This is a genomic window from Peteryoungia ipomoeae (assembly GCF_004912165.1).
GTDB classification, from domain to species: Bacteria; Pseudomonadota; Alphaproteobacteria; order Rhizobiales; family Rhizobiaceae; genus Allorhizobium; species Allorhizobium ipomoeae.
The window spans coordinates 1-56,764 of the sequence record NZ_STGV01000006.1 but is presented as its reverse complement, the minus strand read 5'-3'; the positions used below and the strand labels follow the sequence as shown (position 1 = coordinate 56,764).

The window sequence follows — 56,764 nt, the reverse complement described above, 5'->3', positions numbered from 1 at the left end:
CGATATGGACGCGCTTACCACCGGCAAGCCGATCGAAACGTTTGACGAGGAGGACTTTGCCGTCCGACAGCGTCTCAAACTCTGCCGGGATACCCTCAAACTGCGATTGTTCCACGAGCTCGCGTTCCGGCACGTCCATGCCGATCGCCTCGGCCAGTGCAAGATTTGCAAATTCGTTTTCCGAGACACCAGGAAATGATGTCGAAGGAAACTTGGCGATATATGAACCCTGCTCGTCGCCTAAGGGGATCGTCAGCCCGCCGCCCTTGCCTGTGTTTTTGATGACGGAAAGTTTCATCTGCACGCCGGCGAGCGAAAACCGGGCCTTCGGTATGGGGGGTGTCAACCCCTCACTACGGACAACGCTGCCTTCGCTCGGAACAATTCGGACAGCCCCCGGCAGATCCGATCCGAGTGCGGCAAGCAAATCGAAATCATTTCCTGCCCGCACGGTACCTGAATGGTGCTTCTCCATCGCCTCGCGCAGTTTATCCTCTGGAAGAAGGTTCGCAAAGAACGGTGGCAAAGCCTTAGCGATAGGCTTCGGGTCCCGCAACCCCCCATGTGCGGCGCGAAATGAGAGACTGAGCACTGGGAAACCGCCCGTCTGTCGATAGCTCTCCTCAAAGCTGAACGCATTGAAGTCTCCCGGCGTTCTCACGATCATGCCGACCTTCAGGTCATTCAGCAGCACGTCCAGTGAGGTTATAGATCTTGGATCAAGACGCGCATCAGACATTGCCATCACCATCGGGGCTTGCGACGAAAGCAGGAAGATCATCTTCGGCGCCACCTGGCTGCAATAAAGCTTGAACCGCCGGGACCATGGCCTGCGGGATGAGCATCAGTTCCAGACCAAGCGCACGACCAATGTTGATCAGTGTGGTCGTACGGGCAGCACTGGCTCCAGCCTCGATCTCGCGGTATCGCGGACGCGATATACCTGCCATACCTGCAACCTGCTCTTGGGTGAGGCCCAAAGTCTTGCGTGACGTCTTGAGCAGCCGACCTATCTCCTGAAGAACTTCCGAATCCGACCTCATTTGACACCTTAGCGTTCCATCTACTTCAATATGAAGTGTTTACGTATCTCACGGCATGCGCGCATGTCAAAAAAAATGACGTCATTAGGGATCATATTATACTAAAAGACCTCTTTTCATATCATTTTTGTCTGCTGATCGGACGTTGCAGTTCAGATGAGCTGTCAGTCGAGACCGTGACGGCGTTCCAGCTTTCGACCTCCTGCTGCAGGCGCTCAATTCTGCCGGAGACGAGGCCGAGCGCGTCGCTGCCAAGCAGGAGTTGTGGCGGCGGATTTCCGGATGCAAAGAGACCGGGGACTGCCTCCGCCAGTTTCGCAGGATCAACTCGTCCAGTATGTGACCTTTCCCGCAGATCACGTAAGGCCAAAGAGCGGCGATAGGTTCACGGAGGCCACACTCACTGAGACGAGGGGTGAGATTGAGCGACTGGATGCCTGCGCCTGACTCGATCGGGTTCACAATCAGCGAAGTGCGCTTCGCGTTTGACCGATTTTGGCAACACGCGAAGCTTATGTTCTGCTCTCGAAGAAATCCGCGTTGGCCGGCCGCTCACCGACGCGCTCTGCCGAAGACCGACCAGTCGGTTTTGGAACTGACCAACTCCAGCCCCAGCGTGCCGAGCCAACTATTGCCCATTGAGTCGAGTGCTGGCGACCAGACGGCGATTGAGGCGCAATGGGGTACAACGGCGAGAATTCCGCCGCCGACGCCTGATTTGGCTGGCAATCCGACCCGATAGGCGAAGTCACCTGAGCCATCATATTGGCCACACAGCATCATCACCGAAAGTATCCGCCGAGCGCGCCGCGCCGCTGCCAGGGTTACATCATTCTCTTTTTCGGGGTCGTCAAGGATGAGAAATCGGCCTGCCTTGGCAAGTCCGCGACAATCCAGCGTGATGGCGCATTGGTGGATATAGGCTTCCATGACCTTATCTACCGGATGGTTCAGATTACCGTGGTGTCTCGCCATGAACATCAGCGATCGATTGAGGTCGCCTCCGGTACGGTCACTGGCCATAACATCCTTGTCGAGCGCCACTGCCTCACCGTCGAGCATTCGTTCAACAAAGCTAATCACATGACGATTTGGACCTGCGCTTCCGCCGAGACCAGCGAGGACATCGCAGACGACCAATGCGCCGGCATTGATGAACGGGTTGCGTGGAATACCCTTGGCGCGTTCAAGATCGATGATGGAATTGAAGGGGTCGCCCGATGGATCACGCCCGACCCGTTTCCACAAAGCCTCGCCGAGCGCTTCAAGCGCAAGCTCAAGGGCGAAGACCTTGGATATGGATTGGATCGGAAAGCCGATGCTGGCATTGCCGGCGAAGGCGAGCTCGCCGGTCCTGGTGAAAACTGCGATGCCGAACTTTTCAAAGTCCGCCTTGCGCGGGGTCGGCTCATCCTTCATCTTAGCTTCCGCAACCGCCTCATCGTAAATCGCAGGCGCACGTGTTCTCACTTGAGCGACAACATCGCTGAGAATTGCCTTCAACTCTGTCGCATCCTCAACAGGATCTACCATGTTGGATGTCCTAATCTGATTGAATGTGTTGCTCGTCGTTCCTGTATTCCCGCTGACATCACAGCGCAATCTCGAAGCCGCCAAGCGGTTTTTCCGCAAAATGCTGAAGGACGATCTATTGCTGGCGCACTCATAGATCGGCACAGATAGCGCCAATACATGCGCAAGGACAGGCAAGGTGCATCGAATACCGCTGTCGGGGAGCGAAACCGGCGACGTCGAGGCCGGCATTTGCCATGCCTGCCTACGATCAGATGAGCGGCTTGAGCGCGCTGATGGCAACGAAACGATAGCCGATACGAGAGAAAAACGCGGCACTGGCTTCGTTTCCGAATTCGATACTAAGCTGGACGCGGTCAAGTCGGGCCTCGACGGCAAGATGCTCGACTTCCGCGATGGCCAGGGTGCCAAACCCCATCCGCCGATGCGGTTCATGGATGAGAATATCCCAAAGAAAAAGGTGTCCTTCGGCCGGATTGAGCGTGAAGGATGCGACGCCGACCGGTTGTGAACCATGTCGGAAGCCGATCGCACGGGTCCTGGCCGGATCGGTCTGAAGCTCGCCGAAAAGCTGAAGGACGCGCCTTTCGGCGGCGATCTGCGCCGCCAAAAGGTCCATGCTCCGATGCACCTCATAGGAATGCGTCAGGCGCGTCAGTAATGCCGCCCGGTATTCGTCGAGCGAAAGGCCGGAAAGAGGTGCGCTGATCAGTCTCTGTTCTGGTTGCATGGGCGATTGCCTTGGCCGGATTTGCTGAAGACCCCCAGATACGCGACCGGCTTGTCGAGGCAATCGGAGAGGCGGCCGGTATAGTGGGTGAACAGATCTGCAAAGGCCTTGAGGTCTTCGCGGCTCTTGCAAGGGTCCAGCACATGCTCGCGGTGAACCACATAATCCCGCAGCACCGTTTGCTCCGACGACGATGCTGCGCCCGTCTCCACGGCATTGAGCTCGACCAGGTCGAAGCCGGCCGTCTCGAACATGTCAAGGCGCCGGGACAGTGGCGCCAGCACCACATCCGGACCGACGGCCGCCTGGATCTTCTCCGCGGTTTCGGGCGCGCGGTCAAAATGGTGATAGACGAATTCGGCGAGCAGGCCATCCGACTTCAGAATACGGCTCGCCTCCGCCAGCAGTGCCTGTGGCCGAGGGGTATAGGCAAGCGTCGCGGTCATCGTGACCGCATCGAACGAGGCTGGGGCATATCCGGTTCTCGATCCGTCGCCCACCAGGAACTGCGCGGGGCTAAGGAGCGCCCTGCCGATGGAACCGGCGATTTCGACGAACTCCGCCTCGATATCCAGGCCGATCACGCCTTCGAAATGGCTTGCCAGCACGATGCTGGAGAGCCCGGTAAAGCAGCCAATGTCAAGGACCCGGCCCTTTTGCCCGATCCCCAAGGTCTCGAGCGTTCGCGCCAGGGTCTCCACGGCACGTCCACCGCCGGGCGCGGCATCCGGATCCCCCACATAGGCGAGAAACCGATAGGGCAAGTAATCCCTGAGCACGCTCATCGGCTGCCGGGCGATCGGCATGCTGAACAGGTCGAGGGTGGCGATGGCCTTGGTGAGATCGCGCTCTCCGGCACCCGGGGCCTGTGCCGCCGGAGTGCCCGAACTCGCCACGAGCAGGTAAGGGTAGCGATACCCGGACAGTGCGTTGATCAGCGCCCGCCGCTTCGTCATGGCCTGAACGAGTTCCTGCATCTCGGGCACACCTTGCAAGATCTCGCGCGCCAGGACGGCTGCGGCACTGTCCTCGAAGGCAAACCGCGGCAGGCGCCGGATCGCCGCCATGGTTAGACCCGCTTCCTCGTAGACGCCGGCTATGGCGGAGAGACCCTTCGGCATCCAGCCCAGTCCAAACATTGCTCGTTCCTCGCGGCGTAAATCAGCCGGTACGTCCGCATCATAGACATAGTGGCAATCGATCAGCAGGCCGCCGGGCTTGAGGCAGCCCGTGACGGCCCGGTAGACTGCGGCCGGATCCTCGAAAAATGCGGCACTGCCGCCGCAAATGATCACATCCGCTCCGGCCGCCAGGGTCTGCATGGCGGCGCCATCGACGCAGGCAAAGACGGCGCTCGACTGCTCCTGCCGTGCCGCCGCCTCGGCCGCATCGATCATCGCCGGGTTTATATCGAGCCCCAGCACCCGGGCGGAGGGAAAGGCCTTGGCGACCTGCCGGGCGACCCAGCCGGTATTGCAGCCGAGATCGATGATCTTGGCCGCCCCGACGGGAACGGCAGCTAGAATGGCCTCGATCATCGCTTCGCCGCCGGGGGGCACGTTCTTCTGCTTCAGCGCAGCGACGATCGAGCAGTAATAGTCTTGGGCAGAGCGCGCGTTCATGGGTGACAGACCTTGCATTGGAGGTGTTTCAACACGGGGCGAAGCCGGGTCCGACCTGTCTCTAGGTCAAGCAACCAGCGGTGGCCGCTCAGCGCCGACTGGCCGGTCAATCGCTCCATGGCGATCTGCGACACGGCAAAACCGGCGATAAGCGCATTATTCGCAAGTGCGGAAGGGGCGACAAAGCCCTCATCTGCAGAGATTTCCGCCGCCGAGCCGCAGAACGGACAGGCGTCCTCCGGCTGAGCCACCAGCGGCCCGGTCATGCAATGCGCGCCGACATAACCGACATGAAGATAGGGCGGCGGCGTGGGGGTGACCCGGTGATAAGCGGCAAGGAAACTGCGGGCGAGACGTGCATCGTCGCCGGCAAGCAGGACGAACGGCAGGCGCGTTCGCTGCAGGATCGACCAGACCGCGTCCGCGCCGAGGGCGAATTCCGGCACGGTCTCCACCGAAGCGGAAAAGCGCGAGACCAGATGACGCGCGAGAACCTCGGTCTTTAGTAGGCCGATGTCTTCAGCCGAAGCGAAAGTCAGCCGGTTGAGGTTGCTCGCCTCGATGCGGTCGCCGTCGATCAGCAGGAAGCGGCGGGCACCGAGTGCTGCAAGCTGGATGGCGATCTGCGATCCCAAACCGCCGCATCCGACCATGACGAAGTCCGTTGCCTGGAACGGCGAGAGATCATCAACCTGCGGACACAGGGCAGCCAGGAACGCGGCGTTGCGGTCGCTGCGGCCGGCAATCTCCTCGCCGGCCGCCAGCATGTCGGCATCATCGAGCAGCATGCGCAGGTCCGGGCCCAGCATGTCGGGGCCTTTGTTCCAGACGAGATCGCCGATTTCGTCTGGGAACCAGATCACACGAACGCCGCGTTGGAGGCCGGAGCGTTTACGGTCGGGCGCACGAACGAGCCGGACATCGGCCCGAAAATGCCGGGAACCGCAAGCTTTCGGCAGAGTTTCAAGACGCTCCGTCACGATACCGGCCTCCCCAGCCGTGCGCCTCAATTGGCGACGAGATCACCGATATCGACGAGGTCCTCTACACCGATCCGCAGCTCGTGCAGCGTCTCGCCGGTCAGTCGCTGCAATTCGCTGCGCTGCTCGCCGGTCAGCTTGATGGTGACCACGTGCAGCTTGGCAGCGGATACCGAAACGTCTTGCGGGGTTGTTCTGTCTTCAGGCATGGGGCTTCTCCTATCTCTGAGGGTTGGATGCTAATTGGCGACGAGATCGCCAATATCGGCCAGGTCCTGGATGCCGATCTTGATCTGGGTGAGATCTCGGCCGGTCAGGCGCGACAATTGCAGCCGCTGCGCTTCATCGAGCGTGACCGTGATCTCGTGCCCGTCCATCTGCTTCTTGTGGGTGACAAGGGTCTTCTTGGTGTCGTCGTTCATTGTCGCTTCTCCTTGGTTCAAACTCGGCGGGCGGTAACCGCGACATCGCGCGTTTCCGGACCCACGGGTTGAGATGTAAAATCGCTATAGAAGGTGATCTCGGCGAAGCCCGCCGCCACCAGCAGCCGCTCGAGATCGTCCGGATAAAGCCAGGCCAGATCCAGGATCTGGTAGAGGCTCTCGGTGATCCGGCCGTTCTCCGCCAGCAGTTCGTATCGATGCACCGCCCGGACGTTCTGTGCCGCGCGGTCATAGGCATTCCATTCGCTCAACAGCAGGAAACCTCCTGTTGGCAGCGGATAGGGGTCGTCCATCCGAAACAGACCCTCATAGTCACCCTCGAAGGCGGCCATGTACTCCTCTGACGGCAGGAAGACATCGAGGGCCAAAAGCCCCCCGGGAGCGAGATGCGCATGGCACCGCTCCAGGCATGCTCGCTGCTGGTCTTGCGTGGTGTTGTGCAAAAAGCTGCGAAACGGAATCTGGATGAGCCCATAGCTATCGGGTAGCGAGAACCGGGTCATGTCTCCGGACAGGACCCGCACTCTGCCCCGGACCTCCTCCGTCTCCCCTTCCAGGGCTTTCCGAAGTTGGGCGCGCATTTCCTCGGCAACGTCGAGCGCATCGATCGCGATTCCGGCCCTTGCGACCGGCAGCGCCGTCCGGCCGGTTCCGGCACCAAGCTCCAGCACCCGCCCGCCGACATGCCGGGCCAGTTCCACGTACCAAGGGATATCGTGCTGCCGCCGGCCGTGGATGACATCGTAGAGGTCGGCTCGATATTCCAGCGCGCTCATCACCGTTCACCCCTGCATGGTCTGGATCGACCAGACCGCACGATTGGAGGGAAACAGATCGGCAAAGCTCAGGGCCTCGGCGACCTGCCGGGCGCGACCGAGATTGTCGCGGTTGAAATCGCAGACGTGGATGTCGATCGTCAGCTTGCCGTGTTCCGGCCACGCATGCAGCGCCACGTGGGATTCTTGCAGCAGCAGGATGATCGAAGCCCCCTGCGGCTCGAAATCCGCCTTGGCGCTGGAGATCATCGTGAGTTCGGCATCGGCGACCGCCTGGCGGGCTATGGCGAGCAAAGCCTCGGCCGAACCGGTCAGCACATCAGCCGGCGCATCCACGATGGCTGACAGTCTATGGGAGCGGAGCTTGCCCATCACGCCACCTCCATGGCCATGGAGGCATTGCTGCCGATCAACTCGACATAGCGGCCATAGTCCTTGCTCGTCGGCCGGTATTCCGCCTTGGCGATGACGTGGCGTGTTCCGTCGTACCACAGAGTGACGCTTTCGCCGGTCTCGTCGATCTCCCGAGACTGCAAGCGCGGATCGATAGGGTCACGGCCCCTTAGCACCATCTGCCCCAGATCCCAGGCCTGGCGCTCGATGACGCGCTGGCGCTCTGCGACATGCGCCGGCCGCCGCTCAGGCGTCTCGCTTTCCAGCAGCCTATCGACGAGTGCCAGAACCCGGGCGTTCCAGGAAGGAATGGCGGCGATGTCCGGGAGGTCAGATAAGACATCGCCGCCGAGACGGTCTAAGCCTGAACGGGCAATATCGATGAGCGGAAGCTGGCGCGAGGCATAGGCGATGACGAAGGCCGCCTCCCGGGCACGCCGCTCAGGATCTTCCCGCAAGGACAGGCATGCCATGCGCACGGCACATTCCCAGGGAATGGTATATGCCATGTGCAGGATGCTTTCGAGCGTCTGCAAGTCATTCTTGTAAGGGGACACATAGGTGAAGTCACACGGCAAGGATGCCGCTGCTGAGGTTGTGTACAACCCCAGCAGGACATGCCCCGCCTCGTGAAGCAGTTGCGCGGCGGTTGCCGCATGATCACCGTCACGCAACCGTTCCTTCGAGAGAATGACGATCGCGCTACCCGGCAGCTCGTTGGAGCTGGAAAAGGAGCAGAGCGGATCGTGGCGCAGGCCGACATGCAGGCTGTGCAGATTGGCGGCCAGCAGCTGCGTTCCTGCGGGATCCACGGCAAATGCCAGGCTGACCGCCGCGTCTAGATGCTCTGCGATGGCGTCGAGATCGCTCTCGCTCACCGTCGGATACTCGGCGCTCGGAAAATCGGGTAGGCATTGCGCCACGCGGGGCTGCATCATCCGGCTTGCGGCAAGCGTCTCGATGCGCAGCAGGCCGATGCCGCAGGCGAGCCCGCGGACAGGTTGACGCTCGGCGATGAAATCGGCGTCCATCAGATCCGGTTGCAGATAGTATTCGAGGATCTCCGCATTGGCACCGCTTTTAACCCAGCCAAGGCCCCGCTCCAGCCCGTCCATCCAGGTGCAGAGCGCCGAGGACCGGTAAGGGTCGAGGCCGACGGGGCCAGCCTTGCCGTCGCCGGGCAGCCGTTCGGCATGACGATAGCCGCCATCGGCCAATTCAGGGAAGTGGCGGGCAAACGCATCGGCCCGCGGAGCGACCGCTTTGATGTCGGCAATCGCCGACAAGGTGCCGGCATAGCGGGCGCGGCGCTTGAGCCGATTGCGTCCGGCGGGAAGCCCTGCGCTGCTCGCAGCCAGAAGGGGATTGCATGCCAGCACGGCACGCGCCTCGTCCGCAAGATGATCGAGATGAGCTGCAAACATCGAAGCCTCCCTTGCCTCGTGGTGAAACCTGTCGCGAGGCGCTGGCCTCGGGCTTGGATGCAACCGCCCGCGAACGGGCGGCCACATGGCGTAGGGTCAGAGGCCGGTGGCGATCTGGCGCGTCAGAACCCCCCCGGGTCCATAAAGCGCACAGCCGCAATTGCCGTCGAAGAACGCGACTTCGCTCAAGACGAGCCGCTCGCGCAGATTGGCGAGGCCGACATTCTTCATCGAGCCGATTGCGAAGGTCTCCTCGTGGGAAAAGGTGACGCCGTGCTTTGCGCCGACGGCCTGGGGATCCTTGAAAAAGGCCTCACGTTGCGCGGAATCGCTTTCGATTTTCTGGAACAGCTTGTCGATCCGTTTGGCGCGGTCGAGCACGAAGTCCTTGTGGGTCGTGCCCTGGATACGGTCAGGCATGGGTGATCCTCCTCTTCTTGGTTCGGGTTGCCGCGCGCTTTGCCACGCAGCGATGGTGTTGGCGACCGGCCTAGAGGCCGGGCTTGATGGCCCGGCTCAGCACGCCGCCGGGGCCGAAAAGGGCACAACCGCAGTTGCCGTCGAAGAATCCGGCTTTGCTGAGCACCAGGCGCTCGCGCAAATCGGAAAGGCCCTGGCCCTTCATGGCGGTAATGCCGAAGGCTTCCTCGTGGGAGAAGGAGACGCCGTATTCGGCTCCCACTTTCTCCGGCGCCTCGAAGAACTTCTCGCGCTTGGAGGCGTCGCCCTCGATCGCCTGGAACAGTCTGTCGATCCGCTTGGCGCGATCGAGTACGAAGTCCTTGTGACTGATTTCGGTAGCAGGCATGTGCTTCATCCTTCTCCTTTGGGGGTCAGTGAATGGCGAGCGGATCTGTTTGTTCCGCCGCCGGTGGGCTGAGCCGTTCGGCCCAGTTCCTGAGATTTCCGGCATCCCGCAGTTCGAGACATCCTTTCGAGCCGGAGGTGAACCTGGTCAGGGGACAGGCCAGACCGCCACAGGGAACCCGCAGGTAACAGGAGCCGCAGCCGCTGTCGGTCTCGGCGTTGGAGCCGGTCCAAAGCCGGTTCAGCCGTTGGTCGATCACCATGTTGCCGGAAAGATCGATATACCCGACGTTGTTCTTGGGATTGTCGAACACGACGGTGCATTTGTAGAGCTTGAGGTCGGCGCCGACGATGAACCAGTTCTTCTTGCCGGCGTAGCAGGCGCTGCCCAGAATGCCCGGCACGTCGTCGTAGCTGCTGGTCGAAAGTCCGCGACGCGACAGTTCGGCATTCAGCGCGTATTTGTCGAGGCCGGCCTGGAGGCCGGACAGGCAGCCCTCTTTCGAGGTCTCCGCCAAGGTCTGGCGGTCCGACGCCCAGATATAATGGATGTCGATCATGAAGCGCGGATCGTTGCGCACGAAGGCGAGTTCTTCGCTGTCGAACAGCGCCAGCACCCGCTCGCTGTCTTCCACATGCACATTGCAGCGCAGAGCAACGGTGAACTCGTGGGACGTCGCAGCCATGGCTCGGAGATGGGCGACGATGCCGTCGAAAGTCCCCTTGCCCTTGACCGTCACCCGCTGGCGGTCATGCAACTCACGGTCCCCGTCGAGCGTCACCTGGAAGAACACGAGGCCGACGCGGATCAGCTGCTCGAACAGGTCAGGCGTCAAAAGGGCCGCATTGGTCGACATGCTCGCGCCGAAGAATATCCCCTTGCGCCCGCACTGTGCCATGGCCTCACCGCAGAGCCGCAGGATGATGTCGCTGCAAAGCAGCGGCTCTCCGCCAAAGAAGCCGAGGGAAAAGCTACGGGCCCGGGCTATGCGGGTTTCGATGACCTTTGCCAGCGCATCGACCCGTTCCGGTCGCATCCGGCCCTTGGCGAAGGATTCATAGCAATAGGTGCAGCGGAAATTGCATTTTTCCGTCGGCATGATGATCAGGCCGGAGCTTTCCTCGGCGATCGTCCGGACGGCATCGCGTATCATCCTGTCGCGCGCGGCGAAATCCTCCTCGGGAACAAGGAACCCGCCATCGATCAGGGCCGCCCGCAAGCTCTCGGACACGCTGTCCTCAAGGACGAACGGGATCGTCAGGCCACTGAAGGCGGAGATGGCGCTGCTTTCGGCCGGCCCGAAGACGCGCTTGGTGCTGTTGGCGAAATTCACCGCCACCGCGTTGCCGTCGCTTCGCTTGATGAACTTGGCGTCCGGCGACCAGCGATATTCCCGCATGTCCATGACAGTCATCATCGTCTCCCATCATCCGCCATTGGTTTGAGCACCGGCATCGGCGACTTCTTGTTTGTCTATGGGAGTACTGTGCCGCCGACCCGTCATCCGCCCGGCAAGCCCGCGTGAAAATTCCGTTAAAAATTCCGTTAAAAGCGTCCTGAAAACAAAAAAGGCCCCCGAAAACTCGGAGGCCGTGGGCAAGAAAAATGCCGGTGCGGATGCGTCAGGGGCCGAGAACGGCGGCCACCGCCAAACGGGCATCCGGCAGTCCGGAGCCGAAGAAATAGCTGATGTCCAGCGAGTCCTCGCCATCGGCGTTCATGCAATCCGGCGTCAGCGGCCGGGTGCCGGGCGCAACCGTGGTGTCGAGCCTGGAAGCCCCCTGTAGGATCTCCTTGACCTGCAAGCCGGTGAGGCTGGCACCCGCTCCGTTCTTGCTCTTGTGCGCCCTTTGGATCAACGCGCAAATCCCGCCGACCTGGGCCGAGGCTCCGGACGTACCCCCGAAGGTCGTGTAAAAACCCCCGCCAACGCCGGGATTGGCCGCGAAGGGAATGATCGACGACCAGGGGCCAGCGCCCTGGTCATAGCCGAATGCACCGGCCAAGTCGGTCGTCAGCAGCGAGAAGTGCGAATAGCGATAGGCGGGCATCCGGATTTCGCTGTTGTCATGCTGGGCGGCAAACGGCGACAGCGTGTCCACCCGCAGTTGATGGCGATTGAAGACCTCGCCGTCGTCGGCGGGCGAGACGACCGTCAGGCCCTCGCCGTAATTGCTGTAGCCGGAGCGAAAGCCCTCGACGGTGACCGCACCCACCGCAATGATGCCATTGTTGTCGGATGCAAGGTTGGCAGGATAGATCAACTGGCTCTCGCCACTGTTGCCGGCCGCGCAGACGATGGGAATGCGCTTGCTCACGCCGACAATGAGCCGTTTCAGGATACGCCATCCGCGGTCGGGATTGGCTCCCTTTTGCGCCTGCTTCGGCTCGAGTTCGGCAGCGCCCTGCTCGGCCGCCGCAAGACGGGCGAAAAGATTGGCGACATCCTGGTTCTTCCAGCTTTCCAGGTCGGCCTTGAGCTCGTTCTTCGGCTCGACCCGGCTGCGTTTGGGATCCGGAAATCCGCGCGGTACGACGATCACGTCGACACCCTGGTGGTACGCATAGAGGAACGCCGCGATGAACTGCCGGACATCGTCCTCGAAAGAGGTCCTGATCGAAATCAGCTTCGAGAAGGGATCGACACCGAAATAGGGCAGCAGGTTGCGGTTGGTGCTTGGCGCCGGCAAACCGTCGTCGCCGAACGCATCCTCGACCGTCAAGGCCGCGCCGTCGCCTTCCGTGACCACGGCCGGTTCTCCGACAATCAGGCCGGCGCAGCAGGTGCCATGAGAGGCGAACAGCGATTCCGGGGCATAGAGCCTGCGCACGACCCCTTCGGAGACCGCATACTCGTCGGCAAGGTCCTTCAAATAGTCATGATCGTCATTGGTGAGGCCGAGGTTTCCCAGCGGCCCGATGTCGAGCCCCGTAAAAAACGCCTGCCGCTCCTCGCGATCGAAGGATGTGGCGGTATCCAAGATCGGTTCGACGCGCGCGCCATAGCGATGGGTGGTGAGATCGATGCATGCGTCGTGCTCGAGCCGGCTGGCCAGATTGGGATGATCGCGCGAGACCCCGACATCGATGAGGGCGACGCGCGCCGGATAAACGGGACCAGCCGCCGCGATCATGTCCCAGACGGTGGCGCCGATGGCCGGATCTGGCACCTCGCGCACTGCGCTCTCACCCGGATCGGGCAGCACCAGGGGGGCGGGTCCGTAGTCGGCGTCGATGACCCCGAGAGCTGTGAGATGCCAGAGATAGTAATAGCTCGCCGGCACGGATTGCGGCACTTGGATGTCACCAGGCATGATAGCCTCCTTGCTCATAAATTGGTGGATGGGGGCTCAAACCCACTCGTCGTGGACGGCTTGGAACAGCGGACCGAACGCGTCGTGCAGATAGGGCGCGAAGCGCCGCGCGAGGTCCCGCCCAGCCGCAGTGTCGCTCGGATAGTGCAAGCCTGCCCATTCGCGGTTTTCAGCGACGTTCTGGGCTATGCGCGCCAGTTCGTCCGTTGCGGGGTGTTCGGGCAGGATGGTTGCAAAGGCAAAGACAATGGAAAAACACTGGAAGGCGTGGTTGCTGGGATAGGACTCATGCGGGGGCACGGCCAGAAGCGGCCGCAACAGAGGCTCGAACTGGTTCGGACGCTGCCTGTTGAACTGGCTCTTGTACAAGAGGCCGACATATTCGCAGGCGGTGAGGATCGCCTGGAACAAGCCTTCGGTCTGCTCGTACCCGCCGAGATCCTCGATATAAAGCGCGCGCGTGAATTCCGACACGGAGATCGTCGCTTCTAACTCGATGTCCGGCAGTCGCCGCGCCCGTTCGCGGTCGCGCCTCTGCATCGAAAGCAGCACCGCGGTCTCCAGCCTTGTGTAGTCAGGACCGGGCGGCGGAAGGATATCCAGCATTTCCCAGGTGAACCGACGTGCGGCAGTAAACGCGTTGCGGGACGGCTGCTGGTGCAGTCGACGCATCTCGAAGACCGGGAAAAGCTGCGAGGCCCCGAGACTTGCCCCGTCCAGGGTCGATTTGTTTTTGTTCTTATTCTTATTCTTGTTTTTATTTTTGTTTTTGTTCTTGTTGAGCACCGCCTTGTTGGCGACGCTCTTGTTCAGAACGGATGTCGCCACAGCCATCACGGCCATGCTCGCCATCATCGGCGCGTCGTCGAGAAGTGGATCGACGTCCGGCACTGGCGGCGGAGCAGGATCGACTGGAGGCTGCGGGAATTCGACCAGGCGCGGCTCGCAGGGCAGCACCGTATCCGGCTCGATCCTAAATTTGTACTGGTTGAGAAATTCGACGATTTTGGAATCTGAACCGATTGCCGTCAGCATGTCCCCGCTCCCCCTGTGAAAGCCGTTGTCAAAGAATTCGGTCATGGATGAAACAGGTCAGCGCAGCTTGACGCCCGCTTTGATCAGCCCGTCGATCAGCAATTGGCCGCCGCCCGTGTCGAGCAGCGGATATCCGCTGCTGCGCAGAGTGTGGATGGTGAAGCCGCCTTCGAGCGCATCAAGCCGCTCCAGATAGCGGCGCGCCGCCTCCAGATTGCCGGTATGGGCATGGCTGGACACCATGTAGCGCAGCAGGCTGTTGAAGTTCGGTCGCGCACGCAGGGCATCCTCGCCCGCCGCGATAGCCGCCTGATGATTGCCGGCAAGCCCGGCACTGATGCATTTGGTCGTATCGAAATAGAAGCGGTGCGGGCTGTATATCCCCAGTTCCTGCACCCAGCGCGCCATGGCTGCCGCCTTGTCCGGCTGGCCCGCGTAGCAATGAAGCATTGCATACAGGTCCCAGCCGAGCGGTTGCGCCGGATTGAGCATTATCGATTTTTCGAAGAGGTTCGCTGCATAGTCATATTCCCGGAACAGGAAGGAATGCACATGGCCTACGAGGGCCAGGGAGACGGAGTTATGCGGATCGATCTCCAGCGCCTTGCGGGCATAGGCCTGGGCTTCATCGATGACATGGGCGTCCATAGCGGTAAACCGCTGGCCCACCTGAAACGTCCGGATGAAAGACAGCCAGGCATAGGCCGATGACCGGGGCTGGTATTCGATCTGCTCCTGCAGTCGCTTTTCCGCCCGGGAGAGATCGTCGCGCGACAGCCGGAAGATCGCATGGACGCCATCCATCAGCAGCCTTTCGCGGAGCATCCGTTCATCGGTGCGGCTGGTCTCCTGAAAACTGGACAGTTGATCGACGGCCTGAGCGATCAGCGACACGGCGATGCCGAATTCGCCCCTTTCCAGCGACGTTCTGCTCAGGGTCTGGCTGCTGAGCCAGATCATGCGGTTGTCGATGAGGTGTTTGATCGACAGCTCGATCAGCACCATGTCGCCCTCGAATGTCAGACGCAGCTGCAGGCACAGCGGCAGGCTGATCTTGTCGTCCTGCGCCTCCCGCGAGGCAAACGAGAGGTCGGTCACTCCGATCCCCAATCCATCGGAAATCGCCTTGATCAGCAGGTTCTGGAAAAGGGTCCCGCCAATGTGACCGCGGTCGGCGGCACCGATCACGATGGGCGGCTGAAGCGCCACCATCCACTGCAGATCGCCGGAAGGCGGCCTCCCGCCGGAAGCGTCACCGGGTGCTTCTGCCTTCGCCCATGGTTTGTCCGGGCCGCGGGTCACGGGCAGCAGGAGGGATTGCTTGCTGATGTCGCGGCTCGGCTGCCGCCTCGGCTCCAGCGTGTCCTGAATTCGGCCTTCATCGATGCGGCGATGCCAGTTCTGGCGCTCCAGAGTCAGCCAGTCCTCGAACTCGGGATCGCGGATATCCATGCCTTCCAACAGTTGGTCGGTGACGCGTTCGGCGGCACACTCTGCGGCCAGCACTTCCTCCGTGTCGAGCCAGATACGCTGCATGTCCAGCCACACGGTATTCTTGTCCGCGACCAGCAGACCGCGGTCGGGGCCGAGCGACCGGTGAATGTCGAGAAGTGCCTGGCGAAGGCTGGCGGCTGCCTGGTCCTCCGATCGGTCGCTCCACAATTTGTCGCGAAGCCAGACGCGCGATCGCATTCCTCGTGCCGACAGTGCCAGCATCGCCAGGATCGCCTGGGCCTTCTGGGAACGAGGGGTCAGCGATTGGCCGCGACCGTCCTTGATCGTGAACGGGCCCAGCAGATAAATGCGGAATGCGGCATGAGTTTCATCCATGCGTTCCATCCGGCTGATCCCTGCGGTACTCGAAACGCTCGTCAAAACGTCCGGAAGCTGGGTGTCCAAACGATACTCTGCCACAATCGACGCCATTGGCAAGGGAGGCACGTGGGCAAGCCCCCAACCGCAGGTGGCGCCTGCTTCGCTTCTGTAGGATAGCTGCATAGGTGACCCCGCCGTCCAGGAGTAATGCCGTGGATCGACTATAGGGGTCGCTGATAAAAGGAGCGTCAAAGCAGCGTCAAAGCCGTGAAGCACCGCGCACGATCGATGCAGGCGCCGACATGCGGCGCCGGCAGCTCATCGCCCGGGGAGTGCCGGGCACACGACATACAGAACCATGTAGAAATAGCGTCACAGTTTGGCTGCCCCTAGCCCACCGCCAGCTAAAGCTGAACGGAGAAGCGCAACCAGAAACCGCGCTCCTTCCTTTCTGCCCGTCCAAATCAATGCAGTCCAAACAGCCCGAGCAGTTGCTCTCGCTGGCGCACGAAACCTGAAGCGCTGCGATCGCGCGGCCGAGGCAAGTCGATGTCGATCAGCCGGGGCTCCCCACCTTTTTCTCGCGGCAGAATAAGGATGCGGTCGGCGAGGAAGATGGCTTCTTCGAGATCGTGGGTGACGAGCACCGTCGTTACGTCCTCCTCCTTCCAAATGCGGGCCAGTTCCTGCTGCATGCCGATTTTGGTCATGGCATCGAGAGCACCAAGCGGTTCGTCTAGCAGCAAGATCTCCGGCTGGACGGCAAGCGCCCGGGCAATCCCCACGCGCTGAGCCATACCGCCCGAAAGCTGACGCGGATAGGCGGTTTCAAATCCCTTCAGCCCAACCAGTTCGACGTACCGCCGCGCGATGAAGCGCGCCTCGTCGCGGGATAGGCCTCTTGTCTCAAGGCCGAAGGCAATGTTGTCGATGACCGTCAACCAGGGCAGAAGGCGCGGTTCCTGGAAGATGACGGCCCGCTCCGTCCCAACGCCGCGGATGCGACGTCCGTCGATCAGAACCTCGCCGCTGTCCGCCGCCTCAAGACCCGCCAGGATGCGTAGAAGTGTCGTCTTGCCCGATCCGCTTGCGCCGACGATCGCCAAGCTTTCGCCAGAGCGGATGGTGAGGTTGAAATCCTTGAGGACCGATAGCGGCTTCCCGTTGAGGGTGTAGGTCTTGGAGAGGTGACGGATCGTCACCTCTCCGCGAATGCTGTTCGAATGAGCGAGCGCCATGGGTCAGTTGCTCGCGGTTTCGGCGGAATAAAGGATCTCGTTGGCCGAGAGCTGGCCTTCCTTCAGCTTGCCTTCCCGGGCGAGCACATCAATCCAGAACTGCAAGTCTCGCTCGACTGCCTTGCCGCCGGCACGGACGCCATAACCGCGGAAGAACTGGGCGATATCGGGGTTCTCGCCCCGTTCGGTCAGTGCCTTGGCAAGGATCGACTTGGCTTCCTCTGGGTTTTCGCGGGCATAGTCCAGGGCGCGCTCGGACTGTTCGACGAAGACCTTGGCAGCTTCCGGGTGCTTTTCGATAAAGTCGCGGCGCAGCACGATGAAGCCGCCGGCGATTTCGCCCAGTACATCAGTGTCGTCGAAGATCGCACGGAGGCCTCCTTTCTGCTTCGCAGCGCCTTCGAAGGTCGTCTGCCAATAGCCGAAGGCCGAAACGTCGACCTGGCCGGAGCGCAGGACCTGCTCGAGCTGCGGGCCAGGGACAACAATCTGATTGGCGGCATCCGACGGCAAACCGACGGAATGCAGTGCTTCCCGGATCGTGTAGTCCAGATGGGCGCCGAGCGTATTCACGGCGATCGTCTTTCCGGCAATGTCCTTGAGGTCGCGGATGGGGCTGTCTTCCAGCACGTAGAAAATGGACTGCACCTCGTCGTTGATGCCGTTCGACGGATAGGCCGCGACAAAGTCGTTGCCGCCGATGATCGAGTTCAGGATTGCAGAGGTGGCAGCACTGCCGATTTCGACATCGCCCGACGCAAGCGCAATGAGCGAGGCCGGACCGCCAGTGGCATAACCGACATTCTCGATGGTGATGCCGGTGCCATCGAAATAGCCAAGTTCGGCGGCGAGCTCATGGGCGGACAATCCGCCCTGGCTGGCGAGATAGCGGAACTTGACCTCTTCGGCGGCGAAGGCCGTGCCTGAGAGGGCTACTGCGAGTGCTGCAGAAAGAGCGAGCTTGCGGGAATAAAACGTCATGGGAGTTTCCTTTGATAACGAGAATGGAGGAATGCGTGCGATTTCTGGTCAGGCCCAGCGGCATAGCCGCCGTTGCAGAAGGACGAGTGCGGCATTGGCGGCGAGGCCGAGCAGTGCGAGAAGCAGGATCGCCGCGAACATCAGCGGGATCTGGAAGTTGTACTGGGCATTCATCACCTGGAAGCCGATGCCCTTGTTGGCACCGATCATCTCGGCCGCGATGAGGAGCAGCAGCGCCGTCGTTGCGGATAGGCGAAGGCCAACGAAGATCGCGGGCACCGAGGCTGGAAGCACGACGCGACGAAAGATCTGCAGAGAGCCAGCGCCATAAGTGCGCGCCATCTCGATAAGCTTCTTGTCGACCTCCTTCACCCCACCGATCGTCGACAGGAGGATCGGAAAGAGCGTCGCCCAGAAGATGACGAAGACCTTGGAGGCTTCGCCCAGACCGAGAAGCAGGATGAAGACCGGATAAAGGGCGAGCGCGGAGGTCTGGCGGAAGAACTGCAAGAGCGGATCGAGTGCTCGCTCGATAGCCCTCACTTGCCCCATGAAGAGGCCGAGCGGAATGCCAAGGCCGACGGCGGCAACAAAGGCTATCCCGGAGCGCTGCAGGCTGATCGCGATGTCATCGATGATGGCGCCAGAGGAGAGCGCCTTCCACAAGGCACCGATGATCTGATCGAGCGGCGGGAAGACGGATGCGTTCACCCATCCGAGTTTCGACGAGGCCTGCCAGAGGATCAAAAATGCGATCACAAGACCATAGCGGCCAAGGAACGGTGCGATGGCTTGGGCCGTGCTGCGAAGCCAGCGTGGTGCCGGATCCAGATCCGGGGCGAGGTTAAGGCCATAAGCCCTTCCATGATGGACGTCTTCGTAGGACACGGGGGACCTCCTCATTCGGCGGCCTGCACGACCTGATGGTCGGCGGCATGGCGGTTGATCGGGAACGGCAGGCCGAGGTTTTCGCGAAGCGTCCGGCCCTCATAGGCGGTGCGGAACAGGCCACGGCGCTGCAGCTCGGGGATGACGAGATCGACAAAATCGTCGAGGCCTGTCGGAAGCCAGGGCGGCAAGATGTTGAAGCCGTCAGCTGCCTCATTCTCAAACCACTCTTGCAGCGTATCGGCAATCTGCGCAGGCGTTCCAACAATGGTGAAGTGGCCCCGCGCCGAAGCGACCCACTGGTAGAGCTGGCGGATCGAAAAACTGTTCTCGTCGGCGATCTGGCGGATCAGCGCCTGGCGGCTCTTCATGCCCTCAGTGGGCGGCGCCGGCGGAAGTGGGCCGTCGAGATCATAGCCCTTGAGGTCGAGCGTGCCGCCGGTCAGGCCGTTCAGCAAACCAATGCCGTCTTCCTCTAAAATCAGCGAGGTCAACCGATCGTATTTTTCGCGCGCCTCCTCTTCCGTGCGGCCCACAAAGGGTGAAACGCCGGGCATGACCAGCACGTGATCGGGATTGCGTCCAAGGCCGCGGGCGCGGCTCTTGATGTCGCGGTAGAATTCCTGCGCGGTCTCGATGTGCTGATGCGCCGTGAAGATCACTTCTGCCGTTGCTGCTGCCAGGCCACGACCGTCAGCGGATTGGCCCGCCTGGACGATAACCGGATGCCCCTGGCGCGAGCGCGACACATTCAGCGGGCCTTTTACCTTGAAGTGCTCGCCCTTGTGGTCGGCGTCATGAAGCTTGGCCGGGTCGAAGAAGACGCCGGTGGCCTTATCGCGGATGAAGGCATTGTCCTCAAAACTGTCCCAGAGCTTCTTGACGACATCGACATGCTCGCTAGCGCGCCTGTAGCGGTCCGCATGTGGGAGTTGCTGATCTCGGTTGAAGTTCTGCGCCGTGGCATCGCCCGTTGTCGTGACGACGTTCCAGCCTGCCCTGCCATCCGAGATCAGGTCGAGCGAGGCGAATTTCCGCGCCGTATTGTAAGGCTCCTCATAGGTCGTCGAAGCCGTCGCAATGAACCCGAGATGAGTGGTGAACGGGGCAAGCGCCGAAAACAACGTGACCGGCTCGAAGCCGGCGACCGTCGCATTCCCGCCTTCCCGCGATCCACCGAATCCGACGGCCAGACCGTCGGCGAGGAAGTAAGCGTCGAACAATCCCCTCTCGGCGGTGAGGGCCAGTTGTTTGTGAAACTCGAAGCTGAGAGCTCCGTCCACCGGCTGATCCGGGTGTCGCCAAGAGGCGATATGCTGTCCACCGCCGGGAAGAAATGCGCCCAATCTGATCTTGCGTGTCATGGCTGGTCCTCTCTCACTCGATTATCGAATGAGGTCAGCTTATATTGTCTATAATTTCTATAGAGAAATGGGATTGCAAAGATTCAGCCCGTCGGCGAATGGATTTTCGAATGTGACGCCGATCTGAGACATCTGCGACGCGGAAGCAAAAAGGCTGACGCACTTGGCTCACTCGATCCGGAATACGGCTTGAACGCTTACTTCATAAAAACTATGTACGATGAGCAAAATCACCCTTGAGGCCTTCGGCCGGATATCTCCGCAATGCTCACCAACAAAGGCAAGTATGGTCTGAAAGCGCTGGTCGACCTCGCAGGTCTTGAGCCAGGGCAGACGGCGTTCGTGACCGACATTGCGACGCGAAACAATATTCCGAAGAAATTCCTCGACACGATCCTTCTGGAGCTGCGCAACAACGGCTTCCTGCGCTCGAAGAAGGGGCCGAATGGCGGCTATGCGCTATCAAAACCGGCAGAAGAGATCATGATCGGCCAGGTCATTCGCGCGCTTGACGGTCCACTTGCGCCGATACGCTGCGCCAGCCGCACGGCATTTGAAGCCTGCGACGATTGTCGGGACCCGGCATCATGCCAGATCCGGATTTCCATGACGCAGGTTCGCGATGCCATGGCCGCTGTTCTCGACACAATGACACTGACGCAATTCGTAGCGTCGGAACAACCCGATCAGGATCTGATCGCCGGCGAGTGATCACCAGCGCAGCGCAAACGCGCCGTATCCAGTGCAAGGCAGAACCGGTCAATCTGCGCAAGATCGATCGGGGGATCATCCACCTGAATGCCATCGATAAGGGAGGCTGCCTTCTGAATCATCGCGTCCAGAAGTTCGAGTTCGATTGCGGCAGAAGGATCTGCCACCGATGTCTGTGCCTTCGCGCCAACTCGTCCGCGCGTTGCGGCAGCCATCAGAAAGGCGGTCATCAGTCGCGCCAGACAGTCCGCATTCTCACCGAGGGAGAGAATGTAATCGGGATGGACCGTCACTTCCGATGGCGAATTTTCTCGGCGGAATGACGTGCGCTTGATGTCCAGAATGGCGGCTACCGGTTCAGAACCTGCGCCAGACGCCCTCAGGATTTGCCAATCTGAAGCACTGATCTCAAAATCCGCCCCACCATTGTCCAAGGCGAAGACCAGACCCGACTGTACCAGCCTTGGTGGCGAAACACCCACCCGACGAGCGCTCAAGTCGAAGACGTCGCCCAGCACAACGCGTCCGTAGATCGCCTTACGTTGTTCTGCCGATCCGCTGGTCCGCACCAGTTCAAGGGCAACAAGGTGCCGAAGCAGTTGCTCTGCCGCTTTCGCGTTCCAGGCAGCCAGTCGGCTGACGGCCTCGGCGACGATAAGGTTCGAGATATCCGCACCCCCAAAGCTCGCGGGAATGGATATGGCGAGAAGCCCACTCATGGGCAGACCGAAGATCTGGTCCTTGTTGTGACCCGTCGCCGAAGGTCCCAAGCAGTCGAGTGCGGCCAAGACATCGGCCTCCCGTGTCAGGGCAACCGGTACCGGTCGCAATCGATCAGCCGTCGCTACCACCATCGAACAGACCCTCCTCTACTCAAGCCAGAGTTACGTGACCGCGTGGTACTTGCCATTCTGATACAGGAGCGAACTCCCACCGCTCAAGCGTATGGAAAGGACGCGACCGATCACGATGACATGGCTGTGTCGCTCAATCGCCTCCTCCACTTCGCAGTCGAGTGATGCAACCGCATCCTCCAGCACTGGCGCTCCGCTGGCAAGCCTTGTCCATTCGGCTCCGACATAGCGCTCGGGTCCCTTCAATCCACCGATGCCCGCAAATCGGTTTGCAATGTCCTGATGGGCGGCACCAATCACATTAACCGCGAAATGGCGGTAACGCTCGACGACGGGCCAGGTGGAGGAGGATCTATTGAGGGATACCAGCATGCGCGGGGGATCGACGGACAAAGCCGTCGCAGAGGTGACCGTGGCGCCTGACCGCTCAGCACCTTCGCCCGCCGTGATCACGCTGACGCCGCCACCCAGCGTTCTCAAGGCCTCCTTCAAGCCGGCCGCATCGGCTGGTCGATCGGACACTGGCTGATCGGGCACTGGGCGAAGGCGCGGCTCGCTGAATTCGCTTGCGATAAAAACGTTCATCTGACCTCTCCTTGAACACTGCATTTGGAGCATGGGTAACAGCCGGGGAACCGAAGCAGTAGACAAGCGTTTTTAATCTCCATATATTTTATAGAAAATATGCCCAGCTCTGCCCCCGCGAACCGGAAGGAAGACTGCCATGTTAAAAATCAGGATGTCGTCTCCGAGACTGCAGGCGCAACCGACGCGCCCCGGCCCCCGTATCGCAATCATCGGCGGCGGATATACTGGCGCAATCATTGCCAAACTTCTGGCCGAGCGCGGGGTTCGGGACATCGAAGAGGTGACCGTCTTCGAGCCCCGTGAGCAGCTCGGCTGCGGCCTTGCCTATGATGGCAAGAACATCGATGTTCGCTTAAATGTCGCAGCACACAGAATGCGCGCCATCCCCGGCTCTCCAACTGCCTTCCTCGACTGGCTGCAGATCAGCGGAACGCTCACAGTCGATCCGGATGCCGTGACCCCCGAGGGTATTTTTGCTCGGCGCCGCGATTTTGGACGGTTCATGCGGGCACAACTGGCACCTCACGTGGAAAGTGGCGCGATCCGACATATCCGCCAAGCCGTTCGGGGGGGTGAACGCCAGAGCGATCAGTGGCGGATCTCCGGGGCTGATGGCACCACCGTCCTGGCCGACATTCTGATCCTTGCGACCGGGCATCCTCCTGCATCCAGACCACCCGTCGTCGACAGGCTGAGCGCTTTGGCAACGAGCCGTGTCAAAGATATCCTTGCCGCTGATGCGTTCAACGAAATCGGCAAGTGCGACCCAGTCCTCATAGTCGGCTCCGGCCTCACCGCCATTGACGCCCTCTGCCGCCTGAAGGCCCTTGGCTACACCGGGACCGTCAACCTTCTCTCCCGCACTGGCCTTATGCCGAGACCGCATGCCGGCGGTGGCTTTTCACCCTTTGGTGACTTCAGCAGCACCGACCTCACATCGGCCAAAAAGCTTCTATCGAAGGTGCGAGCGACGATCAGAGAAGCGCAGGCGCAGGGCATACCCTGGCAGTCCGTGTTCGATGCTCTGCGTCAAGATGCACCGTCGTTGTGGCAAGCGCTGCCGATGCGCGAGCGACAAAAATTCCTCGGGCGTCTCCGCCGCTGGTACGATGTTCATCGGTACCGCATGCCACCCCAAGGGGCCGCCGTCCTTGAGCTGGGCATCGACACTGGCCGGGTCAGACTGGAAACGGGCGATCTCGTCTCCATCACTGAAGATAAGCAAGGCCTCATTGCGGGGTTAAAGTCCCGTGCAGGAAGCACAGAGTTTCGCTGTCGCCACATCCTTCTGGCGACTGGCCCTGATTTCCAGGACTATGCAGCCCATCAGCGGTTTCTGCTCGGCATGCTCCGGGATGGCTTCATCCAATCGGATCCGCTCGGTCTCGGCCTTGCTTGCGACTTTGCTGGCAGAGCCCTCACTGTTGCTGGAACACCGGACTCCACGCTCTTCATCGCCGGACCGCCCGCTCGCCCAGCATTCGGTGAGCTGACAGGCGTCCCGGAAATTGCCGCGCAAGCTGCGAGCTTGGTGGACCGGATCATCGGCTGTTGTGCCCGCGAGACGAGGACCATCGTCATCAGCCCACCAATGTGAATGGCTGGCGTCAGCTCCCTGGTGGATGCTCACGGCAGCATTACATCCGAACCGAAGGCGCAAAGCGGTCACCGCCTCCGCCTTGAGGGCAACCGGACCAGCGTGGCGAAGAACCGCGCCCATCACCACAATTGTAACCAACTTGGGCTTTCAGTTATTGCAGTTAGAGGCCTTCTTCGCTATATTGGCAATCAAGGAGATACAGTAGTGGCCAGCCAGATTGTTCATTTCGCTAGATTGTCGGATCACGACCGAAATACGGCAGTGCCGCTACCAAAGTTTGCTGCCGGCGACATGCTGGAACTCCACGTTCGCGATGCAGATGGCAAGAAGCGGATGTTACCAATCCCGCAATCGGCAGCCTCAGCTGTTGAAGCTCTTCTGGCGCACATGCTGCGCGGGGAGCGCGTTGCAGTGCTGGCCGAGGACCAAGAAGTAAGTCCAAGCGAAGCTTCCGCCATTCTCGGCATCTCTCGTCCGCTCGTCGTCTTGCGAATGGACCGGGGCGATCTGCCGTTTCGCTACGTCGGCAAACACCGCCGTGCCCTGATGAAGGATGTGCTGGCGTTGAAGGCTAAGCTCGACAAACGACAGACGGCGATGGAAGCGCTAGCCGAGGACACAGACGACCTGATCGAGACCTATGGCCTCTAATCCGCCTGTCGCAGTCTACGACGCCTGCGTTCTCTACCCCTTCCATCTGCGAAACATCCTGATCCAGTGCGCCTTCGACGGTCTCGTCGAGGCACGCTGGACCGACGAAATACATGAAGAGTGGATACGCAATCTTGCCGCTAACACACCAGGTTTGTCCATCGACCGCCTGGAAGCCACGCGCGACCGGATGAACGCGGTGCTCCCGGAGGCAGTCGTGGCCGACTATCGCCCGTGGATGCACGAGCTCACCTTACCGGATCCCGACGATCGGCATGTCCTGGCAGCTGCCATTTCAGCGAAGGCCTCCGTGATCGTCACTTGGAACCTGAAGGACGTTCCCGCGAGAAACCTTCTTGCCCATGGTGTGACCAGCAAATCGCCAGACGATTTCCTTACCGATCTCCATGCGGCGTTTCCTGATGCACTGATCTCCAGTGTCAGAAGTGCAAGGCATAATCTGCGCAAGACAATCCCATCGGTTGAGGCGTTCATCGACGCGCTTTGCCAAGGCGGACTGAAGAAGTTTTCAAGGGTGCTTCGCCGGAACATAGCCAGATTGAAATGAGCAGGCGTCGTCATTGAACTGCCGAGAGCGCCCCACGACTTCCTTGGATTACCGCGTCGTCCTCGCCAGCTTTACGGACTTTTAACTCTCTGCCCCTAATTCCGCACGCCCTCGGCCTGAGGCACCGAGAAACTGCGGAATTACACATGCCAAACGAAGATCTTTCCAAGCACCATTTTCAGAAGAAGATTTTGACCTACTGCGATGTCCGTATCGCACCCATGGCGCCGGATTGGGTCGTAGAAAACATAAGGCCGTACCTTATCGGTTTGCTCACTTTTCGAAAGACACCCGCTCTCGCGAACAATCGCTATGACTGGCGGCACATTGCACATGATTGCGGAATCGATGAAGCCCTGACGACAACGCTGAAGAAGCAACTGCGACCAGCGCTGGATGCGATCATGCGTTGGCTGAAAGAGCCGCCTGTGGATGACGACGCTCCGAGAGGCAAAAGACCGCATGCAATGCTGAAAGCCGGCGCCAGGAAAAGGATCGCACCTTCCTCGACGGGCCATCATCGAGAAGTCGCAGAGGTCGAGAGCCCGCCATCCTCTAACCGCCCCGGCCCCAAGCCGAGACCAGTGTCTGACAATCCAGAACCATTGTTTGAGGCGAACGAAGACCCGAGTTCATTCGCCGATGCACTCGCCTATCAAATGCGCCGCTTTGGCGAGAGTTACTGGCAACTCCACCGGGCTGTCGTTCGCATAGACGAAACCTTTGATGCGAAGACCTTGCTGTCGTGGATAGAGGGCCAGCGTGTGCCTCGATCGGTGGCCAGCTATGACGTACTTGGCCGTATCGAGCGCAGATACGGCCTGCCGAACGGCTACTTCAAGGCGAAACTGCCCCATCAGTCCAGATCGCTATATGGCCACGATCTGGAGGACATCAGCCCGGCGGAGCGGCGCCGGCTTGCCTGGCATCTTCCCGACGACTTCGGCAGCCTGCCGTTTTCGAAGCGCGAAGAGATCCTGGAATGGGTCAGGCGCGTCATCATCTCGGGGTCGACGGATTACAGACGTTTCCAGGCAGCAGCGACGAAGCAGCGATACGCGATCCGGTTCCCTGGGGTCACATATGGAGGGAGTACACTCACTCCTCGACTAGCGGCTGCTAGCTGGCTGCGAGATCAGGACGAAAAAGGGCCTTCGACCGAGGCGCTCGAGGATCCAGATCTGCTCTCCGGTGTCGTCGATGCACCCCCTCGGCTTGCGATGGAGATGGCAGACCTCATCCGCTTCAAGACGTCAACACTGACTGAGATAGGCTACCGCAGGAATGGCGTCTGGAATGAGGAGACAGCCAGCCAGAAGATCGAACATCTCGGCCTTATGTTTGGGGCACTTGCGGCATCCCCGAACGGGGTTGTCAAAGGTCGAGGCGTGCCGCTCAGCCAACTCACCTTCGGCCTCCTGATCTTCCCTGGGGTGTGGGACTGGTATTTACAGTGGCGGGAGCGCCGTCGCGGCTTCTTCACCAAATGGGAGGAAGACATGCTGATGGTGGCCATGGCCCTCACGCGCGCTGAAGTCGGCTGGATTCGCCAACATCCCGAACTGTTGCGCAACGTGAAGCCGATCGAAGGACTGATCACGACAGACGAGATTGCGGCTGCTCGTCGAGATTGGCACGATGCATGCGAGGACTTCCATCGCCATGCAGCCAATCGATCAAAAGAAATTCAGCGGGTGATGCGGGTGCACCGCGATCCGTTCGAGCCTATCATGTGCGTGCTGGAGGCAGATAGCCCGCTCGCTGAATATCGCAAGATCACCGAGGAGATCTTGAAGCGAATGCCTGATGAGCATCGCTACCCGAGAGCAGCCGCTGAGGCGGTCCGTTCGTTCCTGATGCTGAGGCTTGGTTTACATCTTGGCCTCAGGCAGAAAAACCTTCGGCAGTTGCTGGTCTGCCCGCGCGGACAATTCCCGACGGCAGAACGCCGGCTCGAAGACATGAAGCGCGGCGAACTGCGATGGAACGAACGGGAGCGTGGGTGGGAGGTCTTCATCCCGTCCAACGCGTTCAAGAACTCGGGCTCATCTTTTTTTGGGCAGAAGCCCTTTCGGCTGGTGCTGCCGGATCTTCTTGATCTCTACACCTATCTCAATGCCTATATCGAGCGGCATAGGAAGGTCTTGCTGGGGCGCGCACCCGATCCCGGCACGCTTTTCGTCAAGACCGTCAAGACGACCAGCATCGATGCGGCGTATAATCAGACAACATTTTACGAGGCTTGGCGGTTGGCGATTCAGCGCTACGGCATATACAATCCATATACCGGCCGCGGCGCGATTAAGGGCCTGCTACCGCATGGCCCCCACAATGTCCGAGACGTTCTCGCGACACACATCCTGAAGCAGACAGGATCCTATGAGCAGGCAAGCTATGCCATCCAGGACACGCCTGACGTCGTGCAGCAACACTATGGGCGCTTTCTGCCGCAGGACAAAGCAGCATTGGCGGCGCGGATCCTTAATCAGGTATGGGAGGCAGCTTAGTATGTTGGATGCGTCGCTGAGCGCATTGCAGCGCATGTGCGCGAAGGTCCACGCCCGTCTAGGGCACTGCCTGTCGTATTCGCCTTGAAAGGTCTCGAACAGCCGTTCGCCTGACTTTGGTGGTGTTCATTGGCGTGGTGAAAAATTATTTCTGCAATGACAGTGAGTACCGAGCATGCCGACGCTCACCCGTACGCGTGAGTGCACCGATCTCCACGAGTTGCTGAAGGTCGCGTGTTGCTGTAGCGCGGGATGTATCTGTGATCGAGATATAGTTTTCGGCACTTAGACCTCCCTTGAAGCCAGCCGTGCCTTCCTTGAAGATGCGCGCGACTACCTTTTCTTGGCGCTCGTTCAGCTTGTCCCGGAAACGATCATAGAACTTTGCTTTCTGGATGAAAAAATCTACGCGCTCAAGCGTCGCCTGTTGAGCATCCAGGATAGTTTCTGAAAAGAAAATGACCCAATCGGTGATATCAAGCTTGCGCTGGTGCCGCTCAAGCTCTGAGTAATAGGCCTTCCGGCGCTTTTCGATTGTGAAGGCGAGTGAAATGAGACTTGGCTGTCCTATGTTTTGCGCTAGGGATTTCTCGGCGAGCGCGCGTCCAATTCGGCCGTTGCCATCTTCAAATGGATGTATGCTTTCAAAGTAAAGGTGCCCTACTGCGGCGCGCGTCAGAGCTTGGAGCGACGTTTTACCATCAGGCCCGGATTGATTGAACCATGTGATGAAGGTCTCCATCTCGGCGGCAACCTGGCGAGATGGAGGAGCCTCGAAATGGATGGTGGGTTTGTCCAATCGACCTGATACGATCTGCATGGCGTCTTCATGCGTGCGATAAGCACCAACCGTTTCAATATATCGGTTTCCGCCCATCAGCATTGAATGCCAGTGGAACAGTCCCTTATGACACAGCGGCCTATGCCAACTTCGATAGACATCCGCCATCATCTCGGCGATCCCCCGCTCTTGGGGGCGGATCTGTCTATCATCAGTGTTTAGCCCGAACTGCCGGCGGAGTGATGACTGGATACTCACGCGGTCCAGAAATTCCCCCTCAATCTCTGAGGTCTTGACCGCTTCGTCGCTCAGCAACTCAATGCGAAGTTGGTTGCTGTCGTCATCGTTGAAGTGTCGAACAGCACCGATAACCTCGCCGGCGGACCGCAAGAATTTCTGCTCCAACGGTATCAGGCTTGCGGTGTGGTATCTGAAGCTTGGCCAGTCAGCGTTTTGCCAGTTCCATGTCATGAGTTATAGAACCCCTCTCTATAACTCATGATTATTGCCAGAAATGAGCTATTGCAAGCCCATCTATCGCTCAGCACCACAATCTGCCGCCCTCCATTCAAGAGGCAGCGATCGGCATTTAATGTTGCATCTAGGCCGGGTGTCCTCGTCTCCGCCTTGAACGGAATCGAACCAGCGTCCGGTCATCCTAACCGACTATTTGCATGTGACTGAACCACTTGAGCACGTGGGAAGTAAGGGACTCAGCCTAAAAGTAAACTCCCGTCTGCCCCATCAGACCCACTGCCTTGCACTGCAGTTGCTCGGGATAGGGTGGCCGCTTGGCGCTGGGCCGCTGGCTGAACCTATCGAACCACATCTGGAGCTTAACGCACCCGGGCGGGATCGGAACGGCATAGAAATCGCTCGTATACTGCAGCGTCGCCATCGCCACGCAGTCAGCCAGCGTGACGTGCTCACCGGCAATGAATGGGTCTTCGCTTATCAACCTTTCGATGAGCCGCAGCTGCCCGAAATACCGGTCGGAGCAGATGTCCGCGACTTCGCGGCTTGATCGCACCACGCCTTGTCCGAGCGCACTGCCGTGGCGCGCCCAGAGGCCGAAGAAGGTAAGGGCCTCATCGAAAACATGAACGATTTGGCGAACCTTGGCCCGTTCCGCTGGTGTCTTCCCTCTCATATCGGGGGCCGGGATCCGATCCTCAAGATATTCGAGAATCGCAAGTGACTGGCCAACCACGGTACCATCGACATCCCTCAGGATGGGGAGAGATCCCGTGGGAGTGAGAGCCCCGATTTCTGGCGTCGGCGTCTGCTCACGCTCATTTGGCTCCGCATACAATGTCACCGCGACGCTCTCAGGCTGCTTTTCTGCCAGGTAGATATTCACCCTTTGCGGATAAGGCCCGAAGGCGAAATTGAAGATTTCAACCAAACTGATCCCTCCTTATTGTCAGCGCGTTGTGCGCAGCGTCAGCCGGTCATGGCCCAGCCGCGGAACGAAAGGGCAGCGTAGAACAGGCTTGGCTGCCGGAAGCCGGCTTCGCGAAAGCACGCTTCTTCCCGGTCCTGCGAAAGCAGCGGCAGCCGCTCGGCCATCGCCTTGGCCGAGGCTGCTGCCTGTCCAGGCGCCGAGGTCGGACCCACGGCAAATGCCGCAGATCTCGCCAGCCAGAGATGCGCTTGTCCTTCGATCTCAGTGTGATGGGCGGCAACGAAAACGCCGCCCGGCTTCAGACGCCTGCGGATCTCCTGGAGAGTCTCCAGCCGCTCGTGCCAATCGAGGAAATGCAGTGTCAGGAGGCAAACCGCGCCATCGAAAGGACCGGCTGGTGCATCGATAGCCGTTCCATGATTAAGTTGCGTTCGCTCGGCGCAAAATGACGTCGTTTGGCGGGCGATGTCGAGCATGGCAGGCGAGGGATCGACGCCGGTAAATCGCCAGTCCGGCCGCATCTCCGCCATAGCCCTGATTTCCAGGCCGCCGCCGGCACCCACGACGAGTATGTCGGCAGCACCCGGCGCCTGTTCGGCAAGAAGCAGCGCTGCCATTTTGTGGAGGTCTGCAAGCCCTGGCACCTTGCGCGGCGTCTCAAGGGCATAGTCGCTGACGGGCGCCAGATTCTGGAATGGATTGGGATTGCCGTTCATGACGAACCTCTTTATGTATCAGTCGAAGATACATAATACGCTTTCGCTTCTTGTATCAAGTGATGCTACATGATTTGCCAGGATGATGGTCGCATGAGTTGGGGCGGGCGATGAACAAGGATACGAGACTATCTGATGTGTTGCATGTGCTCTTGCACATGGCGCAAGTGAAGGAGTGCCTGACATCGGAGGTTCTGGCACGAAGCATGGGTACCAACCCAGCCGTATTCCGTAGGACAATGGCGGGGTTGCGTCGCGCGGGCCACGTCATCTCGGGCAAGGGCCACGGCGGGGGCTGGCAACTTGCGCGACCCCTTGAGGAAATCACGCTTCTAGCCGTCTATGAAGCGCTGGAGCGGCCGACACTGTTTGCTATTGGCTCACGCGGCAGGCATCCGGAATGCAGGATTGAAGAGGGCGTCAACTCAGCCCTGGCGGAGACCATGCGGCAGGCGGAAAGCCTGCTGTTGCAGCGATTTGGCCAGGTGACGTTGGATCAACTGATGCCGTCGCAGGCAAAGGGATCAACGCAGACTTGCCGCAGTGCCTTACCCGCCACGCCGCGTGGGGACTGAGTTGACCCCCACAGGCATGGCGTCGCAACGCGGGCGCTGCTGCAGAACGCAGCAGCGCCGGATGAGGTGCCGGGTTTCAGTCACTCGCCGTTGGTCGAACGACGATGTCGCTCGTGTCCACCCCGTCAGGCTGGCCTATAACATGCATGATAGCCGCTGCAATCGCCTCGGGCTTCAAAGCGATCTGGCGATAACTTTCCATGGCCTGCGCCGCCACCGGATCGGTGATCGTGTTCGCCAGTTCAGATTCCACCACACCCGGATAGATGCAGGTGACGCGGAGCTTGTCGTTCTCCTGGCGCAGCCCGTCCGAGATCGCGCGAACCGCATATTTGGTTGCGCAGTAAACGGCGGCCGTCGGCGAGACGGCAAGGCCGCCGATCGAGGAGATATTGATAATCTGACCGGATCCCTGACTGTTCATCACTGGCAGAACCGCTGCAATGCCATGGAGGACGCCCTTAATGTTGACGTCGATCATCCGGTCCCACTCGTCCACCTTCAGAGACGCCATGGGTGACAACGGCATGATGCCGGCATTATTAATGATCACATCAATCCGACCGAACTCCTGCACGGCCGCATCCGCGAAGGACTGGACGCTCTCACGAGAAGTCACATCAAGGCATCTGTAGATTGCCCTGCCCCCGGCAGCAGTGAGGTCCCTGGCAAGCTCTTTGAGGCGATCCGTTCGTCTTGCGCCGAGCACCACGACAGCGCCTGAAGTAGCTAGGGCGCGCGCGGTCGCTTCTCCAATCCCGCTGCTGGCTCCGGTAATCAGGATTATCTTGTTGTCGATGTTCCTCATGGTTTTTCCTTCCTTGGTAGATTCGAGTGGGGAAACGCCCCTGTGCACAGTACTCACGGCAGGTGACGCCACTTGACCATGCGGTGCTTCAGGTCGAGCGTGCCGTTGTCGACGGCGAAGGTCCCATCCCCCCGATGGTGTAGGGTTCGCCGTTCCGTCCGGCTTTCATTGAGCCAGATCCTCTTCGCCTCAAGGATGAAGAGGTTGTAGGGGTCGCGCAGCCTGTCATCGATGACGACACATTCGATGTTGGCAGGCAATCCGCGAGAAGGGGAGCCGAGACCTGCTCCGCGGGCCTGGTCCTCAGGCCAAACCGCTCAAACTTGTCGAAATCCGCGCCGGAACAGTTTCCGACATCGACAACGGTTTCGGCCAGATCCAGGCCTGGCACGGCAATCACGCATTCACCGGTCTTGCGAAGCGCGTGATAGCTATGGTCCCAGGGGCCGATCACACAGCCGATGAGCGGCGGATCGTGCTGGATCATCATGTGGAAGCCCATTGTCATGACATTGGGCTTGCCGTTGTCGTAGGTCGACACCAACACGATCGGGCCAGGTTCAAGCAGACGGTAGGCCTGCGATGCGGGTAGTTCCTTCATCTGGATCTCCTTTGAGGCCCCTGCGCAGCGGCAGGGGCCGAAAGGGCGGCGCCTTACCAGCCCTGTTCCACGGGCAGGACGAAGAGTTCGGCCACATCAACATGCGCCGGTGCCTGTGCGGCAAAGACGACCGTGTCGCCGATGTCCTCGCCCTTTAGGAAGGTCATCTGGCCGGCAAGGTCGTCCATCTGCTGGCGGTAGCCGGGATCGGTGATGTGATCGTAAAGCTCTGTGGCGACAGCACCCGGCTGGATGCAGGTGACCCGGATGTTGTGCTTCGGGCCCACCTCCATGCGCAGGCCATCCGAAAATGCAGCGACTGCATGTTTGGTGGCGCAATAGACCGACAGCCCCTTGAACACCTTACGGCCGGCAATCGAGGACATGTTGAATACATGGCCTGAGTGCTGTTTGATCATCTGCGGCAGGACGGCGGCCGTCGTGTTGAAGAGACCCTTCACGTTCACATCCACCATCCGGTGCCACTCATCGACCTTGAACTGGTCGATATCGGAGAGCGGCATCACGCCGGCATTGTTGACGAGGATGTCGATCGCACCATAGGTATTGACAAGCGTCTTGACGCTAGCTTCGACGGAGGTGGGGTCAACCACGTCCATCTCAAGTACCATGGCTTCGCCACCCACAGCCTCGATCTTCATCTTGAGCTCATTGAGCTTTTCGGTGCGGCGGGCGGCAATGCCAACTCTCGCTCCGGCCTCGGCAAGCTTGAGAGCGGTTGCGGCGCCAATACCGCTGGAGGCGCCGGTCACGAGGGCGATTTTTTCGTTCAGGTTCGTCATTGTCGTCACTCCTAATCTGGGGAAGCCGCCTTGAAGACGGTTTGTCGCGTTGACGAGGTGAGATTTAGGCTCGACTGGATGAGCTTCTTTCGGGGTCTTGCGCCGCATGTCGGGATCTTGCGCAAAAGTCGCGATCCGCATGCGTGTGACGCAAAAGTGCAAGGCAGGAGCCCTAGATTTGCTCCCAGCAACGTCGTGGCAGAGCGCGATGAATATCAGCGGTCGCTCGGTATACGAGCGATAACCTTGATCTCGAAGTCAAACCCGGCGAGCCAGGTGACACCGATCGCAGTCCAGCTTGGATAAGGTGGTTCCGGAAATGCCTCGTTTTTCACCGCCATGATGACGCCGAATTGGTTTTCGGGATCCGTGTGGAAGGTCGTCACGTCGACAACATCGTCAAAGCTGCAACCTCCAGCCGACAGGGTCGCTTCAAGGTTCGCGAAGGCCAGTCGGACCTGCGCCGCGAAGTCGGGCTCTGGTGATCCGTCGGACCGGCTTCCGACCTGGCCGGAAACGAATAGAAGGCCGCCGGAGGCTATTGCTGCCGAGTAGCCGTGCGCTTGGTAGAGGGCGTGACGATCCGTTGGAAAGATGGCGGTACGTGAATTCATTTTCTCTTCTCCTTTACTCGGCGGTCCGTAGACCGCCGTCATTGAAAGAGAAGAAGCTAAGAGCTGATGGTGGATCGTCTCGCGCGATCTTGCTTCGTGTGTTGCGCTTTTGCTGAATTCGACGGAGAAGCGCCCAGCCAGCGAGTTGGCCGCTTGAGCCCAGAGAAGAGATCTGCGGCCGGTAGCGCTACGACGACTTACGAGAACGTTGCTGAAGCAGGCCGTATAAACTGCGAAACCAGTTCCGCAATTTTCTCCGGCTGGTCCTCCGGCGAGAAGTGACCGCAATTTTCCAAGATGGTCAGGGCTGACCCAGGGATTGCATCACGGAGCTTTCGCCCCCACTCTGGGACCTGCCACTCGTCATTGGCGCCCCAGATGAGTTGCACAGGGAGATCTTTCAACTCACCAAGCCTGTCAGCAACCTCCAATGTATGAACCGGGTCGTAGTGCTTTACCTGGTGCTCAAACAGGCTCGGCTGCCCGATCGGACCAGAAATGTAATCAAGATACGTCTCAAGCGGTCCTTCTTCGAACCGGTGTTTGTCGTGCACAGCGCTGAGCAGCCAATCCCGGAAATGCGCCCGATGCGCGGCGTCGGGCGCTTTCATCAGCGCCTCGAGCCCCTTTTCCATTTGCTGCTTGGTCCGCCTTGAGGGATAGCTGTCGAAGCTCACGACGTCGATCATCGTTAGCGACTTCAATCGATATGGACTAAAAACGCCAAACCTTTGCGCTATTCCCCCGCCAATATCGTGCGCCACCAGATGAAAACGTTCGAGGCCCCAGTGCTCCAGCATCTTTTCGAGAATTGGTACCTGCCCAGACATGGACGTGTCCACATCTCCTGCCTGCGGGCGTTCGGAGAGACCGAAGCCCAGGAGATCGAACACGTGGATCTCGAACCCGGCCTCGATGAGGAGTGGCGTGACGTTCCGCCAGATAAGCGATGAGGATGGAGTTCCATGGAGCAGAACTATGGGTTCACCTTTGCCATGAGTACCGGCGGCAATGCGATAGTTCCTGACGAGAACCTGCTGGTTGATGAGATCATTCCGCATTTGTATCTCCACTCCTCTCGAGGCCTGCGACAACGATGCCACCGCGACACCTTTCGGCCCGAGGACGCCGACGCGCTCGCGTCGAATGGCGTCAAGATTGCACCTGAGCCAGTGAGACTACAGCGGCACTTGCTCTGGTGCTCATGACAAATACTGAGGTTCTTCCATGCGAAATCGATTGTGCGTGACCTGCAACGAGGCAGCCGCCGGCTATTTGAAGGCGAGCCAGGTATCCATTCCAGCGAGGTCACAAATCATACCTGTGCGCAGCAGCTTCATCAGGTCTCCTGTCGTTAAATTGGATCTTGGCGACAGCGACAAACAACAGGCCCTTCCCTCCATCCACCCGGCGGTGGAACAGATCTTGCAGCGTTGGCGTGACGCCGATCAGGTGGAGCTGTACATAGATCCTGACCCCAACAGCCAACTGCTGATGGTGTATCTATTGAGCCAAGCCCTTGCCGCGGACGTCGGCCACACAAATCTGTTGATCTTCCAGGGCATAACACCGTGGGGACAACAGGCCCCTCAGACGCAGATCAGTTCGGTGGTGGCGCCGATATCGGTTGAAAATCAGCATCTGACCGCAGCCGCCGCAATATGGTCGGCATACTCAGCTTCCACGCCCCATGCATGGCTTGGCCTAAGTTTAGAAGAGCTGTCCCATTTTCCCTTCATGACTCAGACAAGAGAAGCGCTTCTTGATGATCTGCCGAGCGCCGAAACGGGCCTTGGCTCGTCCGAGCGCCTGGTACTGATGACTGTCGCCGATGAAAGCTGTACCGTCGACGAGGTTGCTAGGGCCTTTGCCAGCGACCCCTTGCATCTGCTTGATTTGCCGTTGGTTGTTGACCTGATTACCACACTTGCTTCTGGCGTTTCACCCCTCCTTGCCGGTCTGAGAGGACGCTTGTGGGCGACGGACTTTTTTGATGATGCCGACGCCTGGGACATGTATGTCGGAAGCCGTCTTCGATTGACGGCTGACGGACACAAGATCATCGCGGGCGAAATCGACTTCGTTGAGACACGCGGCGTTGATCGCTGGTGGGGCGGAACCCAATTGCTGGGGCACACATCCTGGCGGTGGGAGAAACAAACGCGTGTCCTGATACCGCCAGAAGGTTGATGTGTGAGAACATCGGGACACCACCCTGGATCTGCGGCACGTAGTATTCACGTCTTGCGATAGTGGCTGGGCAACAGTCCCGTCTCCCGTCTGAAGACTTGCGAAAAATGGCTCGGGCTGGTGTATCCAACAGCAATGCCTACTCGGATGATGCTGAGATCTGTCTCTTGTAGAAGTTGCTGAGCGCGCGCCATCCGTTGACGGATGAAGTAGCGAGAAGGTGACAGCCCTGTCGCTTTCTTGAACAATCGGCTGAAGTGGAAAGGGCTCATCCCGGCCTTTTCCGCAAGCTCCGCCAGATTGAACGGTTCAGCCAAGTGTTCTTCCAGATGAGCGATCGCCCTCCTCAGCTTGTAGCCGGGCAATGCGGTTTGCCGATCATCATCGCCGCCGTTCGAGGCGTAGTTTCGTATTAGATGAACAGCAAGACTTTGGGCTAGCCCTTCGACATACAACCGGCTCCCCTTACCCTGCGCCGTGAGCTCGTGGTGAATGAGAGCCAGGAAATGTGCGAGCCGTGGATCCTGACCACCCGACACATCGCGCAGCCGCGGAGGAGTGTCGCGCCCAAGGAGATCGCTTGCCACGCGCTCGAACAGAGGGACAGACATGTATAGGTGCATCACCTGAAACGGATCAGATCCGAGAGCGCGCCATCGCATCTCATAAGGCCGGTCTGTTCGGGTCAGAAAGAAATCGCCAACGGTGACATGGGCGGCCTGCCACTCTCCATCGAGATCTCGCTCTTCGATGATGGCCTCACCCGACATAACCCAGACCACCAGCGGTTCGGCCACTGCCGGGACCAGAAACGGCTCTTGCTTCTGATGGCGTGAGTAGACTTCAACGAAAAGGTCACTCCAGGCCAGACCGTCTCCGCTCAACAAGGTTCGGCCCGCTATGAAATGCTCCAGGCCACGCGGTGACGTGCGATCTGGGACAGTTCGGTCTAGCATAGGTGCATCTGCGCCCGGCGGAAAATCCTGATCATCCTCTGGCGATAGAGGACCGGGCTCAGGATAGTCGGAGGTTGCGACTGTCTCTACCATGTGTTCCCTTGCGACTTAGTGCCTTCGTGCCGATTATCCGTTTCACTGACGCCCCCCATTGATACCCGGACAAAGGCGTGGTTCGCAGCCACGCGACAGAGAGGTCGGAGAGGGCCGACATTGGCCGGTCCGGATAACGTGACGCTACCAAGCGACAGAGCCCTCGGGGGCAACAAACCGGCCAGAGATCGCATTGTCGTGGAGCAACGCGTATTGGACCGGAAGACGGGCCCCCTCTTCGGGCGTCATGTGGCCATTGCCTGCCGTCAGGTCCGTTTTGACATAGCCTGGCGCGACCGAATTCACGACGATTGAGGTGCCCTGGAGTTCAGCAGCCAGCTGCACCGTCAGCATGTTCAATGCAGCCTTTGAAGCGTTGTAGCCAATTAGCCGTGCCTCATAATAGGGCGAGGTCGGATCGCCATTTACCGTGAGTGAGCCAAGTGTTGTGGCCAGATTGACGATGCGGCCGGCGCTCGACTTGCGCAACAGCGGCAACATGGCCTGGGTGACGGCCAGGGTGCCAAGAAAGTTGGTCTCCATCAGCCGTCTTGCCGCACCAACTGTTGCAACAGAAGGTGGTCCGTCTTCAGCGTCAACGATGCCGGCATTGTTGACAAGAATGTCGAGCCTGCCATGGCGAGTGGAGATCGTGGTGGCCGCAGCAGCGATAGTCTCCTCTCTGTCAAGGTCCAGCGCAATGGCTTCCGTTGTCAATCCGGCCTGCGACAGGCCCTTCGCAGCCGCCTCGCCGCGGGCATGGCTGCGGGCGCCCATGATCACGGTGACGCCGGCCTCAGCCAGTTGCCTTGCAATCTCCAATCCGATGCCTTTGTTGGCGCCTGTCACGAGCGCGATTTTCTTCGTATCAGTCATATATTCACCTTTGCATTTGGGAAGGATGCAAGGCTAAATATATGAAGGATCGTTCGGTTTTTTGGATTCGCATATGGAAGTCTCGCCTCCTCGGCACCTGAAAGCCCGCAAACAGCCGCGTCAGGCCCGCTCGGCCTCGACGATCGATGCGATTTTCGAAGCGACCATTCAGGTTTTGATTGCCGAGGGAACCCACCGCCTGACCACCACGCGGGTGGCAGAGCGCGCCGGCGTCTCGGTCGGCACCATGTACCAGTATTTTCCACACAAGCAGTCGCTGCTCTACGCGCTCAACGAACGCTATCTCGACAGATTGGCGGAACGCGTGGAAATGACCTGCCGTACACATCATGGCCGGCCGACCGGCGAGATGGTCGAAGCGCTCATTGCCGCCTACTGGGAAGCAAAAACGGAGCGCAGCGATGTCACGCGCGCGCTCTACAGCTCTGCGGTCGAGCTGGACAACGAGGCGCTGATTGATGCTTTCGCCAAGCGTATGGATGCCGCGACCAGGGCGATGCTGCTGAGCGCTCCCAATGCGCGTTACGAAGACATCGATCTCGTCAACCTCACGCTTCTCTCCGTCATCTTCGGAACGGTCAGAAACGTATTTGAGCGCAATCTGCCCTCGTCGGACCAGCAGGCAATTTGTGAAGAGTTAAAACGCATGTGTCTCGCCTATCTCGCCATGGCAGGCGGTGAGGTGTTTCCGCCGATCCAAGCCACCTGAGGGCCCCTGTAAATGCTTCGAGACATGAGCGACACGCTTGCCTTTGTTGAAGTCGTTGAGCGGGGAAGTTTTACCGCTGCAGCAGAGAGTTTCAGAACATCCAAGGCGCGGATCAGCAAGAAAGTGCAGGATCTGGAGCAGAGGCTGGGGGTGAAGCTCCTTCACCGAACCACCCGCAACATACGTTTGACGGAGGCAGGATCGGTCTATTTCGAGCGATGTCGCGATCTTGCGCGCCTTGTCGGTGACGCGGAGAGCGCGGTCGAGCAGGTGCATGGCAGACCCTCCGGATGGCTGAGAGTTACATCACCCCATTGGCTAGTCACCAAGGCCCTCGCCCCGCTGATGGTCGGCTTTCGGGAAGCCTATCCGGAGGTGAAGCTGCAGCTACTTCTCGACCATGACGTCAAAAACATCGTGCATGAGGACATCGACGTCGCCTGCCGCCTGTGGAACGGCCCCATGCCCGATTCCAACCTCGCCGCTCGTCGCCTCGCGGATATCCAGACAGGTCTTTACGCATCGAGGCAATACCTCGAACAGCATGGAGTTCCAGACCATCCATCTCAGCTCAAAGACCACGCCTGTCTCGTGACGCAACTGTTCTATGGCAGGCCTCAGCACTCGTGGCCTTTAACACGGCATGGAGAGATCATTGATTTCCCCATCAACCCAGCGGTAGTTGCGACAGATCCGGAGGCCCTGTTCGAATTCCTCATCCGGGGACAGGGCATTCAGCTGACCAATCCGCACCTCGTCCATCAAGCCGTGGCAGCCGGCGACGTCGTCCGCATTCTCCCTGAATGGTCCGGACCCAGTGCCACATTGTATGCCGTTAGGGCCGGTGGACGCGTCCAGCCTCTCAAGGTGAGATCCTTCATCGACTATCTGAGTGAGAATCTCGAAAACGTGCTGCGGCTAACCTGAGCAGTCTATCTGCTCGATCCCTCATTGTAATCAAATCGCTGACAGCGCGATCAAGGTTCAGCGCCTAATCGCCCGAACGACCACCACTTACTTTCATCCCGTACTCGCCGCGCGCATCGAATTGCCGCTGCTCGGTGACAATGGATGAAGGATTTATCATGAACAGCATAACACGACGAAACGTCCTCAAGGGGGCGTCCATGCTAGCCACGGTCGCGGCCATTTCGGGCGCCCCTTCCCTCACTTTCGCGGCTGCCCCCAAGCAATACTTTCAGTCACCCGGTTTCTACAGACTTGCTCTGGGCGATCTGGAAATCACGGCACTCTCGGACGGCACACTGCCGCTGCCTCTTCCGGAAATGTATCGTGACGTGACTGCAGAGCAAGCCGCTCGACTGCTGCACGCAGCTTACCGTGACATCCCGACTGACACATCGGTGAACGCCTTCCTCGTCAATGACGGCCAGCGTCTCGTCCTCATAGATGCCGGTAGTGGTAGCTACTTAGGCGCGGAGGCCGGGCATCTGCTCGCCAACCTGGAAGCGTCCGGCTACAAGGCCTCTGAGATTGATCATGTCATTTTGACCCATGTCCACACGGATCATTCCGGTGGCCTGGCTCGGGACGGGAAGCTCGTCTTTGAGAAAGCAACCCTGCATGTTCCCGCGCGTGAACTTGAATTCTGGCTGAAAACCCCGGCAGAGGCGCGACCGGAAGGCTTGAACCAGCAACTGTTCAAGGAGGCGGAGGAGTGCCTTCGGCCGTATCTTGAGCGGGGCCGGGTTGAAGTGTTCGAGGATGATGAGGAGGTGATTTCGGGTTTCCAATCGATCCTGCGCCCTGGCCATACTCCAGGCCACAGTTCGATCGTGGTTCAAAGCGCCGGGAAGAAACTGGTGTTCTGGGGCGACATCACCCATGGCGATATCGTTCAATTCGACCAGCCTGAGGTGACTATCGAGTTCGACATGGATCGTTCAGGCGCGGTACGATCCCGGCGCGTAGCCTTCGCCGAAGCCATCGCCGAAGGCCATCTCGTCGCCGGCGCGCACATCGCCTTTCCGGGGATCGGCAATGTGCTCAAGGAAGGCGACAACTTCGACTGGCTGCCAGTGAATTACTCTGATGGTGAAGCTGGTATGGTCAGATGAGAAGCTGATTGCGACGATGTAGGAGCTATATCGTTCGTCAATGGGGGATACACAGAGGGCACAGCAATGGGTCGCTGGTCACCCGCGTCGCCACTTATTCTCTGGTCACATCGACGACAATCCTGATCGCGGCACGGGCTGGGTCGTAGGGCCCGGCCCACATTCAGGTGGCGCCTGCCTCACGGCACCTGGACCAATGAGCGGTGTTGGCAACGATGGCGGCATCAATCCGAACCCATCCGAACTTAACCAATCAACGCCAGTCCTCCCTGACGCCCAACCTCGGCTTGTATTTCTGCGATGAGGCTGTCAAGAGCCGGGTTCCGCGCCTTCCGTGCCCGCCGTACAACATAGGCAAGCGAAGGGGGTGCGGGTAAGCGATCGGTAATGATGTGCATGTTGCGCCTGATATGGCGATCGCTCAACAATGCGACGCCCATCCCGGCATTGACCGCAGAGACAATGCCCGCCGAGCTTGCACACTCAAAAACCGTTTCCAGAACGACATCATCCCGCCCTACATCAAGCGCCCACTTCCGATAAAAGCAGTCATCATCGAAGGACAAGAACGGGATTGGCTCTTCGCGTCGGAGCTCTAGCTCGGGATGGCTTACCCAGCGAAGAGCTTCTTTGTAGAGAACAACATCCGTCGGCCTCACTTCATGATCAAAAATCTGAACGATCGCAGCGTCCAACTCGTCACGCTCCAGCATGGCGCGAAGGACAAGGCTCATGCGAACCTTCGTCCGAACAACCACATTCGGGTGCAGCTTTTTAAAGCGGCCAAGAATGCGCGCGAGGTCGCTGCAAGCTGTGTCTTCTGTGAACCCCAGCAGCAGTCGCCCCGCAAGTGGCGTCTTCGCGAGGCTCAGCAAAGCCTCATCGTGCAGGTCCAGAATCTTGCCAGCGTAGTCCAGGAGCTCCTGGCCAGCTGTGGTGAAAGCTGGGCCGCCTGTTCGGCGCGAGAACAACTCGCAGTCAAGACTCAACTCAAGTCGCCGAATCTTATGGCTGACGGCCGATTGCGAAAGTCCTAAGGCAGCCGCGGCCCTAGTGATTCCGCCGTGACGCTTGATCGCGCACATTGCCCGCAGTGCGTCAATTTCCAAACGGCGACTGTTGATCTCGATCATCCTTACATCCGCGTCAGTGTTGCAGGGCGATCCCAACAGTATGACAGATGCAGAACGAATGTCATGGTCTCATCGACATTTGTCATGCGGCATTGCGTCGCCGGCTCGTTAATCCTGAAACGCGGCTGCATGTACGAGGTATCAGTGAATATTTTCGAAGGCATCATTAAGGGCCTACATTACCGCTCTTTTTCGTGGCCGCTATTGGCCACCCTTTTGATCGTTGGGTGGAGCTCCGGGTTCGTGGGGATCCGATATGCGAATGAGGAGGCAAGCGTCATGCTGCTGCTCTTCTGGCGAACCCTGCTGGCCGGACTGATCCTACTTCCGTTCGCACTGGCCTTTGGTCCCAGAATGTCGCTGGCTGCAGTGAGGGATCAGGCGTTACTCGGGTTCATGGCGGTTTTTCTGTACCTGGGCGGTTTCGCGCTCGCCATAGAGCAGAAAGTGCCAACCGGCTTGGTAGCACTCATCGCCGACCTCCTTCCGCTTGCTGTTGCTGCCCTCTCGCAACCCGTCCTCGGCGAGCGCTTGACGACACGACAGTGGCAAGGGACCGCAATCGCAGTCTCAGGTGTCTTGATCGTATCCTTTGACAGCCTCGGTATAGGTACCGCTCCAGCCTGGGCCTATGTTCTCACGGTCGGATCAATGTTGATCTTCGCCCTCGCCTCCGTTCTGCACAGGAGGAGCTCGACGAGCCGCATGCCGGTCCATCAAAGTCTCTGTGTCCAGATGCTGACGGGGGCGGTTCTCTTCGGGCTTTGCGCGGGCATGCAAGGCAGCCTTGTGCCTCCTCTCACGCAGAAATTCGCGCTCGCCATGGCCTGGCTCGTGCTGATCGCGACTTTCCTAGCCTACGCGGTGTATTACACCAGCCTTCGACTCTTCCCAGCAGCAAAGGTCAGCGCGGCCATTTACCTAAGCCCGCCAGTTACAATGCTGTGGGCATGGATGCTGTTTTCGGAGCCGCTGACGTTGATGATGCTGAGCGGGCTGGTGATAACTCTAGTCGGCGTGTGGATGACGTCTAGGCCGTAAAGGATGCGCCTTGAAAGGAGTCGAACCAGCGACCTGCGACACTGGGCCAGTTCAGCTATCGAATGCCGCTCAAGCTGCCAGATCGCAGGACGACCGAAGGATAGCGACCCTTGAGACCCGTAGGGGACCGTAAGGCTCGCGTGCCCTGGAACTGCGGGACAATACAATGGGCGAAGTTGCAGCCTGACACAGGTTCTCATCGTCGGACACATGCCTTCACTCTCCCTGCTTGAGAAGCAGCCGAAGACTTACGCCTAGTCGGTAAGGACGGGCCGCATATCGGCTGCCGACCCGGGCAGCTTCAATTCCAAAGTGATGACGCGGCTGTCTGGCAGGCAGTTGTTCGGCCCAAGCGGTCCGTTGCCTTCTCCCGCCAGAATACGATCATGCCATTGCCTTGCCGGATCCCCTGGTGGAGGAAGGCCGCCGACGGCAGTCTTTTGCGCACCGGCCTTGATAAGCAGGAGAAAATAGGCCTGGCGGACGCCTTCCGGATCGACACCAGCCTCCATGTAGCGCGTGCGGATGGTATCGACGATATCGGCGGGAAGGTTGCCGATCCGGCAAAGTGCAATAGCTTCGAGCTCCTGATAATGGCTTTGCTTGCGCCTGGCCCAACTCTTGCGAAATGCGTCAAAATAGAGGTCCGTGTAGGCAGCGTCAGGCATGGCTGCCCGGACATAAATGGGGTCATGGCGCCATGCAACGACTGCATCCACAAGGTCAGGTGCCGCCGCCTTGAACTCGTCATAGGGCAGCATGCTGAGCGCACGCAGAAGCAGGCCCCGACGCTGCGCAAAACCATGCGGCCGCGCATTGTTGTTGCCGATCGCTACCTTCAACAGGCTTGCATAGGCCCGTGCCAGCTCAGCGCCATGTCCATGAAGGCGCTCGGGATAGCGGTCCAGTATCTTGTCGGAATGTTCAAGCGGCATGTAGTCCTCTTCATCCATCATGGCGAACAGGTCATCAAAGACGAGGTCCGCATATTTCTGACCATCCTCCTCGACCGATGCGAGCAGGAAAGCGCCATCGGCAAAAGGACCGGCGCCATCTTGGCGAACGGGGATGCCAAGAAGGATGTTTGAGACATCAGGGTAGTGCGCGCGTTCGATCCCGCCCGGCGCGACGTCGAACTGGTAACGGACCCATGACACTGTCGCTCCGCATTCCCAGGCAGGTTTGGACGAAATCAGAGCGCAGCCGACATAGGCCTTGGGGAACAGCGAAAGGAGCCTGGTGCGCCCCGTGCGATAAGTTGCGATCGCCTGTGCATTCAAGCTCAGCATGTGCTCGGATATCGCAATCTCGCCCGGCCACCTCACCGGTGCTGCCGGCTGATAGATGATCTCGATGACCTGTCGTTCGGGGCGGGCCGGCATGGCAAGGAAGCACGGCATTTCCTCCCCCGAATGTCTGGGGATATTCTGGGAGACCTGAACACGACGGCCCGGCTGCCGGGCAACTGCATCCTTGAGAACCGCACAGCTCATGTTTTCAACGGCGTGGGTTTTGACGAAGCCTTCCGGCTGAGATGTAGCGGCCCGCGCAAAGGCCGCAGCGATCGCGCTGGAGCGAACGAAGGATGCGGCATCATCGACAACAAGATCATGGACCGCCGGATCGAACATGACGACATTGGAGGGGTTTTCCGCCTGAAGCTGCCTCTCGACCAGGAACACCTCCACGCGCTGCCAGATGGCAAGGCCATAATAGCCGCCAAAGATCACAATAGGGACAAGGATCAGGAACCGGGGAATTCTCCTCAGATAGGCTTCCACACCCATGGCAATCAGCCCGGCCGTGAGCAGAAAGCCCGTCCAGAAGGCAGCTCCGAACATCATCAGGTAGATGCCGGGCATAGGTAGAACCTGCAGCAGAAAGAGAACTGCAGCGACAGAAAACAAGATGAATGTCCAGCTACGATACATGACGGTCTCACCAAAAAGAGACCGAACCTTAAGAAGGGACAGCTTAAGGTTGCGTTGCACCAAAGCAGAAAATTGGCTACGACATCGAACAATGTAAGCGGCAAGCTGAGGTCGTTCAGCGCGGGTAATTCCAGGGCATGAGTGCATCGAGATCGCTGCTGGGCCAGCCGTTGGCGATGCGCTCGAGGGTCTGGGAAAGCCAGGCCTGCGGATCGACGTTGTTAATCTTCGCCGTCTGAAAGAGCGTGGCGATTGTTGCCCAGGTCCTTCCGCCGCCGTCGCTAGGGAAACGCTCGAAGATGGAGCGACGCGAGGTGGCATAGCGGATCGCCTCGGCGAGCTTCGACTTGCCGGAGATCCGCGGCAGGGTCTTCTGCCAGAGAGCGAAGAGCTCCATGACAACCGCAGCAGATGCCCCTGGCGCGCCGCGACACGGGCGTCAGGGCTGTGCCCCCGGGCCGTTTCTTCCACCTCCCAAAGCTTCGCCATCAGCTCCACCGTCTCGGTGGCGATCTTGGAGCTATCCGAGGCATGGAGCTCGTAGAACTTGCGCCCGCTATGGGACCAACAGCCGGCCAGTATCACACCTCATTGCCGCCGTCAGATCGGGTCGATGGAGCGCGTATTCGTCGAAGTAAAAGCCGAATTACTGATTCTTGCTGCCGGCGGATTTACTGAGGGCAAACGGACCCTCAACCCGCTAATGCCGAGCCTCGCTCTTGATGACGATCGAACCTAGGGCCCCTCCATTTCTCATCAACTGAGGGGCAAGGGATCCGTGCCTTCGCTCAGAATTGCAAGATATCGTCGGTAGCTGAACACGCGGCCACGTTTGCGGCCGGTCACCTCATCAACGATGCCCAGACGCTCCAGATCGGCCAGCGCGGCGTTGACGGTTGGCGCGGACAAACCTGTTATCTGAACAATCTGGTTTGCTGTGTGAAAAGGATTCTGTTGGAACAGCTCGTGAATGCGAAGGGCCGACCCCGCTCTATCACTCTCCGTCGTGATCCGCTCCCGATCTTCCTTGAAAAGGTCAACGATCTGAGTGGCAGCCTCAAACGCTTGATTAGCGGTGTCCGCGACGCCGGCCAGGAAGAAGTCCAGCCAGGCTTCCCAGTTTCCATGCTCACGGACCTCTTGCAACAATCGATAATATTCTCTCCGATGAGACTTCAGATAAAGACTGAGGTAGAGAAGCGGCTTTCGTAAAACGCCGTTGATGCAGAGATACAGGGTCACCAGCAGACGACCGATACGACCATTTCCATCGAGAAACGGATGGATCGTTTCAAACTGCACATGCAACAGGCCGGCTTTGATTAGCGCCGGTAACCGCGATTGATCGTCATGCATGAAGCGCTCGAACGCATCTAGGCAACCGGCCATTTCAGTGACGGGTGGCGGTACAAAGAGTGCGTTACCGGGGCGCGTCCCACCAATCCAATTTTGCGAGCGGCGGAACTCTCCAGGATCCTTGGTGCCTCCTCGCCCACTCTGTAGGAGCCTGGCGTGCATCTCACGGATCAGACGCAACGACATGGGAAGCGTTTCCAGCCGCTCTAAACCATACATCATGGCGTCTACGTAGTTGGATACCTCACGGATATCATCAACCGGCTGTCCGGCTTGGGCTTCGGTCTCAAACCGCAAGAGATCGGAAAGCGTGGACTGCGTGCCTTCAATCTGCGAGGAAAGAACAGCTTCCTTTCTCACATACATATAAAGAAACAGCTCCTGTCTCGGCAGCAGCATTGTGATACCATCCAGGCGTCCGAGCGCGCGTTCAGCCAAGCTAAGGCGCTCCAACAATGAAAGCACATCAATCGCCGGTTCGGGCGGCAATGGTGGGGGCACGAACGCACGCACCGTTTCACTGGCGACGACCGTCTCGACGAAACGACCCTGGCGGTTTTTGGATTGGGAATCAGACATAACCCAATATCAGCCCCGCGCCTTATTTAAGCAAGACGCATTTCATTTAATTAATCGACAGACTTAGATAAGCGCGCTTAATTAACGCCGACGTCGAACTCCAGAGCTTTGATCCGGGCGACATCGGAGCTAACACGACAAGCGCCATCAGAAGTGACACGCCCGATACATGCTTTGTTAAAGCTCACCTCATATTTCCGCTCGCCCTCGGCACTGTTGCCTAGGGAAACGGAATGAGCATGCCCAAACACGATCTTTCATCACGTCATTTTCAGCGAAAAATATCCCAATTCTGCGAACTGCGTATCGCGCCGATCACATCCAAACGGGTGCTGGAGAACATCCGGCCCTTCCTGATGAGCTTGATCATCTATCGGAGATCGCCCCCGCTCCGGAGCGGCCAACTCGACTGGACGGCTATAGGCCAGGCCTGCGATGTCGAAGCTGAGCTAACTGCAGGACTGAAAAAGCAGCTCCAGCCAGGCCTGGACGCAATCATCCGATGGCTAGACGGACCGCCAGCAGTCGAAGAACAACGGCCACCAAATCCGACCGCTAGCCCGGACAAAATGGTGCCCACCAAAAAAGCAGCCTCCGCGCCTTCAACCAGAAAGCCGCGACGTGCAACGGCCGATGGCATCGTTGCTCCGTCTGACACGGCGCCACGTGGGCCTGCTCCAAAACCGATCAGCCCCTTCCCGGAACCACTATTCGACGCGACAGAGGACCCGGTAAGCTTTCAAGATGCATTGGTCTATCATATGCGTCGGTTCGGCGAAACCTATTGGCAGCTTTACCGCGCCGTTGTTCATCTGAATGAAACCTTCGACAATAAGACGCTGCTATCCTGGATCCAGGGAGAGCGTGTGCCCCGATCCGTTGCCAGTTTCAATATTCTCCGCCGCATCGAGCGACGCTATCGACTTGCAGAAGGATATTTCAAAGAGAAACTGCCGCATCAGGCGCGATCGCTCTATGGTCACGATCTCGGAGACATCGGCCCAGCTGAGCGTCGACGGATTTCATTACACCTACCCGAGGACTTCAACAGCCTTCCCTTTACCAAGCGCGAAGAGACCCTAGATTGGGTGCGCCGGGTGATCATTTCCGGCTCTACGGAATATCGCCGCTATCAGGCGGCGGCCAGCAAACAGCGATATGCCATCCGCTTTCCCGGCGTCACCTATGGCAGCAGCTTTCTGTCCTCTCGGTCGTTGGCCGCGGCGGCCGGCACCACTCAGAACGTTGCCGAAGAACTTGATGATCCTGATCTGCTCTCCGGCGTTGTCGATGCACCACCGCGACTTGCCATGGAAATGGCTGATCTCATCCGCTTCAAAACGTCGGCGCTCACAGCGATTGGATTCCAACGGAACGGCGTCTGGGGTGAAGAAACGGCGTCCCAGAAGATTGAGCACCTCGGCTTGATGTTTGGTGCCCTTGCCGCATCGCCCAACGGTGTCGTGAAGGGTTTTGGTGTGCCACTCAGCCGGTTGAGCTTCGGCCTTCTCGTCTTTCCCGGTGTTTGGGACTGGTATCTTCAGTGGCGAGAGCAGCGACGTGGCTTCTACACCAAGTGGGAAGAGGACATGCTGATGGTCGCCCAAGCCCTATCTCGCGCGGACGTCGGCTGGATCCGGCAGCATCCGGAGCTGCTTCGAAATGTCAGGCCCATTGCGGGCTTGATTGAGCAGGAAGAAATCGATTTCGCAGCTCGCGACTGGCATGGCGCCTGTGATGCGTTTCATCGACATGCCGCTAACCGTTCCAAAGAGATCCAGCGAGTGGTGCGCGTGCATCGCGATCCATTTGAACCGATCATGTGCGTACTTGAAGCGGACAGCCCGCTGGCGGAATATCGCAAAATCACGGACGAGATCGTGAGACGTATGCCGGATGAGGCCAGATATCCCCGACCGGCCGCCGAGGCCGTTAGATCATTCTTGTTGCTTCGCCTGGGCCTGCACCTTGGGCTCAGGCAAAAGAACCTTCGCCAACTTCGTGTCTGCCCCCGTGGACACTATCCGACGTCAGAGCGCCGGCTGGAGGATTTGAAATGCGGTGAGCTGCGCTGGAGTGATCGCGACCAAGGGTGGAGGTCCTTATCCCGTCGGTCGCATTCAAAAACTCCGGTTCATCCTTCTTCGGACAGAAACCGTTTCGGCTGATACTGCCGGACCTGCTCGACCTCTACCAATATCTCGATGCCTATATCGACCGTCATCGTGGTGTCCTTCTTGGAGGCGCCAGAGATCCCGGAACCCTGTTCGTCAAAACGGTGAAGACCAACAGCACCGATGCAGCTTACAACTCGACCACGTTCTACGAAGCTTGGAGGACAGTCATCCAACGCTATGGAATTTACAACCCTTACACCGGGCGGGGTGCCATCAAAGGCTTGTTGCCGCATGGCCCCCATAACCTGCGGGACATTCTCGCGACGCATATTCTGAAGCAGACCGGATCCTACGAGCAGGCGAGCTACGCAATTCAGGATACACCCGATGTAGTTCAGCAGCACTACGGTCGCTTCCTTCCGCAAGACAAAGCCGCGCTGGCCGCAAAGATCCTCAATCAGGTTTGGGAAGCTGCGTAGGATCGAATGAGATGCTCGGCTCGGATACTCAGGACATGTTGTATCTGGGCCGAACGTCCTCGACTTCGCCTTGAACAGGATCGAACCAGTGACCTGCCATTTGCACTCTCAGGATTCGGTATCGCAAATCTATCCTGGGGTGAGACAGGGTCTCACATCCCGGAGGCTTTCCCGACAGTCCCCCACTGCTGAGTTCGCCGAAGTCTCTTTGGGTCGCCCATTAGGAAAGGGGAAATTGGCCAGCGCTGAACGGCGGGCGCGAACTCACTCGCTTGATAATAGTTGATAAACCGATTATCTTATTCCCGTTAGGTCTGAAGGAGATACGTATGATCAGCGCTGATCTGGGAAAGCAGCTCGAAAGCTATATTCAGCAGCTCGTGGATACAGGCCGCTACGGCTCGAAAAGTGAAGTCCTGCGCGAAGGTGTGCGACTGGTTCAAGACCGTGAAACGCGACTCGCCGCTTTGGATGCTTCAATCATGCGCGGCATCTCTGATGCGGACAGCGGCCGGACTAACTCGGCCAGCGATGTGTTCGACCGTCTCGACGCTAAATACCGTGCAATGGCTGACAAAGCCGAAAATTCCGCATGATCCTTGAGTTTACCAGCGAGGCCGAAGGCGATCTTGAGCAGATCGCCGATTACATTGCCGAGCACAATCCACGGCGCGCCCTTTCATTCATTCGAGAGCTGCGGAGCCGGTGTGAAGATCTTATCAGTCACCCCAACAGCTTCGCCCTCGTTCCTCGCTATGAACATCATGGAATCCGTCGACGCGTTCACGGCAACTACCTGATCTTCTATCGCGTCGAGCCCACCAAAGTGGTCATTATCCACATCCTGCACGGCGCAACGGACTATGGCCTATTCCTTTTCGGCGAATGATCAAATCAGGTCGATCTGAGGCCAAATGAAGCGATACACGAACGGAATAGCTGCTTTTAGTGTCGACTTGCAGGTCAGCGGGGAGCAGTCGTCTTGCAGTCGATCTATCTGCAGGTGTTTGATTCATGGAGTGAATATCGAGCCAAGCGACATAATATTAAATTATGGAACACAACCGCCTGCGTGTCGTCGTTAGGCCATCATGACGCAGCTCGCCGCTCCGCCATAACTGTCCGATAGTTGGCCAGCACGATGATGGCTCCTCCGAGGAAGACCCAAAGATCGATTGCTTCGCCATAAGCCCAGGAGCCAACGACGGCTGCCATCGGTACTCGCAGGAAATCAATCGGCATGGCAACGGAAGCATCGAGACGCTTCAGGGCCTGCGCTTGGCAATAATGCGCACAGAGGGCTCCAAGGCCGGCAACCAGCATCCAGGGAATATCGCCGACATGCACCGGGCGCCAGTCGCTCAGCGACGCCACAAAGCCGAGCGGCAACTGTATCACGATCATCCAGACCACGATCGCAGCCGGTGAGACTTCACGCGTAAGCCTCTTAACGAAAATCAGGGAGAGCCCGTAGCCAGCTGCGGCGATCAGAACGAGACCCGCCGCCGGGTCCACCATGGCAACTCCGGGGCGAATGATGACAAGGACACCGATGAAGCCACAGATCGTTGCGACGATCCTCGGCCTTGTCAATTTTTCCCGCAAAAACAAGAAGGCAAACAGGGCAACCCAGATCGGCATGGTGAACTCCAGCGCGAAAACCGAAGCGAGCGGTAGCATCACGACACCGATCGTCCAGAGATATTGGGCGATGAAATGCACGAAATTGCGCGCGAGATGTAGCTTGAAGAGCTTCCCATGAAGAAGTTCCGGCAGGAGCTTCCGGGCAAACACCAAAATGACGAAAAGGCCGATCAGCGCACGAAAAAAGAGCACCTGTTCGATCGAAAGCGTGCTTGCGAGCTCCCGCGAGCCGACAGACATCGCAACGAAGGAGAGCATACCGATGGCCATCCAGAAGAGGCCCTGGATGAAATCCGAATTTTGGAACTGTAGGATTTTCTGCATGTCCGGTTCTTTCTGATCGATCGCGAGCCCGTGAAGTGCCCGCGACCGCGAGTGCTTGATGGCTGTCAGGCCGCGGAAGGCCCCGGATCGTCGAAACCATCAGCAGCGCCGAAAGACTGACCGTCGCGCCCATTCATGCCGCCTGAGACGAGGCGCAAGTGCGTCTTGCCCCGCGACACGACCGCATCCTGACTGAGCGAATGGCGCTCGCGGCGAGATGTCTCGGGCTGGTATTCGACTGCGTCCAGCATGATCGTCTCTGCATCACCGTAAATGTTTTCAATCGTGATCTCCTGACCTTCCCTAAGCCCGAGCAGAGCGAGGCCACGCAGGGTCGTGATCGGCAAGAACATGCCAACCGGCCCATCTACCTGCCCGGTGGAGATCACGCGGGCGTCGCTTTCGCCGCCGTTGACGCGAAAACGCACACGACTGTTGATGCTCGCGACCTCCCTAGGAAGATCGTCGCGGAACACGACGGTAGCCGAGTTTATCTTGTGTCGGATGTGGACCAGGAGCCGATCATCACGGCCGTGCCAGTTGTCGCACAAGGCCTCAAGTATGCTGAAATCCTTGGTGGTCAGAATGTAGGTTCCGTTCGACATTTCGCAGTTCTCCATCGCGCTATCACCAGCGCGTCTATAGACATGAGCGGGAGAAACCCCTGCGCGAACATCGCGCAGGGGACGCTATCCTGCGATGAGGCGACCTCCACGGATTGTGAGTCGGGAAAATGCGGGCAATCTCATGCCGAATCGACCGTTGCAGGAGATGCGACGTCTTCGACCTGAAGGCGGTGCAAACGACCATCTCGCGCCATCCAGTCTATGGACTGGCCAGCCGACAGACCGATCAATGCAGCACCGATCGGGGTGAGGATGGAGATTCTGTTCGCCGCTATATCCGCGTCTGCCGGGAAAACGAGTGTGACAGTCCGATCTTCGCCGAGATCACTGGTGAAACGGACCTTCGATCCCATGCGCACGACATTTGCGGCGAGCTTATCGTCCTGGACGACGTGGGCTCGGTCGAGTTCGATCAGGAGCGCCTCGGAAACATCCGGGTTTCGATTTGCATGGGCCTCTCCGAGACGGAAAAGTCTCTCATGATCTGTTTGGGTCAGGATGATTGCCGGCTTGCGCTGCCGCTTCTTCTCGAGAGCCATGGTTGGGTCTCCTGTACAAGACGCGCGGATGCGCATCCTGCGCTCCGCTTTGAAAATGTAAACTGTGATTGAGTGTCGCTTTGTAGCTGATTGCCCCACTAGGCGCGTACGCTACCGATGCCCCTCGACCGTATCGCGACGCGAATGGGCCGGGGGTCAGATGCCTGCGATGAGGCACATCCGTGTGCGGATGTTATGGAAGCGTCCGATCAACATGACTAATAGATGGCCGTCTTGGCTCTGGAAGTCAAGCAATGCACGCCACCCAGCTAGCGCGTTGTGCTCTGATCCCCAAAAACTGGACCGCTCATAATTGGAGTTTTCCGCGATAACTTCCCGGCTGGGACAAGGAGCGGAAGCATGAAGGCATCGAAGTTCTCGGACGCCCAGAAGGCGTTCATTTTGAAGCAGGGCGACGACGGCGTGCCGGTGGCGGAGATCTGCCGGAAGGCGGGGATCAGCCAGGCGGCCTATTTCAATTGGCGCAAGAAGTATGCGGGTCTGCTGCCCGATGAGATGCGTCGATTGAAGGCTCTGGAGGATGAGAATTCCAGACTGAAGAAGATTGTCGCCGATCTGACGCTGGACCGTGAGATGCTCCAGGACGTCATCCGCCGAAAGCTCTGAGGCCTGTCCGGAAGCGCAAGCTGATCGACGGGATGCTGGTGGACTGGGGCATATCGATCCGACGGGCCTGCAAGGTCTTGAAGTTCGACACATCGACCTACCACTACAAGTCCCGCCGCACCGGACAGGCCCCACTCGAAAGACGCATCAAGGAGATTTGCGAAACACGCGTGCGGTATGGCTGCCGGCGTGTGCATGTGCATCTGCGCCGCGATGGCTGGAAGATCAACATGAAGAAGACACGCAGGATTTACAGCGAGTTAGGGCTACAACTGCGCAACAAGCATCCCAAGCGCCGGGTGAAGGCAAAGCTCAGAGATGATCGCCAGGAGGCTGTCGGGCCGAACGATGTCTGGGCCATGGACTTCGTCCACGACCAACTCGCGACTGGCAGGAAGCTGCGCATCCTGACCGTCGTCGACACGCACTCGCGTTACTGCCCGGCCGCCGACGCACGCTTCACCTACCGGGGCGAGGATGTCGTCCAGACCCTGGAAGGCATCTGCCGGAAGACCGGCTATCCCAAGACGATCAGGGTGGACAATGGCAGCGAGTTCATCTCCCGAGACCTCGACCTGTGGGCCTATGCCAACAACGTCACCCTGGACTTCTCACGACCTGGCAAACCGACCGACAACGGCTTCATCGAGGCGTTCAACAGCAAGCTGCGCTCGGAGTGCCTGAACGCTCATTGGTTCCTGACCCTTGCGGATTCCCGCGAAAAGTTGGAGACTTGGCGCACATACTACAACGAGGAACGTCCTCACTCGGCGATCGGATATAACGTCCCGATCACCCTACATAATCCCGGTGGCGCAACCAGCCAGCCATCGTGATCAGAGCCGGAAAACTCTAATTCCCGGCGGTCCAAGGTTTGGCCCCAGAGCAGAAAACCCAAGACTCTACCAAAATCTGGAGGGAAGTCGGGTCTCAGGTCAGTCTCCATGGAGAAACTCCCGTTCTTCATCCATGGAACCTCGATCACAGATCAGGCGAAAACGGGCAATGTGCGGGGAGAACACCGCTTACGCTTACCTCATATTTGGCGTCCACCTATTTTAAGTGGACACTTCATGCGGCAGAGGCGTCGGTGGCAAAAGGTGCGCCGAAATTAGCGCTTACACTCGTTAGACATAAGCCCGTCCTCAAGCCTGTGCTTGAGCCTTTCTGCTTATGCCGACTGTCCGGTCGAAATGGGGGGCAGTTCAGGTACCACCAACCTCATAAGCCTAGTGAACTGATGGGGTTGCATCGCTGTCTCAGCTGAATGCGTCGTCCACATTGAAGGCTCGTCCAGCGAAGCTCCATCATGCGGCGACTGATGTCGACCGCGAAGACAACCATGCACCCGGCAGCACCGCCTTAACGACTTTACGCTTGACGCCTTAGCTGCGATTAGACAACCCCATCAGTTCACCCGGTCAGGTAGTCTGCCCAGTAAATCGTATCTCTTTCAGAGAGATCGGTTTTGAGTTCTCCTGTGTACGCATCAAAAGTTAGATCCCCTCTGCCGGGAGCTGAAAATCGAAACTGAAGGCTTTGATCATTGGCCATTTTTGCGTTCCTTTATATAGATATCAAATATTACGCTTACGATTTCTCTTGAGGCCAAAGACATCATCGCTATCAACACAATATAGGATACATAATTATTGTTATGGTCGATTTTATTAACAACAAAAGGCAATATAGTTATCGATATAACTACAACAGATAGCAAATAAGGCGCCGAAGTTCTTAGTATATCGTTAAATGTATCATCTAGCCTCAATATAATACTTTGATACCCCCTCCAGCAAAAAATCGCGCAGCAAATTAAATGTAATATATAAAAAAAATGCAATATATAAATATATCGCTCATCTTTTGCGTTTAACTGTAGAACAGCAACAATCAATGTTACAACCACCGCAAGAAAAGAGTAATTAGTTAATTTCTTCACCTATTAATCCCGTTTGAGCTTTGTTATCATTTATTGTTGATTGGATCAGGCTTCGGTCATCCGCTTATTGTCGAGATACAACCTTGAAGGGTATTGCGGGATGGCTGCCAAACGTCAAGCGGGGGACGCTACTCTCAGTGCTGATTTGATATTCAAATAAGTCCTGCTGACAAAGCATGGCAACCATATCTTTGTAGCGACCAGGGCGAGGAATGCTGAGAAGGATTTCCGTGTTTTGTCTTGTCGGGTCGCAATGCGACGAAATTGCTTGATTCGATTAAACATCCGCTCGATGCGGTTCCTGTCCTTGTAAACTCGGAAGTCGCAGGCAGGTGGGTTCTTCCGATTTGCTTTCCGCAGAATGACTGGGCTGATCCCATGGATCAGGAGTTCCTCGCGCAGAAAATCGCCGTCATAGCCTTTGCCGGCAAGGAACAGTCTCTGTTTGCCGACCGGCATCGCAAGCAAGTGAGGAGCGGCAGTGAAATGCGAAGCTTCGCAGCCTGTCAGAACGAAGCCACGAGGGCGGCTCTGACAGTCTGCTCCGACCTGAATTTCGTCGTAAAGCCGCCGCGCGATCAACCAAAAATCCTCTTGAAAAGTCCTCTGTTAGCGCCGCAGCCTTAGAATGGTCGCAAACAGTGGTGCTTTCGATCATTTGCTGCCAGTCATCTGTCAGCTCCAGTTCGACCAATGGCTCAAGCATAGCTTCCCACACACACTACTCAGCCCACAGCACAGCTGCCTGCGGGGATAAGAGGTGGCTTTGGACCCAATCTGCGGCGGTTTTGTCTGATGCTGCATGCGCATGGGCAGGTCACGACGCAGCGAATGACGACGTTGCTCAACGACTGTCCGACATCAGCGCCCATGAGACATAACTGGCTTAATTGAGAAGAGAGGATTCTCGGCTCATCGTAGCTCTATCACAGGAAGCGAAGATGAGACAAAAATCCGGGCCTCAGACATCGACGGCCGAGAAGACGATCAAGGACATCCGCCGCGCCACGCGCAAGCACCATTCAGCGGAGGACAAAATCCGTGTCGTCCTGGAAGGCCTACGTGGCGAAGACAGTATCGCCGCGATCTGCCGCCGCGAGGGGATCGCCGAGAGCCTGTATTATAGCTGGTCGAAGGAATTCCTCGAAGCAGGCAAGAAGCGTCTTGCAGGCGACACTGCCCGTTCGGCGACCAGTGACGAGGTGAAGGCGCTGCGTAAGGAGAGCCGCGACCTGAAGGAGGCGCTGGCCGACCTCACCCTGGAGAACCGCCTGCTCAAAAAAAGCATGATCGGGCATGGGGGCGACGAGGTATGAGATATCCCGCCACCGAAA

At 58.8% G+C, this 56,764-nt stretch carries 52 protein-coding genes and 7 pseudogenes (1 of these 59 cut by a window edge); 17 read left to right on the top strand and 42 right to left on the bottom strand.

Going from position 1 to position 56,764, the window contains the following annotated elements; translation table 11 throughout:
- The 4 genes and pseudogenes from FAA97_RS16975 to glsA form a co-directional block, all read right to left on the bottom strand.
- Positions 1–739, bottom strand: partial view of a type II toxin-antitoxin system HipA family toxin gene (locus FAA97_RS16975; RefSeq protein WP_136599945.1) — the 5' portion only. It extends 512 nt beyond the left edge of the window; the window shows 739 of its 1,251 coding nt (coding positions 1–739); its start codon is at positions 737–739; its stop codon lies off the left edge, out of view.
- A complete protein-coding gene (locus FAA97_RS16970) occupies positions 732–1,043 on the bottom strand; it encodes a helix-turn-helix domain-containing protein (RefSeq protein ID WP_136599749.1) in 312 nt (103 codons plus the stop codon). Before FAA97_RS16970 ends, FAA97_RS16975 begins: the two co-directional genes overlap by 8 nt.
- 121 nt (positions 1,044–1,164) lie before the next feature.
- Positions 1,165–1,368, bottom strand: a pseudogene (locus FAA97_RS21320) (hypothetical protein); the annotation flags it as partial.
- A gap of 227 nt (positions 1,369–1,595) precedes the next feature.
- Complete coding sequence (gene glsA / locus FAA97_RS16960) at positions 1,596–2,576, bottom strand: glutaminase A (RefSeq protein WP_168801034.1); 981 nt, start codon at positions 2,574–2,576, stop codon at positions 1,596–1,598.
- 46 nt (positions 2,577–2,622) lie between these two features.
- On the opposite strand from glsA, the pseudogene FAA97_RS21445 reads away from it, so the two are divergent.
- Positions 2,623–2,703 (top strand): annotated as a pseudogene (locus tag FAA97_RS21445) (IS6 family transposase); the annotation flags it as partial.
- A gap of 123 nt (positions 2,704–2,826) precedes the next feature.
- Here FAA97_RS21445 and FAA97_RS16955 read toward each other — a convergent pair.
- From FAA97_RS16955 to FAA97_RS16870, 18 genes are all read right to left on the bottom strand, one after another.
- Positions 2,827–3,186, bottom strand: a complete 360-nt coding sequence (locus tag FAA97_RS16955; RefSeq protein ID WP_206110047.1) for a GNAT family N-acetyltransferase — start codon at positions 3,184–3,186, stop codon at positions 2,827–2,829.
- A gap of 98 nt (positions 3,187–3,284) precedes the next feature.
- Complete coding sequence (locus tag FAA97_RS16950; RefSeq protein WP_168801033.1) at positions 3,285–4,928, bottom strand: methyltransferase domain-containing protein; 1,644 nt, start codon at positions 4,926–4,928, stop codon at positions 3,285–3,287.
- The gene (locus tag FAA97_RS16945) at positions 4,925–5,908 is read right to left on the bottom strand and encodes a ThiF family adenylyltransferase (protein ID WP_136599746.1); all 984 of its coding nucleotides are present in this window, start codon (positions 5,906–5,908) and stop codon (positions 4,925–4,927) included. The genes FAA97_RS16950 and FAA97_RS16945 overlap by 4 nt, the downstream gene beginning before the upstream one ends.
- 26 nt (positions 5,909–5,934) lie before the next feature.
- Positions 5,935–6,117 (bottom strand): hypothetical protein, encoded by a 183-nt coding sequence (locus tag FAA97_RS16940; RefSeq protein ID WP_136599745.1) that lies wholly within the window; start codon positions 6,115–6,117, stop codon positions 5,935–5,937.
- Between the two features lie 30 nt (positions 6,118–6,147).
- Positions 6,148–6,330, bottom strand: a complete 183-nt coding sequence (locus FAA97_RS16935) for a hypothetical protein (RefSeq protein WP_136599744.1) — start codon at positions 6,328–6,330, stop codon at positions 6,148–6,150.
- Between the two features lie 17 nt (positions 6,331–6,347).
- Entirely contained in the window at positions 6,348–7,127 is a 780-nt protein-coding gene (locus FAA97_RS16930) for a class I SAM-dependent methyltransferase (RefSeq protein ID WP_136599743.1), read from the bottom strand.
- A gap of 6 nt (positions 7,128–7,133) precedes the next feature.
- Positions 7,134–7,499 carry an S-adenosylmethionine decarboxylase family protein gene (locus FAA97_RS16925; RefSeq protein WP_136599742.1) on the bottom strand — a complete coding sequence of 122 codons (366 nt, stop codon included), beginning with the start codon at positions 7,497–7,499 and terminating at the stop codon, positions 7,134–7,136.
- On the bottom strand, positions 7,499–8,944 hold the full coding sequence (locus tag FAA97_RS16920) for an aKG-HExxH-type peptide beta-hydroxylase (protein WP_136599741.1): 1,446 nt from the start codon (positions 8,942–8,944) through the stop codon (positions 7,499–7,501). The genes FAA97_RS16925 and FAA97_RS16920 overlap by 1 nt, the downstream gene beginning before the upstream one ends.
- Positions 8,945–9,040: 96 nt before the next feature.
- Positions 9,041–9,364 (bottom strand): hypothetical protein, encoded by a 324-nt coding sequence (locus tag FAA97_RS16915; RefSeq protein WP_136599740.1) that lies wholly within the window; start codon positions 9,362–9,364, stop codon positions 9,041–9,043.
- A gap of 70 nt (positions 9,365–9,434) precedes the next feature.
- The gene (locus FAA97_RS16910; RefSeq protein ID WP_136599739.1) at positions 9,435–9,752 is read right to left on the bottom strand and encodes a hypothetical protein; all 318 of its coding nucleotides are present in this window, start codon (positions 9,750–9,752) and stop codon (positions 9,435–9,437) included.
- A gap of 25 nt (positions 9,753–9,777) precedes the next feature.
- Positions 9,778–11,166, bottom strand: coding sequence for a radical SAM protein (locus FAA97_RS16905; RefSeq protein WP_168801032.1), 1,389 nt, complete (start codon positions 11,164–11,166; stop codon positions 9,778–9,780).
- 208 nt (positions 11,167–11,374) lie between these two features.
- On the bottom strand, positions 11,375–13,066 hold the full coding sequence (locus FAA97_RS16900) for a S8 family serine peptidase (protein ID WP_136599737.1): 1,692 nt from the start codon (positions 13,064–13,066) through the stop codon (positions 11,375–11,377).
- A 36-nt stretch (positions 13,067–13,102) separates the two neighbouring features.
- The gene (locus FAA97_RS16895; RefSeq protein WP_136599736.1) at positions 13,103–14,101 is read right to left on the bottom strand and encodes a phosphatase PAP2 family protein; all 999 of its coding nucleotides are present in this window, start codon (positions 14,099–14,101) and stop codon (positions 13,103–13,105) included.
- 57 nt (positions 14,102–14,158) lie between these two features.
- The gene (locus tag FAA97_RS16890) at positions 14,159–16,099 is read right to left on the bottom strand and encodes an AfsR/SARP family transcriptional regulator (RefSeq protein ID WP_425467432.1); all 1,941 of its coding nucleotides are present in this window, start codon (positions 16,097–16,099) and stop codon (positions 14,159–14,161) included.
- A gap of 281 nt (positions 16,100–16,380) precedes the next feature.
- On the bottom strand, positions 16,381–17,154 hold the full coding sequence (locus tag FAA97_RS16885) for an ABC transporter ATP-binding protein (protein WP_136599735.1): 774 nt from the start codon (positions 17,152–17,154) through the stop codon (positions 16,381–16,383).
- A 3-nt stretch (positions 17,155–17,157) separates the two neighbouring features.
- The gene (locus FAA97_RS16880) at positions 17,158–18,135 is read right to left on the bottom strand and encodes an ABC transporter substrate-binding protein (RefSeq protein ID WP_136599734.1); all 978 of its coding nucleotides are present in this window, start codon (positions 18,133–18,135) and stop codon (positions 17,158–17,160) included.
- 48 nt (positions 18,136–18,183) lie between these two features.
- A complete protein-coding gene (locus FAA97_RS16875) occupies positions 18,184–18,966 on the bottom strand; it encodes an ABC transporter permease (protein WP_246041559.1) in 783 nt (260 codons plus the stop codon).
- A 68-nt stretch (positions 18,967–19,034) separates the two neighbouring features.
- Complete coding sequence (locus FAA97_RS16870; protein WP_136599732.1) at positions 19,035–20,387, bottom strand: LLM class flavin-dependent oxidoreductase; 1,353 nt, start codon at positions 20,385–20,387, stop codon at positions 19,035–19,037.
- A gap of 264 nt (positions 20,388–20,651) precedes the next feature.
- Here FAA97_RS16870 and FAA97_RS16865 point away from each other — a divergent pair, with 264 nt between their 5' ends.
- Positions 20,652–21,098, top strand: a complete 447-nt coding sequence (locus tag FAA97_RS16865) for an Rrf2 family transcriptional regulator (RefSeq protein ID WP_136599731.1) — start codon at positions 20,652–20,654, stop codon at positions 21,096–21,098.
- Here FAA97_RS16865 and FAA97_RS16860 read toward each other — a convergent pair.
- Both FAA97_RS16860 and FAA97_RS16855 read right to left on the bottom strand, forming a co-directional pair.
- Positions 21,074–21,952: a hypothetical protein gene (locus FAA97_RS16860; RefSeq protein ID WP_136599730.1), complete on the bottom strand. Its 879-nt coding sequence runs from the start codon at positions 21,950–21,952 to the stop codon at positions 21,074–21,076. The two genes, FAA97_RS16865 and FAA97_RS16860, sit on opposite strands and share 25 nt — an antisense overlap.
- 30 nt (positions 21,953–21,982) lie before the next feature.
- Positions 21,983–22,537 carry a flavin reductase family protein gene (locus FAA97_RS16855; protein ID WP_136599729.1) on the bottom strand — a complete coding sequence of 185 codons (555 nt, stop codon included), beginning with the start codon at positions 22,535–22,537 and terminating at the stop codon, positions 21,983–21,985.
- A gap of 139 nt (positions 22,538–22,676) precedes the next feature.
- On the opposite strand from FAA97_RS16855, the gene FAA97_RS16850 reads away from it, so the two are divergent.
- The 4 genes from FAA97_RS16850 to FAA97_RS21110 all read left to right on the top strand — a co-directional run bounded on the left by FAA97_RS16850 (position 22,677) and on the right by FAA97_RS21110 (position 27,866).
- Positions 22,677–24,137: an FAD/NAD(P)-binding protein gene (locus FAA97_RS16850; protein ID WP_136599728.1), complete on the top strand. Its 1,461-nt coding sequence runs from the start codon at positions 22,677–22,679 to the stop codon at positions 24,135–24,137.
- 207 nt (positions 24,138–24,344) lie between these two features.
- Complete coding sequence (locus FAA97_RS16845) at positions 24,345–24,791, top strand: MerR family transcriptional regulator (protein ID WP_136599727.1); 447 nt, start codon at positions 24,345–24,347, stop codon at positions 24,789–24,791.
- Entirely contained in the window at positions 24,781–25,359 is a 579-nt protein-coding gene (locus tag FAA97_RS16840; protein ID WP_136599726.1) for a PIN domain-containing protein, read from the top strand. Before FAA97_RS16845 ends, FAA97_RS16840 begins: the two co-directional genes overlap by 11 nt.
- A 146-nt stretch (positions 25,360–25,505) precedes the next feature.
- Entirely contained in the window at positions 25,506–27,866 is a 2,361-nt protein-coding gene (locus tag FAA97_RS21110) for a hypothetical protein (RefSeq protein WP_168801031.1), read from the top strand.
- 145 nt (positions 27,867–28,011) lie between these two features.
- Here the strand turns inward: FAA97_RS21110 and FAA97_RS16830 are convergent, their stop codons facing one another.
- The 3 genes from FAA97_RS16830 to FAA97_RS16820 form a co-directional block, all read right to left on the bottom strand.
- On the bottom strand, positions 28,012–29,118 hold the full coding sequence (locus tag FAA97_RS16830; protein ID WP_136599725.1) for a Fic family protein: 1,107 nt from the start codon (positions 29,116–29,118) through the stop codon (positions 28,012–28,014).
- A gap of 247 nt (positions 29,119–29,365) precedes the next feature.
- The gene (locus tag FAA97_RS16825) at positions 29,366–30,052 is read right to left on the bottom strand and encodes a glutathione S-transferase family protein (RefSeq protein ID WP_136599724.1); all 687 of its coding nucleotides are present in this window, start codon (positions 30,050–30,052) and stop codon (positions 29,366–29,368) included.
- A 38-nt stretch (positions 30,053–30,090) separates the two neighbouring features.
- Positions 30,091–30,768: a class I SAM-dependent methyltransferase gene (locus FAA97_RS16820; protein ID WP_136599723.1), complete on the bottom strand. Its 678-nt coding sequence runs from the start codon at positions 30,766–30,768 to the stop codon at positions 30,091–30,093.
- A 110-nt stretch (positions 30,769–30,878) separates the two neighbouring features.
- Here FAA97_RS16820 and FAA97_RS16815 point away from each other — a divergent pair, with 110 nt between their 5' ends.
- On the top strand, positions 30,879–31,343 hold the full coding sequence (locus tag FAA97_RS16815; RefSeq protein ID WP_136599722.1) for an Rrf2 family transcriptional regulator: 465 nt from the start codon (positions 30,879–30,881) through the stop codon (positions 31,341–31,343).
- 76 nt (positions 31,344–31,419) lie between these two features.
- On the opposite strand, the gene FAA97_RS16810 is transcribed toward FAA97_RS16815, so the two are convergent.
- The 5 genes and pseudogenes from FAA97_RS16810 to FAA97_RS16790 all read right to left on the bottom strand — a co-directional run bounded on the left by FAA97_RS16810 (position 31,420) and on the right by FAA97_RS16790 (position 35,230).
- Positions 31,420–32,151: an SDR family oxidoreductase gene (locus FAA97_RS16810; protein WP_136599942.1), complete on the bottom strand. Its 732-nt coding sequence runs from the start codon at positions 32,149–32,151 to the stop codon at positions 31,420–31,422.
- A 53-nt stretch (positions 32,152–32,204) separates the two neighbouring features.
- Positions 32,205–32,752: pseudogene (locus FAA97_RS16805) on the bottom strand (flavin reductase family protein).
- A 53-nt stretch (positions 32,753–32,805) separates the two neighbouring features.
- A complete protein-coding gene (locus FAA97_RS16800; protein ID WP_136599721.1) occupies positions 32,806–33,555 on the bottom strand; it encodes an SDR family oxidoreductase in 750 nt (249 codons plus the stop codon).
- Between the two features lie 215 nt (positions 33,556–33,770).
- Positions 33,771–34,169, bottom strand: a complete 399-nt coding sequence (locus tag FAA97_RS16795) for a RidA family protein (protein WP_136599720.1) — start codon at positions 34,167–34,169, stop codon at positions 33,771–33,773.
- Between the two features lie 197 nt (positions 34,170–34,366).
- The gene (locus FAA97_RS16790) at positions 34,367–35,230 is read right to left on the bottom strand and encodes an alpha/beta fold hydrolase (protein ID WP_136599719.1); all 864 of its coding nucleotides are present in this window, start codon (positions 35,228–35,230) and stop codon (positions 34,367–34,369) included.
- Between the two features lie 166 nt (positions 35,231–35,396).
- Between FAA97_RS16790 and FAA97_RS16785 the strand changes: the two genes are divergently transcribed.
- Positions 35,397–36,359 carry a hypothetical protein gene (locus tag FAA97_RS16785; RefSeq protein WP_136599718.1) on the top strand — a complete coding sequence of 321 codons (963 nt, stop codon included), beginning with the start codon at positions 35,397–35,399 and terminating at the stop codon, positions 36,357–36,359.
- Between the two features lie 47 nt (positions 36,360–36,406).
- On the opposite strand, the gene FAA97_RS16780 is transcribed toward FAA97_RS16785, so the two are convergent.
- Both FAA97_RS16780 and FAA97_RS16775 read right to left on the bottom strand, forming a co-directional pair.
- Positions 36,407–37,315, bottom strand: coding sequence for an AraC family transcriptional regulator (locus tag FAA97_RS16780; protein WP_246041557.1), 909 nt, complete (start codon positions 37,313–37,315; stop codon positions 36,407–36,409).
- Between the two features lie 237 nt (positions 37,316–37,552).
- Positions 37,553–38,284, bottom strand: a complete 732-nt coding sequence (locus FAA97_RS16775; protein ID WP_136599716.1) for an SDR family oxidoreductase — start codon at positions 38,282–38,284, stop codon at positions 37,553–37,555.
- 73 nt (positions 38,285–38,357) lie between these two features.
- Between FAA97_RS16775 and FAA97_RS16770 the strand changes: the two genes are divergently transcribed.
- The 3 genes from FAA97_RS16770 (at position 38,358) to FAA97_RS16760 (ending at position 41,092) form a co-directional block, all read left to right on the top strand.
- Positions 38,358–39,014: a TetR/AcrR family transcriptional regulator gene (locus tag FAA97_RS16770; RefSeq protein WP_136599715.1), complete on the top strand. Its 657-nt coding sequence runs from the start codon at positions 38,358–38,360 to the stop codon at positions 39,012–39,014.
- A gap of 24 nt (positions 39,015–39,038) precedes the next feature.
- A complete protein-coding gene (locus FAA97_RS16765; protein ID WP_246041533.1) occupies positions 39,039–39,941 on the top strand; it encodes a LysR family transcriptional regulator in 903 nt (300 codons plus the stop codon).
- 158 nt (positions 39,942–40,099) lie between these two features.
- Positions 40,100–41,092, top strand: a complete 993-nt coding sequence (locus FAA97_RS16760) for an MBL fold metallo-hydrolase (protein ID WP_136599713.1) — start codon at positions 40,100–40,102, stop codon at positions 41,090–41,092.
- Positions 41,093–41,337: 245 nt separating this feature from the next.
- On the opposite strand, the gene FAA97_RS16755 is transcribed toward FAA97_RS16760, so the two are convergent.
- A complete protein-coding gene (locus tag FAA97_RS16755) occupies positions 41,338–42,225 on the bottom strand; it encodes a LysR family transcriptional regulator (RefSeq protein ID WP_136599712.1) in 888 nt (295 codons plus the stop codon).
- 129 nt (positions 42,226–42,354) lie between these two features.
- On the opposite strand from FAA97_RS16755, the gene FAA97_RS16750 reads away from it, so the two are divergent.
- Positions 42,355–43,266 (top strand): DMT family transporter, encoded by a 912-nt coding sequence (locus tag FAA97_RS16750; protein ID WP_136599941.1) that lies wholly within the window; start codon positions 42,355–42,357, stop codon positions 43,264–43,266.
- Positions 43,267–43,520: 254 nt separating this feature from the next.
- Here FAA97_RS16750 and FAA97_RS16745 read toward each other — a convergent pair whose 3' ends face one another.
- From FAA97_RS16745 to FAA97_RS16735, 3 genes and pseudogenes are all read right to left on the bottom strand, one after another.
- Positions 43,521–45,197, bottom strand: a complete 1,677-nt coding sequence (locus FAA97_RS16745) for a hypothetical protein (protein ID WP_136599711.1) — start codon at positions 45,195–45,197, stop codon at positions 43,521–43,523.
- A gap of 115 nt (positions 45,198–45,312) precedes the next feature.
- Positions 45,313–45,805: pseudogene (locus tag FAA97_RS16740) on the bottom strand (IS66 family transposase); the annotation flags it as partial.
- A gap of 148 nt (positions 45,806–45,953) precedes the next feature.
- Positions 45,954–47,132, bottom strand: coding sequence for a Fic family protein (locus tag FAA97_RS16735; protein WP_136599710.1), 1,179 nt, complete (start codon positions 47,130–47,132; stop codon positions 45,954–45,956).
- Positions 47,133–47,365: 233 nt separating this feature from the next.
- Between FAA97_RS16735 and FAA97_RS16730 the strand changes: the two are divergent.
- From FAA97_RS16730 to FAA97_RS16720, 3 genes and pseudogenes are all read left to right on the top strand, one after another.
- A pseudogene (locus FAA97_RS16730) lies at positions 47,366–49,728 on the top strand (hypothetical protein).
- A gap of 329 nt (positions 49,729–50,057) precedes the next feature.
- A complete protein-coding gene (locus FAA97_RS16725) occupies positions 50,058–50,324 on the top strand; it encodes a type II toxin-antitoxin system ParD family antitoxin (protein WP_136599709.1) in 267 nt (88 codons plus the stop codon).
- Complete coding sequence (locus FAA97_RS16720) at positions 50,321–50,617, top strand: type II toxin-antitoxin system RelE/ParE family toxin (protein WP_136599708.1); 297 nt, start codon at positions 50,321–50,323, stop codon at positions 50,615–50,617. The genes FAA97_RS16725 and FAA97_RS16720 overlap by 4 nt, the downstream gene beginning before the upstream one ends.
- Before the next feature lie 200 nt (positions 50,618–50,817).
- On the opposite strand, the gene FAA97_RS16715 is transcribed toward FAA97_RS16720, so the two are convergent.
- The 3 genes from FAA97_RS16715 to rnk form a co-directional block, all read right to left on the bottom strand.
- Entirely contained in the window at positions 50,818–51,696 is an 879-nt protein-coding gene (locus FAA97_RS16715; protein ID WP_136599707.1) for a DMT family transporter, read from the bottom strand.
- A 65-nt stretch (positions 51,697–51,761) separates the two neighbouring features.
- Entirely contained in the window at positions 51,762–52,301 is a 540-nt protein-coding gene (locus FAA97_RS16710; protein WP_136599706.1) for a GreA/GreB family elongation factor, read from the bottom strand.
- Between the two features lie 140 nt (positions 52,302–52,441).
- The gene (rnk, locus tag FAA97_RS16705; protein ID WP_136599705.1) at positions 52,442–52,861 is read right to left on the bottom strand and encodes a nucleoside diphosphate kinase regulator; all 420 of its coding nucleotides are present in this window, start codon (positions 52,859–52,861) and stop codon (positions 52,442–52,444) included.
- Positions 52,862–53,221: 360 nt separating this feature from the next.
- On the opposite strand from rnk, the gene FAA97_RS16700 reads away from it, so the two are divergent.
- Positions 53,222–54,324 (top strand): IS3 family transposase gene (locus FAA97_RS16700; RefSeq protein ID WP_136599704.1). Its coding sequence is split into 2 segments (ribosomal slippage): positions 53,222–53,483 and positions 53,483–54,324, totalling 1,104 coding nucleotides; the frame shifts between segments, so codons are not numbered across the junction.
- Between the two features lie 1,220 nt (positions 54,325–55,544).
- Here the strand turns inward: FAA97_RS16700 and FAA97_RS16695 are convergent.
- Positions 55,545–56,148: pseudogene (locus FAA97_RS16695) on the bottom strand (IS5 family transposase); the annotation flags it as partial.
- Between the two features lie 223 nt (positions 56,149–56,371).
- Here FAA97_RS16695 and FAA97_RS16685 point away from each other — a divergent pair.
- Positions 56,372–56,764 (top strand): annotated as a pseudogene (locus tag FAA97_RS16685) (transposase); the annotation flags it as partial.

Bases quoted from the DNA above. Each gene is read 5' to 3' on its own strand.
- FAA97_RS16970 (WP_136599749.1), bottom strand. From the start codon at position 1,043: ATGAGGTCGGATTCGGAAGTTCTTCAGGAGATAGGTCGGCTGCTCAAG.
- glsA (WP_168801034.1), bottom strand. From the start codon at position 2,576: ATGGTAGATCCTGTTGAGGATGCGACAGAGTTGAAGGCAATTCTCAGC.
- FAA97_RS16950 (WP_168801033.1), bottom strand. From the start codon at position 4,928: ATGAACGCGCGCTCTGCCCAAGACTATTACTGCTCGATCGTCGCTGCG.
- FAA97_RS16940 (WP_136599745.1), bottom strand. From the start codon at position 6,117: ATGCCTGAAGACAGAACAACCCCGCAAGACGTTTCGGTATCCGCTGCC.
- FAA97_RS16935 (WP_136599744.1), bottom strand. From the start codon at position 6,330: ATGAACGACGACACCAAGAAGACCCTTGTCACCCACAAGAAGCAGATG.
- FAA97_RS16930 (WP_136599743.1), bottom strand. From the start codon at position 7,127: ATGAGCGCGCTGGAATATCGAGCCGACCTCTACGATGTCATCCACGGC.
- FAA97_RS16925 (WP_136599742.1), bottom strand. From the start codon at position 7,499: ATGGGCAAGCTCCGCTCCCATAGACTGTCAGCCATCGTGGATGCGCCG.
- FAA97_RS16920 (WP_136599741.1), bottom strand. From the start codon at position 8,944: ATGTTTGCAGCTCATCTCGATCATCTTGCGGACGAGGCGCGTGCCGTG.
- FAA97_RS16915 (WP_136599740.1), bottom strand. From the start codon at position 9,364: ATGCCTGACCGTATCCAGGGCACGACCCACAAGGACTTCGTGCTCGAC.
- FAA97_RS16910 (WP_136599739.1), bottom strand. From the start codon at position 9,752: ATGCCTGCTACCGAAATCAGTCACAAGGACTTCGTACTCGATCGCGCC.
- FAA97_RS16905 (WP_168801032.1), bottom strand. From the start codon at position 11,166: ATGACTGTCATGGACATGCGGGAATATCGCTGGTCGCCGGACGCCAAG.
- FAA97_RS16900 (WP_136599737.1), bottom strand. From the start codon at position 13,066: ATGCCTGGTGACATCCAAGTGCCGCAATCCGTGCCGGCGAGCTATTAC.
- FAA97_RS16895 (WP_136599736.1), bottom strand. From the start codon at position 14,101: ATGCTGACGGCAATCGGTTCAGATTCCAAAATCGTCGAATTTCTCAAC.
- FAA97_RS16890 (WP_425467432.1), bottom strand. From the start codon at position 16,099: ATGCAGCTATCCTACAGAAGCGAAGCAGGCGCCACCTGCGGTTGGGGG.
- FAA97_RS16885 (WP_136599735.1), bottom strand. From the start codon at position 17,154: ATGGCGCTCGCTCATTCGAACAGCATTCGCGGAGAGGTGACGATCCGT.
- FAA97_RS16880 (WP_136599734.1), bottom strand. From the start codon at position 18,135: ATGACGTTTTATTCCCGCAAGCTCGCTCTTTCTGCAGCACTCGCAGTA.
- FAA97_RS16870 (WP_136599732.1), bottom strand. From the start codon at position 20,387: ATGACACGCAAGATCAGATTGGGCGCATTTCTTCCCGGCGGTGGACAG.
- FAA97_RS16865 (WP_136599731.1), top strand. From the start codon at position 20,652: ATGCTCACCAACAAAGGCAAGTATGGTCTGAAAGCGCTGGTCGACCTC.
- FAA97_RS16860 (WP_136599730.1), bottom strand. From the start codon at position 21,952: ATGGTGGTAGCGACGGCTGATCGATTGCGACCGGTACCGGTTGCCCTG.
- FAA97_RS16855 (WP_136599729.1), bottom strand. From the start codon at position 22,537: ATGAACGTTTTTATCGCAAGCGAATTCAGCGAGCCGCGCCTTCGCCCA.
- FAA97_RS16850 (WP_136599728.1), top strand. From the start codon at position 22,677: ATGTTAAAAATCAGGATGTCGTCTCCGAGACTGCAGGCGCAACCGACG.
- FAA97_RS16840 (WP_136599726.1), top strand. From the start codon at position 24,781: ATGGCCTCTAATCCGCCTGTCGCAGTCTACGACGCCTGCGTTCTCTAC.
- FAA97_RS21110 (WP_168801031.1), top strand. From the start codon at position 25,506: ATGCCAAACGAAGATCTTTCCAAGCACCATTTTCAGAAGAAGATTTTG.
- FAA97_RS16830 (WP_136599725.1), bottom strand. From the start codon at position 29,118: ATGACATGGAACTGGCAAAACGCTGACTGGCCAAGCTTCAGATACCAC.
- FAA97_RS16820 (WP_136599723.1), bottom strand. From the start codon at position 30,768: ATGAACGGCAATCCCAATCCATTCCAGAATCTGGCGCCCGTCAGCGAC.
- FAA97_RS16815 (WP_136599722.1), top strand. From the start codon at position 30,879: ATGAACAAGGATACGAGACTATCTGATGTGTTGCATGTGCTCTTGCAC.
- FAA97_RS16810 (WP_136599942.1), bottom strand. From the start codon at position 32,151: ATGAGGAACATCGACAACAAGATAATCCTGATTACCGGAGCCAGCAGC.
- FAA97_RS16800 (WP_136599721.1), bottom strand. From the start codon at position 33,555: ATGACGAACCTGAACGAAAAAATCGCCCTCGTGACCGGCGCCTCCAGC.
- FAA97_RS16795 (WP_136599720.1), bottom strand. From the start codon at position 34,169: ATGAATTCACGTACCGCCATCTTTCCAACGGATCGTCACGCCCTCTAC.
- FAA97_RS16790 (WP_136599719.1), bottom strand. From the start codon at position 35,230: ATGCGGAATGATCTCATCAACCAGCAGGTTCTCGTCAGGAACTATCGC.
- FAA97_RS16785 (WP_136599718.1), top strand. From the start codon at position 35,397: ATGCGAAATCGATTGTGCGTGACCTGCAACGAGGCAGCCGCCGGCTAT.
- FAA97_RS16780 (WP_246041557.1), bottom strand. From the start codon at position 37,315: ATGCTAGACCGAACTGTCCCAGATCGCACGTCACCGCGTGGCCTGGAG.
- FAA97_RS16775 (WP_136599716.1), bottom strand. From the start codon at position 38,284: ATGACTGATACGAAGAAAATCGCGCTCGTGACAGGCGCCAACAAAGGC.
- FAA97_RS16770 (WP_136599715.1), top strand. From the start codon at position 38,358: ATGGAAGTCTCGCCTCCTCGGCACCTGAAAGCCCGCAAACAGCCGCGT.
- FAA97_RS16765 (WP_246041533.1), top strand. From the start codon at position 39,039: ATGAGCGACACGCTTGCCTTTGTTGAAGTCGTTGAGCGGGGAAGTTTT.
- FAA97_RS16760 (WP_136599713.1), top strand. From the start codon at position 40,100: ATGAACAGCATAACACGACGAAACGTCCTCAAGGGGGCGTCCATGCTA.
- FAA97_RS16755 (WP_136599712.1), bottom strand. From the start codon at position 42,225: ATGATCGAGATCAACAGTCGCCGTTTGGAAATTGACGCACTGCGGGCA.
- FAA97_RS16750 (WP_136599941.1), top strand. From the start codon at position 42,355: ATGTACGAGGTATCAGTGAATATTTTCGAAGGCATCATTAAGGGCCTA.
- FAA97_RS16745 (WP_136599711.1), bottom strand. From the start codon at position 45,197: ATGTATCGTAGCTGGACATTCATCTTGTTTTCTGTCGCTGCAGTTCTC.
- FAA97_RS16735 (WP_136599710.1), bottom strand. From the start codon at position 47,132: ATGTCTGATTCCCAATCCAAAAACCGCCAGGGTCGTTTCGTCGAGACG.
- FAA97_RS16725 (WP_136599709.1), top strand. From the start codon at position 50,058: ATGATCAGCGCTGATCTGGGAAAGCAGCTCGAAAGCTATATTCAGCAG.
- FAA97_RS16720 (WP_136599708.1), top strand. From the start codon at position 50,321: ATGATCCTTGAGTTTACCAGCGAGGCCGAAGGCGATCTTGAGCAGATC.
- FAA97_RS16715 (WP_136599707.1), bottom strand. From the start codon at position 51,696: ATGCAGAAAATCCTACAGTTCCAAAATTCGGATTTCATCCAGGGCCTC.
- FAA97_RS16710 (WP_136599706.1), bottom strand. From the start codon at position 52,301: ATGTCGAACGGAACCTACATTCTGACCACCAAGGATTTCAGCATACTT.
- rnk (WP_136599705.1), bottom strand. From the start codon at position 52,861: ATGGCTCTCGAGAAGAAGCGGCAGCGCAAGCCGGCAATCATCCTGACC.